The following is a 57,671-nucleotide window of genomic DNA, read 5'->3' as shown; positions in this document are numbered from 1 at the left end:
CACCGCATCCAGCGATTCCCGGTACCGCTCAGCCGAAACCTGATCGCCCGACAAGGAGCCCGCCTGGAGCAGGTAGTCCGCATCCACCTGGTGCGTCTCGGCCGGCAGCGCGAACGGCGACCGATCTCCAGCCTCTGGGTCATCGGACTTCCCGGTCTCGGCCGGATCCGGCTCGGTCGGCGAGTCCAGCGGGATCCTCTTCACCGCGGGGCCAGTACCGCTCACCGGCTCGAAGGCCGCGGTCTGCGCCCGGGCCGCCCGCTCGAACGCACTCGGCTGCGTCCGCGCACCCGACCGTCCTGCACTTGCCTCATCAGCAGCTGCGCCGGCAACCGTGGCCGAGGGGTCGATCGGGTGATGCACACGGCGGAATGGGTACGTCGGCAACGGCACGCGACCGCCATCGGCGTACACCTTCGACCAGGCGATCTCCGTGCCCTGCTCGTACAACTCAGCGAGGCCGTTCATCGTCGCCAGCACCGGGTCCTGCCCGAGTCGCTGCGCCGGAATCCACGTGCTGTTCGGCGCGATCCGGCGACCGGCCGGACTCAGTACGGCGTCCGGCCCAAGCTCCAGGAAACGCCGGCACCCAGCCGCCGTGACAGCCTCGACCGCATCGCCGAACAGCACCGGCTGCCGCAACTGCCCGACCAGGTAGTCGCCATCCAGCACGGTCCCCGACTCGAGCAGCTCGCCGGACCAGCTCGACACCATCGGCGTACGCAGCGGCTTCAGCGTGATCTCGCGGACGATCGCCGCGAAGTCCGCGAGGATCGGGTCCACCAGCGAACTGTGGAACGCCCGGTCGACATCCAGCCGCTGCCACGCGACCTCCAACCGGTCCAGCTGAGCGGCCAACTGCCCGACGATCACCTCGGACCCGGTCAGCACGAACGACTGCGGACCGTTGCCTGCGGCAATCTCCACACCCGGCGTCTGCGCCAGCTCGCGGACCCGATCAGCATCCGCCCGTACGGCGACCATCGCGCCGGGCACCGTGCCACGCTGCATCAGCTCGCCGCGCTTGGCCGTCAGCCGTACGCCGTCCTGGAGTGACAACGCACCGGCGACGCAGAGAGCGGCGTACTCCCCCACACTGTGTCCGACCACCAGTGCGGGCTGCACACCGAACGACTGCCACAACCGCGCCAACGCCAGCTCAAACGCGAAAAGAGCAGGCTGCGCGGTCTCCGTCGGCCAGACGCCCTCAGACGAACCAGCTGGGGTCAGCAACAGCTCGAGCAGGCTGCCACCGGTCTCCTCGGCGTACACGCGGTCGCACTCGTCCAGCACCGACCTGAACGCCGGGAAACGAGCTGCAAGCCCGGCAGCCATGCCACGACGTGCAGCGCCCTGTCCGGTGAACGCATAGCCCAGTGGGCCCGGTCCACCGCGTGGCACCTCAGCTGCCTGGGCTGTGCCGAGTGCGTCGACCAGCTCGGCCTCTGACGAGCCCGCGACCGCGATGCGGTGGCGGTACGCGGGTCGGCCGAGTGCCGCCGTACCAGCGAGGTCGATGAGGCGGTGGCCGGTGCCATGGCCGAGATCTGTGCGGTACAGCTCGACCAGGTCGGCCAGCGCGTCCAGGTCGGGTGCGGACAGCGGCAGCACGACCGGACCATCGTCGCCGCGGCGGATCTGCCGCGGCGCCTCTTCCAGGATCACCTGTGCATTGGTGCCGCCGGCATCGAGTGCGCTGACGGCGGCGCGCAACGTCGTACCGCCAGAACCGTCGGGCACTGTCCAGTCGCGGACCTCGGTGCCGATCACGAACGGGCTGCCGTCGAGCTCGAGCTGCGGGTTCGGCTCGGTGTAGTTGATCGTCGGGACCAGCGTCCGGTGCTGCAACATCAGGATGGTCTTGATCAGGCCGGCCATCCCCGCGGCGCTGTCGAGGTGGCCGAGGTTCGGCTTGACCGAGCCGATCGTGCAGAACCCGACCTTGTCCGTGTGCCGGCGCAGCGCGGTCGTCAGCGCGTTCACCTCGGCCGAGTCGGCGGTCGCACTGCCGATCGCGTTCGCCTCGATGTAGCTGAGGGAGTCGGCCGCGAACCCGGCGCGTTCGAGCGCCCGCTCGATCAGGTCGACCTGGTTGCCCGCGGGCGCGTCCTCGTTGCTGACCGCGGTGCCACGGATGACGGCGTACACGGTGTCGCCGTCGGCCACCGCCTGGTCGAGCCGCTTGAGCAGTACGGCCGCCACACCGTTGCCACCGACGGTGCCGTCGGCCCCGGCGTCGAACGCGCGGACCTGACCGCTCGGCGACAGGATCGACTCCGGCGCCGGGTGATAACCCGTTGCCTGAGGCACCTGTACGGCGGCCGCACCGGCGAGAGCGAGATCCGCATCGCCGGATCTGAGCGCCTGGCAGGCGAGATGCACCGCGACCAGCGAGGACGACCAGGCGGACTGCACACCGATCGCCGGGCCGGTCAGGCCGAGACGGTACGCGACCCGGGTGGCGATGGAGTCCCGCGACTGGTTCTGCTGGGTGTAGAGATTCATGCCGGAGCCGGCGAAGACACCGACGCGGCTGGTCGTCCCGGCATACCCGCCGTGCTCGAGCGCCTGGTAGCAGACCTCGAGGAACAACCGCTGCGCCGGATCCATCAACTCGGCCTCGCGATCCCCGAGCCCGAAGAACCGTGCGTCGAACGACTCCACATGATCAAGCGCACCATTCACGGCGACCAATTCGTCGTCAGGATGGCCCCCAGCCTGGCTCACCTCATCCGGGGTGTACCGGCGGATGCTCTCCACCCCACCCACCAGGTTGTCCCAGAACTGCTCCAACGTCTCCGCCCCCGGAAACCGCCCAGCCACCCCCACCACCGCCACCGGCCCAACCACAGCCGCCTTACCAACCGCCTTAGCTCCACCCCGCGCACCCTCAGCAGCCACAGCCCCGGCCTCGGATGTGCTCACAGACTCAGGTACCTGGGCAGCAACCTCGTCAGCGTCAGAAGCCCGTTCCTGCTCCGAGCCCGACCCGACCCCGGCAGCCCGCTCAGACTCGGCTTCCCCCGCGACAACTGCAGCCTCGGCAGCAGACTCCTCAGCGCCGGAAGTCACCTCCTGCTCGCCGGCCGGCTCAGACTCCGCGGCCTGCGCAACCTCCCCCGCGGGTACGACGCCCGCCTCAGGCTCACCCTCTACCGCGACGGACGCATCCTCAGCAGCAACCTCCTCGGCCCCAGGGGTTAGCTCCTGCTCCGAGGTCGCCTCAGGCTCAACAAGCCGAGCAACCTCCCCCTCCGACTCAGCACTCAACCCGGCAACCTGCTCGCCAGCCTGCTCGACATCGGCGGCCTGCACGCCCTCGGCCAGCTCGCCCCCGGCGGTCTGGTCGGACTCCTCGGCCTGAGCAGCCTCCTGCGCAGGTACGACGCCCGCCTCGGACTTGGCCTCTCCCGCGACGGATGCAGCCTCGGCGGTCTGCTCGGGCTCGACGGCCTGAGCAACCTCACCGGCGGGTTCGACGCCCTGCTCAGATCCGGCCTCGCCGGTAGCGGACTCGGCCCCGTCGGACTCGGGTTCGTCGGCTACCTCAGGCTCGGCGGCCAGCTCTGCCTCGGCGGTCACCTCAGGCTCGGGCTCTGCCTCTGGCTCGATGGGCTGCGCGACCGCAGCAGGCTCAGCGACCGGCTCGGTAGCGGCCTCGACCTCGGCGGCCGTATGAGGCCCGGAGGTGGCGGTGAGCTCCGAGGTGGGCTCGGCCTCTACGGCAGGCTCGGGCTCGTCGGCCTGAGCAACCTCACCGGCTGGTACGACGCCCTGCTCGGACCCGGCCTCGCCGGCAGCGGACTCGGCCCCGGCGACGGATTCGGCCCCGCCGGAGATGGACTCGGCCCCGGCGGCCTCGGATGCAGTCTCGGCGGCGACCTCAGACTCGGAAGTCAGCCCCGCACCGGCGGTGACGTTGGGCTCGGGGTCGGCTTGAGGCTCGACGGGCTGCGCGTCCTCCGCAGCAGGCTCAGCGAGCTGCTCGGTGGCGGCCTCGACCTCGGTGGCGGCGACCTCCAGTTCGGAAGTTGGCTCCGCCTGAGCGGTGATCTCGGGCTCGGGGTCGGCCTGGGGCTCGGCGGGCTGCGCGTCCTCCGCAGCAGGCTCAGCGACCTGCTCGGTGGCGGCCTCGACCTCCGTGGTGGGCTCAGGCTTGGGTTCCTGAGCAGCCGCTTGAGCAGGCTCGACGCCAGAGCCGGAGTCGGCCTCGCCGGTGTCGGATTCGGCTTCAGAGGTGGAGTCAGGCTCCGGGGTGGGCTCGGGCTCGGCGGACTCAGCAGCTTCGTCCGCGGGCTCGATGGTCGGATCGGGGACAGACTCGGAGCTGACGGAGACGGGCTCGACGTCGGTTGCGGGCTCCGGAGTCTGACCGGCTCGGGAGTCGCTCTCGGACTCGGTAACGCGAGCGGCTTCCTGCCCAGGCTCGGAGGTCGGCTCGGCGACCAGCTGGGTGGTGGATTCGGGCCCGGGCTCGATGGCCTGAGCAACCTCTTGGGTGGGCTCGACGCCCGGAGCGGCGGCTGGCTCAGCGGTGACGGAGTCGGAGGTCTCGTCGGGCTCGGTGCCCTGAGCAACCTGTTGTGACGGCTCGACAGTCGACGCTGCGGTGACTGAGTCCGCGGTCATGTCTGGTTCGGTGGCCTGTGCGTCCGCATGTGCGGACTCTTCGCTCGGTTCGGACGCCGGCTCGGCGGCGGGGTCGGCCGTCGGCTCGGGCTCGGAACTGAGTTCGGGCTCGGTGGTGGACTCTGGCTCGGGAGTCGGGTCGGACCCGTGCTCGGCGGCCTGGGCGGGCTCTTGCTCGGGCTGCTCACTCGACTCCCACCCGGACTTGGCCTCGGTTGTGGCGTCGGGCTCGGGGGTCGCCGCGGACTCCGCGTCGGAGGTGGGCTCGATCTCGGAGGTGGGCTCGATCTCGGAGGTTGGCTCCGACTCGGTGAGCGTCGAGGTGGGCTCGGGAGTCGGGGCGGGCTCGGAGGTGCTAGCGGGGTCGGTGAGGCGCGCGCCCTCTGCCTCGGCGACAGGAGGCGCTGGTGGCTCGGCGTCCGTCGTCGTCGGGGCGGGCTCGGAGGTATGAGCGGGGTCGGCGGGATGTGCGGCCTCTGCCTCGGCGACGGAGGCGGCGGTCGGCTCCGGCTCCGTCGCCGGCTCGGGCTCCGCAGGTGGCTCGGGGTGGGTGGTTGCCGGGGGTGTTTGGGCGTCGGTGTCCGGGGCGGTTGGGGACGGCGCGGGGGTAGTGGGCTCCGAAGCGGGACCCGTGATGCGTGGGAGGAGGGTGGTGGCTTCGGGGTCCGGGGGTGGCGGGGTGGGGTGGGGGGTGGAGGCTTTGTTGGTGAGGTCGGCCTCGGGGACCCGGGGGGCGCCCAGGGTGGGGCGTTCGGGTGGGGTGGGGATGGATTGCTGGAGGGTGCGTTTCCAGGCTAGGCGGACGACCGGGAGTTCCATCGTGCGTTCGCCGGCGTCTTCTTCGACCGAGATGAGGGTGTCGGCGGTGTCGGCGTACGGGCCTTCGCCGGCTGGGCCGGAGTAGGAGCTGGCGCCAGCTGGTTCGACGTACGGGCTGGCGGGGGTTTCGAGGGTGCCGTCGATCCAGCGTTGGCGCAGGAGCGGGCGGAGGATCTTGCCGCCGGGGGTGGTCGGGAAGTCGCGTCGCTGGACGCCGATGACCTCTGCCTCGAGGCCGAGCCGGCCTTGGATCAGGCTGCGGATCGCCTGGTCCATCCCGGGGATCGACTCGGGGGTGAGCGCGTAGAACACGACCAGCCGCTCGGTCCCGGTGTCGGCGTCGGCGATCCCGCAGGCCGCGATCAGGCCGTGTTCGGCGCCGACGACCGACGAGGCGACCGTCTCGATGTCGTGGGCGTAGTACAGCTTCCCGGACATGATGATGCGTTCGCTGTCCCGGCCGGTGATGACCACCTGCCCGCCGGTGATGAAGCCCTGGTCACCGGTCGCGAGCCACTTGCGGGCCGGCCAGTTGCCGATCGGGAACGCGGACCGGTCCGCCTCCAGGTTGCCCAGGTAGCCAGGTGTCACCCGAGCGGACGCGACCTGCAGATGCCCGATCCGTCCCTCCGGCAGGACCGCTCCGTTGGGCGCGACGATCCGTACGGTCGTCCCCGGCGCCGGCGCACCCACCGACACCAGGCTGAGCACGCCCGGCGCCTCGGCCCGGGCCTTACCTGGTCGCGCGACCGCGACCTTGCCGCTCGAGGGGCGCTGGTCGACCCACTCGATGATTCCGGTCGGTGGGATGCGGACGCGGTGCACGTTCGGCGTCAGGCCGGGCCGCGCGAACGTGATCCCGGTGACGGTCTCGGTCATCCCCCAGGCCGCGACGAAGGTCTCGGGTACGACGCCGAAGCGATTCGTCAGCCGGAGGAACTCCGACATCACCGGCACGGTGATTTGCTCACCACCGCTGACGAGACTGCGTAGCGCGGACAGGTCCCAGTGCCGGTCGGGCTCACCCGCGATGGCCTGGGTGGCGAGGCGGTAGCCGAAGTTCGGGGACCAGGAGTGGTTGACGCGGTGCTGGTCCATCAGGTCGAGCCAGCGCAGCGGGTTGGCCAGCACCCAGTTGGTGTTCACGTGGATGTTCGTGCAGCCGGTGAACACGGGCAGGAGGTGGTAGAGCAGGAACGCACCGCTCTGGTCCAGCGGCAGCCAGTTCAGGGTCGTCTGTCCCGGCCGGACCGGCAGCATGGCCGGCGTACCGGCCGCGAACTCGACCAGGCCGCGATGGGTCAGCTGCACGATCTTCGGCGTACCGGTGCTGGTCCCCGACGACATCATCAGTACGGCGACATCGTCGGCGGCCGGACGGTGGAACTCCGAGGTCGGCTCGTGGCCGGCCAGCGCGTCCGGGTCGAGGACGGGCAGGCCGAGGTCGTTCGGCAGGTCCGACGGGCGGCCGATCAGGACGGTCCAGCCGAGCAGGTCGGTCACCTTGCGGAGCCGCTCGCGGCCTTCCTCGGTCCGGTCGCCGTCGGCGCTCGGCGCCATCAGCAGCGGGCGGATGCCGCCCAGCGTGCAGGCCCAGAACGAGGCGAAGAAACCGACCGGTTCGGTGCAGTGCACGACCGCGGGATCGCCGGCCCGTACGCCGTTCGCCCGCAGCCCGGCCAGGATGCGCGCGGCCAGTTCGAGCAGGGTCGGGAAGTCGAGTTTGGTCTCGCGGCCGTCCGGCCCGATCTCGACCACGCCGGCGCCGCCGAAGTCGCGGGCGGCCCGCAGCAACGCGCTCGGCAGATCGCGCGGGTACCCGGCCGGAATCATCAGGGCCGGTCCGGTGCTGATCGCCGGCCGGTCCACACCGCTCCTCAGCACGCCGATGCCACCACCGGGAGGAGGGCGGGTACGGCGTCGAGCGGGAGCGCAGGCCGACATGTCACCGGGACAACGGTGGCCGGTTGGCGACCCACGGACACGCGCCTCCCCAACTGGACGGAGCCGGGCTCAGGGCAGACCCGTCTCGCTCTCACCGACAGAAAGCCCCGTATTTCGCCTGCCGGAACGATGCCGTGACCGAGTGTTCCCGGTGTGTCATCGCGCCGACCGACAGCCGTGAACCCTACCAGCCGCGACCCGCCCTGGAGGAGTCCGATCTCGGCAGCCGACGGTTAAGAATTCGCGGGCCCGCCGCCACCCAGCACAACGAGCGTCCCGGCCACCGGGTACGCCGTCCGCCGACACCGTCCGATCACCGGTCACACCCCGGAAGACACGAAGAGCGAGGCCTGCGCGCGCAGGCCTCGCTCATTTCGATCGTGGGCGAAGAGGGGATCGAACCCCCGACATCTTCCTTGTAAGGGAAGCGCTCTACCGCTGAGCTATTCGCCCTCGCATCGACCGCGCAGTCTACCCGAGATCCGGAGTCAGACTGGCCAGGGCCGCGGCGTAGTCGTCCGGGTTGCGGGCCTCCGGGATCGGGTTGACCACGGACCACCGGATCACGCCGGTGCGGTCGACCACGAAGGTGCCGCGGACCGCACAGCCGCGGTCGGGGTCGAAGACGCCGTACGACGACGCGATCGCGCCGTGCGGCCAGAAGTCGGTGAGCAGACCGAACTCGAGTTTCTGGGCGTCCGCGTACGCCCGCAGCGTGAACATCGGATCACACGAGATCGCCAGGAACTCCGCCGCCGCGAGCAGATCGGGCCGGTCCCGCAGCGTGGTGAGCTCACTCGTGCACACCCCGCTGAAGGCGTACGGGTAGAAGACCAGCACGACGTCCCGGCGGCCGTGGAAATCGCTCAGCCGCACCTGTTCGCCGTACTGGTTCCGGGCGGTGAAGTCCGGTGCCCGGCTGCCGACGGCAGGGGTCACCGGACGGTCAGCCCCGGCCGCGCGCCGACTTGGGCACCACCAGCTTGGTGGCCGACCAGTCGTCGGTCACGGTCAGGCTGCTCGTCGTCGCGAGACCGGCCGTCGGCGCGGCCTCGGCGATGTCGCTGGCGTCGACGTACCCGTCGCGGCCGACCTTCGGGGTCAGCAGCCACACCACGCCGCCGGCCTTCAGGTCGGTCAGGATGTCGAAGAAGGCGTCGACCAGGTCGCCGTCGTCCTCCCGGAACCAGAGCAGCACGACGTCTACGACCTCGTCGGTGTCCTCGTCGACGAACTCCTCTCCGGTGATCTGCCGGATCGCGTCGCGGAACTCGTCGTCGCAGTCGTCGTCGTACCCGATCTCCTGCACGATCCAGCCGGTCTCCAGGCCGAGCCGGGAAGCCATGGTCGGCCCCCCGCTCTTGCCGTCCGCGTGGTCCGCGGTCGCGCTCACGTGTCCTCCTCCGTGGTCCCCGCTTGCCCGGGGGTAGGCGTCAGTAGCGATAGTCCATCGTGGCCTACCGCGTCGCGCAAGTATGCACGAAGGTTCCGTGACGTGTCCGGTATCCGCGGGGCGGGCACCGTCCGTGTCCGGTGGGAACACGCCGGAACGACGAGAATCGGGCCCCTGTGGAAGGCGAAGTAGAACGCATTCCGAACAGGTGACAGGATTGCGGTGAAGACAACCAGAGAGAACGGCAGGACACCGTGGCTTCCGGACACGAACCACCAGCCATCATCACCGAGGGGATGCCCACCCAGCTCCCCGACATCGACCCCGACGAGACACGGGAGTGGGTCGAATCGCTCGACGCGGTCCTGGACGAACGGGGCAAGGCGCGAGCGCGCTACCTGATGCTCAAGCTGATCGAGCGAGCCCGGGAGCGACAGGTCGGGGTGCCCGCGCTGCGGAGCACCGACTACATCAACTCGATCCCGCCCGAGCGGGAGCCGTGGTTCCCCGGCGACGAGCACATCGAGCGACGGATCCGCGCCTTCATCCGGTGGAACGCCGCGGTGATGGTGAGCAAGGCCAACCGCAAGGGCCTCGAGGTCGGCGGCCACATCGCCACCTACCAGTCCGCGGCCAGCCTGTACGAGGTCGGCTTCAACCACTTCTTCCGCGGCAAGGACCACCCCGGCGGCGGCGACCAGGTCTTCATCCAGGGCCACGCCTCCCCCGGGATGTACGCCCGCGCCTTCCTCGAGGGCCGGCTGTCGTCGGACCAGCTGGACGGCTTCCGCCAGGAGGTCTCCCGCGGTCCGCACAACGGACTGTCGTCGTACCCTCACCCTCGGTTGATGCCGGACTTCTGGGAGTTCCCGACCGTCTCGATGGGTCTGGCCGCGCTGAACTCGATCTACCAGGCCCGGTTCAACCGGTACCTGCACCACCGCGGCATCAAGGACACCAGCCAGCAGCACGTCTGGGCGTTCCTCGGTGACGGCGAGATGGGTGAGCCGGAGTCGCTCGGCGCGATCGGCCTGGCCGCCCGCGAGGAGCTGGACAACCTCACCTTCGTGATCAACTGCAACCTGCAGCAGCTGGACGGCCCGGTCCGCGGCAACGGCAAGGTGATCCAGGAGCTGGAGGCGTTCTTCCGCGGCGCCGGCTGGAACGTGATCAAGGTGATCTGGGGCCGGGAGTGGGACAGCCTGCTGGCGCAGGACCACGACGGCGCGCTGGTGAACAAGATGAACACCACCCCGGACGGCCAGTTCCAGACCTACTCCGTCGAGTCCGGCGAGTACATCCGGAACAACTTCTTCGGCGGTGACCAGCGGCTGCAGGCGATGGTCCGCAACCTGTCCGACGAGGACCTGCGCAAGCTGCCCCGCGGCGGTCACGACTACCGCAAGGTGTACGCCGCGTTCAAGAGCGCGACCGAGCACGTCGGCCAGCCGACGGTGATCCTGGCCCAGACCATCAAGGGCTGGACGATCGAGGCGCTGGAGGGCCGCAACGCGACCCACCAGATGAAGAAGCTGACCTCGGACGACCTGAAGGCGTTCCGCGACCGGCTCTACCTGCCGATCGAGGACAAGGACCTCGAGGACGCGTACAACCCGCCGTACTTCCACCCCGGCACCGACTCGCCGGAGTACCAGTACATGATGGAGCGGCGCAAGCAGCTCGGCGGCTCCCTGCCGGAGCGCCGGGTCGCGCCGAAGACCACGCTGAAACTGCCCGGCGACGACGTCTACAAGCCGCTGAGCAAGGGCAACAACTCGCCGGTGGCGACCACGATGGCGCTGGTTCGACTGTTCCGCGACCTGATGAAGGACCCGGAGATCGGCCACCGGATCGTCCCGATCGCCCCGGACGAGTACCGCACCTTCGGCATGGACTCGATGTTCCCGACGGCCAAGATCTACTCGCCGCACGGCCAGCAGTACGAGGCGGTCGACCGCAACCTGCTGCTGTCGTACAAGGAGTCCGAGCAGGGTCAGCTGCTGCACGAGGGCATCAGCGAGGCCGGCGCGATGGGCTCGATGATCGCGGCCGGTACGGCGTACGCGACGCATGGCGAGCCGATGATCCCGTTCTACATCTTCTACTCGATGTTCGGGTTCCAGCGGACCGGTGACTCGCTCTGGGCGTTCGGCGACCAGCTCGGCCGGGGCTTCCTGATCGGCGCGACGGCCGGCCGGACCACCCTGACCGGTGAGGGTCTTCAGCACGCCGACGGTCACTCGCCGCTGCTCGCCTCGAGCAACCCGGCCGCGGTGCACTACGACCCGGGCTTCGCCTACGAGGTCGCGCACATCGTCAAGGACGGCCTGCGCCGGATGTACGGCTACGGCCTGGACAAGGACACGCCGTTCGGTGAGGACGTGTTCTACTACCTGACCGTCTACAACGAGCCCGTTCCGCAGCCCGCCGAGCCGGAGAACCTCGATGTCGAGGGGCTGCTGAAGGGGATCTACCGGTTCAGCGAGTACGAGACGGCCGAGGGCGACGACGTACCGCGGGTGCAGCTGCTCGCGTCCGGTGTCGCGCTGCCGTGGGTCCGCAAGGCCCAGCAGATCCTGGCCGAGGAGTACTCGGTGGCCGCCGACATCTGGTCGGTGACCTCGTGGAACGAACTGCGCCGGGACGCGATCGCGGCCGAGGAGCACAACCTGCTGCACCCGGACGAGCCGGAGCAGGTGCCGTTCGTGACCGAGCAGCTGAAGGACACCAAGGGCCCGGTCGTCGCGGTCAGCGACTTCATGCGGTCGGTCCAGGACCAGATCTCCCGCTGGGTGCCGAACGACTACACCTCGCTCGGGACCGACGGCTGGGGCCTGGCCGACACCCGGGCCGCGGCCCGGCGGCACTTCCACGTGGACGCCGAGTCGGTCGTCGTCGCCACGCTGGAGATCCTGGCCAAGCGCGGTGACGTCAAGCCGGAGGTCGCCGCCGAGGCGGCCCGCAAGTACCGCATCGACGACCCGACCGCGGTCGCCGGGGTGAAGCAGGAGGGCGCAGGCGCCTGACGCCGACGCGAAGCAGGAGGATGCCGGCACCTGACGCCGGCGTGAAGCAGGAGGATGCCGGCGCCTGACGCCGGCATCCGCGGAGCAGCCGCTCGCCGCTGACGGCGAGCGGCTGTTGCACGTCCGCACCCCTGTCTCGTCCGGCCCGTACCCCGTCGCCCTGGACCGGCCGGCACACTGCCCTACGACAAACGTCGTAGGGAGCGCCCCGCGCAGGTTGCGCATTCCGTCCGACGCGCCGGGCAGGCCCCGGTCCCTACCGTCAGTGACATGACTGGCGCAAGCGTTGCTCTTCTCGCGGGGACGGTGTCCACCCTCCTCTTCGCGTCGAGCGCGCTGCCGATGGTGATCAAGGCGATCCGGACCCGCGACCTCAAGTCGTACAGCCCGGCGAACCTGGTGCTCGCGAACGTCGGCAACGCCGTCCACTGCATCTACGTGGTGCACCTGCCGCCGGGACCGATCTGGGCCCTGCACGGCTTCTACGTCGTGACGTCCGCGCTGATGCTGCTGTGGTGGTTGCGCTACCACACCGCCGCGCGTTGCGTCGCCACTGACGGGCGGAGGCTCGCATGAACACCGAAAGTATCGAGACCGTCATCATCGGTGCCGGCCAGGCCGGGCTGTCCACCGGCTACCACCTGCGCAAGCGCGGTCGGCCGTTCCTGATCCTGGACGGCAATGTCCGGATCGGCGACCAGTGGCGGGCGCAGTGGGACACGCTGCGGCTCTACACACCGATCAAGTACGACGGCCTGCCCGGGCTGCCGTTCCCGGGCGACCGCTGGGACTACCCGACGAAGGACGAGGTCGCCGACTACCTCACGGCGTACGTGGATCGCTTCGATCTCCCGGTTCGGAGCAGCACCCGGGTCGAGAGGCTCGAGTCGTCCGACGGCCGGTACATCGTGACCACGGGCACGGGGACCATCCACGCCGACAACGTCGTGGTTGCCACCGGCACCTTCGGCAAGACGCCGTACCTACCGGACTTCGCGGTCGACCTCGACCCGGCGATCCGGCAACTGCACTCGAGCGAGTACCGCCGGCCCGAGCAACTGAAGGACGGGCCGGTGCTGGTCGTCGGCGGCTCGCACTCGGGCACGGACATCGCGTACGAGGTCGCCACCAGCCACCCGACCATCTTGTGCGGACGCGATCCCGGCCAGATCCCGGTGCGGCTGGGCACCCCCGGGGCGCGCGTCTTCTTCCCGGTCTTCCTGTTCTTCGGCAAGCACCTGGTCACCCGGCGGACCCCGATCGGGCGGAAGGCGATGGAGGAGATCCGGTTCCACGGCGGCCCGATGCTCCGGGTCAAGCGCGAGGACCTGCTCGAGCGAGGGGTCGAGCGGGTCCTCGACCGGGTCACCGGTGTCCGCGACGGGCGGCCGGTGCTCGGCGACGACCGGGTGCTGGACGTGGCGAACGTGGTGTGGGCGACCGGCTTCAAGCAGGTCTTCGACTGGATCCGGCTGCCGGTGTTCGGTCCGGACGGCTGGCCGTCGGAGCTGCGGGGCGTGGTCCCGGACGCGCCGGGGCTGTTCTTCTGCGGGCTGTCCTTCCAGTTCGCCTTCAGTTCGATGGTCCTGCCGGGCGTGGGCCGGGACGCCGCGTACGTCGCGAAGCGCATCGCGGCCCGAACCGGTGCCGGCCGGAGTCTTGCCGCTGCGTGACGGAGCGCGCATTCTCGCGAGTAGGGGAGGTCGCGGGTAATGGGCATTGTCGACGATCTGGAGCGGGCACGCAGGGCGTACGAACGACGCGACTGGGCGGTCGCCTACGAAGAGCTGTCCGCGGCCGCGGACGAATCGGGCGCGGCCGCGCTCGGCGCGGACGAACTGCTGGCTCTCGCCACCGCGGCCTACCTGGTCGGTAACGACGATGCCTGTATCCGGGCGCTGCAGCGCGGCTATCGCCTGCAGGTCGACGGCGCCAATCCCCTGGGCGCGGTCCGGTTCGCGTTCTGGCTCGGAATGGTGCACAACGTCCGGGGTGAAGGGGCCGTCGGCAACGGCTGGGCCGCCCGCGCGGAACGGCTGCTGGAGGATCAGCCCGACGACGTGGTGGAACGCGGCTACCTCCGCATCCACGAGTTCTACCGGTACCTCGGGCAGGGCGACTTCGTCGGGGCGCTGCGCGTCGGCACCGAGATCGCCGCGGCCGCTCGGCGCTTCCACGATCCCGACCTGTTGGCTCAGGGCCTGGTCTGCCAGGGCCGGCTGCTGATGTACTCCGGCCGCGTGCCCGAGGGATTGGCGCTCCTGGACGAGGCCATGGTCGGGGTCGCGGCGGGCGAGGTGTCGCCGATCTTCGCCGGCAACGTGTACTGCGCGATGATCGAGGGCTGCCAGGAGGTGCTGGACTTCGGCCGCGCGTCCGCGTGGACCACGGCGCTGACCCGCTGGTGCGACACTCAGCCCGACCTGGTTCCGTACACCGGCCAATGCGCCGTCCATCGGGGTCAGATCCTTCGACTGCATGGTGCGTTCGGCGAGGCCCTGGAGGAGTTCAACAATGCCTGCCAGCGCTATGCGGCCGCAGGTTCGCAGGCTGCCGCCGGACTCGCACTGAGTGAGTGCGGGGACGTACTGCGGATTCGTGGCGACTACCTCGCGGCTGAGGCCGCATACGACGAAGCGGCCGGGTTCGGCTTCGAACCCCAGCCAGGTCGCGCCTTGCTGCTGCTCGCCCGCGGTCGCACACCCGCAGCAGTCGCAGCGGTACGGCGACTGCTCGCCGAGACCGGCGACCAGGTACACCGCTCACGGCAACTGCCCGCGGCTGTCGAGGTGCTGATCGCCGGCGGACACGTCGATGACGCGACAACGGCCGCTGTGGAGCTGAACGGCATTGCCGAGAGCTTCGGATGTGCCGGTCTGCGCGCCATCGCCGCCTACAGCATGGCCTTGGTGGCTCTGGAGAGCAACGAACCCGACCGCGCGCTACCGGAGGCCAGGGCGGCGATGCAGCTGTGGAACGGACTGCAGGCGCCGTACGAGGTCGCCCGGGCGAAGGTACTGGTCGGACGGGCCTTCCGGCTGCTCGGCGACGAGGATTCCGCGACGGCCGAGCTGACGTCCGCGGTCCGGATCTTCACGGAGCTCGGTGCGACACCGGCCCGGCAGGACGCCGAGAAACTGCTCCACCGCGACATCGCCGGCGGGCTCACCGGCCGCGAGCTCGAAGTTCTGCGCTTGGTTGCTTCGGGCAACAGCAATACCGAGATCGCGCACCGGCTGGTGCTCAGCGACAAGACGGTGGCCCGGCATCTGACCAACATCTTCACCAAGCTCGACGTCCCCTCCCGGACCGCGGCGGCGGCGTACGCCCGCGACCACGACCTGCTCTGAAACGCTCTCTGGAGGGAGCCGATTCACTCTCACGGGTGAGGTCCCGCGGCGGCGCGCGTTGAATGCTCGGAAGTGTGAAAACGACTGAGCTCCCCGTGCCCCGGTGGGCCTACTGGCTGGCCCACGCGATCCCGTTCATGACCCTGCCGTCCGGTCTGTGGCGGCTCGGGCTGGTAGCAGGGTCCTCGATGGGCATGACCGACGACGCCGGCCATCCGATCTACCTGGAGGGGACCGGCGAGACGATCTACGTCATCTGCCTGTCGCTGTTCGCCGAGGCCGTCGCGCTGATCGCCTTCGGCCTGGTCAAACCGTGGGGCGAGGTCGCGCCGCGGTGGATCCCGTTCATCGGCGGCCGCCGGGTCAACCCGTACGCCGCGATCGTCCCGGCGATCCTGGGGAGTCTGTCGCTGATCGCGATCTGGACCTACGGCTTCCGCGACGTCTTCACCGACGACTTCCTCCCGTTCGCCGGCACCGGCTGGGCCGTCCTGATGATCGGCTGCTACGCCCCGCTCCAGCTCTGGGGACCGTCGCTCCTGGTCCTCACCTGGGCCTACTACCGCCGCCGCGTCAGCGCGCCCGCGGCCTTGGTTTCAGCGCGGTAGCGGGTAGCGCGGGTGCCGGCAGTGGGTCACCGTCGTAGCCCGGGACCATCGGGAAGCGATCGGTGCCGCCGGCGGCGATGGCGTCCTGCCAGGCATCGCGGGCGGTGACGATCTCTTCGTGGCTGCGGCCGATGAAGTTCCACCACATCACCAACTGCTCCTCGAAGGGTTCGCCGCCGAGGAGGAGCAGACGGGTGCCGTTGTCTGAGGCAACCAGGTCGACCGACTCACGGCCGTCGCCGAGGTAGACCATCTCGCCGAACGACGGGGTCAGGTCGCCGACCGTGACGGAGCCGTCGACGATCAGTACGGCGTACTCGTTGGACAGGGTGAGTGGCACCGTCACCGTGCGGCCGGGGTCGATGGTGAGGTCGGCGCCGACCAGTGGGGTGTAGGCCGGGGCGGGTGAGGTGACGCCGGCGACGGTGCCGACCATGACCGTGGCCCGGGCGCCGTCGAAGTCGATCGTCGGCAGGTCGGCGTACGCGTTGAAGGCCGGCGGGACGGTCGTACGCACGGAGTCCGGGAGCGCGACCCACAGCTGGGCGCCGTGCAGGATCGGCGGCGCGGTCGGCGTCGACACCTCGGAGTGCGCGATCCCGTTGCCCGCGGTCATGATGTTGAGCTCACCCGGCCGGACCATCGCGTGCGATCCGACGCTGTCGCGATGCTCGATCTCGCCCTCGAACAACCAGCTGACCGTCTGCAGACTCGTGTGCGGGTGCGGCGGGACCTGCATCCCCCGCTCCCCCGGTACGCCGTACGAGTCGACGCGACTCGTGAGGTCGTCCGGGCCGTAGTGGTCCACGAAGCACCACGCACCGACCATCCGGCGGTTCTTGTTCGGTAGCAGCCGCCGTACCTTCGTCGTCCGGCCGAGCACCACCTGCCGCGGCTCGAGGAACTCCAGCACGGATCCCCCCTCCCCGCACACGGACACGATCTCCGCCGGGTCTTTCTCCAGGTCGCTCATGATGCCGCCCATTCCTGCAGTTTCTGTTGGTCCCAGGTGTTGATGACGCGGTCGGGGGTCACACCGCAGTCCTCGGCGCGCTCGCAGCCGTAGACCTGCCAGTCGAGCTGGCCGGGGGCATGAGCGTCGGTGTCGATGGAGAACATGCAGTCCATCTCGGCCGCCAGCGACAGCAGCCGCTTGGGTGGGTCCAGCCGCTCCGGACGGGAGTTGATCTCGACCGCGGTGCCGAACTGACGGCACGCCTCGAACACGATCTCCGCGTCGAAGTCCGACTCCGGCCGGGTCCCGCGGCCGCCGGTGATCAGGCGGCCGGTGCAGTGACCGAGGATGTCGACATGCGGGTTCGCGATCGCCCGGACCATCCGCTCGGTCATCGGCTCGGCCGCCATCCGCAGCTTCGAGTGGACGCTGGCGACGACGAGGTCGAGCCGGGCCAGGATCTCGGTGTCACAGTCGAGCGAACCGTCCTCGAGGATGTCGACCTCGATGCCGTTCAGGATGGTGAAGCCGTCCAGCTCGTCCGCCAGCTTCTTGTTCAGCTCGGCGACCACCTCGAGCTGCTGCATCCGCCGTTCGCGGGACAGTCCGTTGGCGACGGTGAGCCGGGCCGAGTGGTCGGTCAGCGCCATGTACTTGTGCCCGAGGTTGTACGCCGTCCGCGCCATCTCCTCGATCGGGCTGCCGCCGTCGGACCACTCCGAGTGCAGGTGCAGATCCGCCTTGAGCTCCGCGCGCATCGCCGTACCGGCCGTGGTGAGAGCGCCCGCGGCCTCTTCGAGTTTCACCAGGTACGACGGGGTGCTGCCGTCCATCGCCTCGAGGATGACGGCCTCGGTCTTCGGCCCGATCCCGGGCAGCTCGGTCAGCGTCCCGGCCCGGCGGCGGGCCCGGACCTCGGCCGCCGGCAGGGCCGCGATCGTGTCGGCCGCTCGCCGGTACGCCTTCACCCGGTGCGTCGGCTGCTGGTCGCGCTCGAGGTAGTACCCGATCGCCCGCAGCGCCGCCACCGCATCCGCCACACCCGCCTTGTCGGTCATGGGGCCTCCCGGCCTGGACTGAGGAGTGGAGGGAGCGAAGCGACTGGAGCGACGAGGGAAGGTCGGGAGCCAAAGCCCCATGACCCGCCGCGCCGGAGGCGTGGCATCAATACCGTCATGCACCCATGATGGCAGCGGTTATGGTCGGGACGTGGCGAAGCGGTCGAAGGAGCATCTGGCCCGGGCGGAGCGGTTGCAGGGCGCGACTGGCGCGCTGGCCACTGCCGCGATGGCCGCGATGGACGAGAAGCTGCCCTGGTTCGGCAAGCTGTCCGCGCAGGACCGGTCCTGGATCGGGCTGGTCGCGCAGTCCGGTATCACTGCGTTCGTCGACTGGTTCCGCGACCCCGAGGAACACTCGTCGATGCCGATCCGGATGTTCGGCTCGGCGCCGCGCGAGTTCACCCGGGTCATCTCGCTGCACCAGACCGTCGACCTGCTCCGGACCACGATCGAGATGATCGAGAACACCATCGGCGACCTGCTCCCGCCCGAGGACGTGCCGGTGGTCCGTGAGGCGATGCAGCGCTACGCCCGCGAGGTCGCGTTCGCCGCCGCCACCGTTTACGCGCAAGCCGCCGAGATGCGCGGCGCCTGGGATGCCCGGCTCGAGGCCCTGGTCGTCGACTCGGTGATCCGCGGCGAAGCCGACGAGTCGGTCCGCTCCCGCGCCTCCGCCCTCGGCTGGACCGGAGCCGGTACGACGGGGTCCGCGGAGGTGACGGTGGTCGTCGGCCGGGCGCCCGAATCCGAGCCCGGCAGCGCCAACGTGGCCGACGTGGTCCGGCACGCGGCCCGGGAGGCCGGTGCTGACGCTCTGTGTGCGATGCAGGGCGACCGGCTGGTGGTAGTACTCGGTGGTACGAGTAAACCTGTCGAGATCGTACAAAACCTCGCTCAGTGGTTCGGACCCGGTCCGATCGTCGTCGGACCGGTGGTGAAAGACCTGATGGCGGCCGTGACGTCCGCCCGAGCGGCCATCGCCGGACTCCGCGCGGCACCCGCCTGGCCGGCGGCTCCGCGACCGGTCGAGGCCGACGAACTGCTGCCGGAACGGTCACTCTCCGGAGACGGCCACGCGCGTCGCCAACTCGCCTCCGACGTCTACGGCCCGCTCACAATAGGCGATGGCGTGCTACTCGACACCGTGTCGGCGTACCTCGACTCGGGTGGATCGATCGAGGCGACGGCCCGGGCGATGTTCATCCACGCGAATACTGTCCGGTATCGGCTGAAGCGTGTGGGCGAGATCACGGGCTACTCGCCACTGAACCCGCGAGACGCTTTCACACTGCGTGTCGCACTGGCGTTGGGCCGCCTGCTGAACCCCGAGCCGGGGAGCTCCGTTTTGTAGGATTCCTACAAAGTCGGCCCGGTAGAATTCGTGCTGCATTCCGGCCCACGGACTGCGCGGCTCAGGGAGAGTTGTCACGTGCTCGTCATCGTCGCGCCCGGTCAGGGTGCCCAGACCCCAGGATTCCTCGACCCGTGGCTGGAAGATCCCGCGTTCGAGAGCCGGCTGCACTGGCTCTCCGCGGTGGCCGGCCTCGACCTCGCCCACTACGGCACCAAGGCCGACGCCGACACGATCCGGGACACCGCGATCGCGCAGCCGCTGCTGGTCGCGTCCAGCATGCTGGCCGCGCTGGCGGTGTTCCCGCACCCGTCCGACGCGCTCAGCAAGGTGGGCGCCGTCGCCGGGCACAGTGTCGGTGAGATCGCGGCCGCGGCCGGCACCGGCGTCCTCTCCGCCGAGCAGGCGATGGTGCTGGTCCGCGAGCGCGGCAAGGCGATGGCCGCCGCCTCGGCGTTGACCGCCACCTCGATGACGGCCGTCCTCGGCGGCGACCGGGACGAGATCCTGGCCAAGCTGGCCGAGCACGGCCTGACCGCGGCGAACGACAACGGCCCCGGCCAGATCGTCGCCGCCGGCACGGTCGAGGAGCTCGCCGCGCTGGCGGCCGACCCGCCGGCCAAGGCCCGGCTGATCCCGCTGTCCGTGGCCGGTGCGTTCCACACCAAGCACATGGAGCCCGCGGTCCAGACGCTGGCGAAGTACGCGACCGCGATCAGCACCCACGACCCGCGGACCCGGCTGATCTCGAACCGCGACGGCCAGGTCGTGCACGACGGCCGCGAGGTCCTGAGCCGGCTCGTCAGCCAGGTCAACTCCCCGGTCCGCTGGGACCTGTGCATGGAGACGATGGCCGACCTGCAGGTGACCGGCATCCTCGAGCTGCCGCCGGCCGGCACGTTGACCGGGATCGCGCGGCGTGCCCTCAAGGGCGTCGAGACGTTCGCGCTGAAGACGCCGGACCAGCTCGACGACGCCCGCGCGTTCGCCGAGAAGCACGGCAGCCCGTCCGAGATCGACGCGTCGCCGACCTGGCGGCTGCTGGTCGCGCCGATGAAGGGCACCTTCACCCGCGAGGCCCAGGTCCGGCGCGAGCAGGGCGACACGGTCGAGGCCGGCGAGGTGGTGGCCCAGGTGAAGAGCCTGCGCGACGAACTCGACATCCAGGCTCCACACGGCGGCATCGTGGTCGAGTGGCTGGTCGAGGAGGGTGACCCGGTCTCCCCCGGACAACCGCTCGTCCGACTGCACCCGAACGGAGCAAACTGATGACCGTGCTTTTGGCCGGGCCTTCGGCGCCGGCGTGGTCATGGGGCCTTGGCTCCCGGCCTTCCCTCGTCACTCCAGTCGCTTCGCTCCCTCCGCTCCTCAGTCCAGGCCGGGAGGCCCCATGACCGCGATCACTCCTCAGACCGGTACGCCGTACGCCGGGGTCCTCGGCATCGGGTCGTACCGCCCGCGCCGCGTCGTACCGAACTCGGAGATCCTGGAGCACATCGACTCCAGTGACGAGTGGATCCAGACCCGGTCCGGGATCAAGGAGCGGCGCTGGGCCGAGGAGGACGAGACCGTTCTGATGATGTCGGTGAACGCCGCCAAGGACGCGCTGAAGGAGTCCGGGATCGAGCCGGGCCAGATCGGCTGCGTCATCGTCTCCACCGTCACGCACCTCTACCAGACCCCCGCGATCGCGACCCGGGTCGCGGTCGAGGTCGGTGCCCCGACCGCGGCCGCGTTCGACATCTCTGCCGCCTGTGCGGGCTTCTGCTACGGCATCGCGATGGCCAACGACCTGGTCCGCGGCGGCAGCGCGAAGTACGTGCTGGCGATCGGGGTCGAGCGACTGAGTGACCTGACCGACCGGACCGATCGCGGTACGGCGTTCATCTTCGCCGACGGAGCCGGTGCCGCGGTGGTCGGGCCGGCCGACGAGCCGGGGATCGGCCCGGTCGTGTGGGGTTCCGACGGGACCCAACACGAGGTGATCAGCCAGAAGGAGTCCTGGCAGGAGGCGGTCAGCAGCTCCAACTGGCCGCACCTGGAGATGGACGGCAACCCGGTGTTCCGGTGGGCGTCGTTCGAGATGGCGAAGACCGCGCAGCAGGCCCTCGACGTGGCCGGCGTCAAGGCCGAGGACCTCGACCTGTTCGTGCCGCACCAGGCGAACATGCGGATCACCGACGCGATGCGGCGGACGCTGAAACTGCCCGAGCAGGTCAAGGTGGCGCGCGACATCGAGCGGCAGGGCAACACCTCGGCCGCGTCGATCCCGCTCGCGATCACCGCGATGCGCGAGTCCGGCGAGGCGAAGAGCGGCGATCTCGCGCTCATCATCGGCTTCGGCGCCGGGTTGGTGTACGCCGCCCAGGTCATCCGGCTGCCGTAGTACTCCCCCATAGTTGTCCGGGGCGGCTCAGGTGGCCGGCCCGGCTGTTGTAAGCCAGAGAAACTCCGAAAGGGAAACCACGAACATGGCCAGCACCGAAGAGATCCGTTCCAACCTCGCCGAGATCGTGAACGAGATCGCCGGCATCCCGGTCGAGGACGTCCAGCTGGACAAGTCCTTCACCGACGACCTCGACGTCGACTCGCTCTCCATGGTGGAGGTCGTGGTGGCCGCCGAGGAGAAGTTCGACGTGAAGATCCCCGACGACGAGGTGAAGAACCTGAAGACCGTCGGCGACGCGGTCGCGTTCATCGAGCGCGCCCAGAACGGCTGACCACGCCCTGCTCTGTGCTGGCCGGTGCTCACCGGACCCCGGTCCGGTGAGCACCAAACACCCCTCGTTGACCGGATCCCCGAACTTTGAAGGATGAGGTAACCATGTCGAAGACCCGAGTCGTCATCACCGGGCTCGGAGCCACGACCCCGCTCGGGGGTGACGTCTCCAGCACCTGGGAAGGGTTGCTGGCCGGGCGCTCCGGCGCGCGGCGGCTCACCGACGAGTGGGTGCAGAACCTGGCGGTCCAGATCGCGGCCCCGGCCGCGGTCGAGCCGACCGAGGTGATCGAGCGGGTGAAGGCCCGCCGGCTCGACCGGAACGCGCAGCTCGCCGTCGTCGCCGCTCGTGAGGCCTGGGCCGACGCCGGCCTGGCGGACTCCGGGCTGGACAAGGAGCGGCTCGGTGTCGCCTGTGCCTCCGGGATCGGCGGCCTGCACACCACGCTGGCCAACTACGACGCGCTGAAGTCCAACCCGCGCCGGGTGTCGCCGCTGGCGATCCCGATGCTGATGCCGAACTCGTCCGCGGCGTACGTGAGCCTGGAGTTCGGTGCCAAGGCCGGCGTCCACACCCCGGTCTCGGCGTGTGCCTCCGGCAACGAGGCGATCGCGCTGGGCCTGGACCAGATCCGGCTCGGCCGCGCGGACGTCGTACTGGCCGGTGGGACCGAGGGCGCGATCATGGCGCTGCCGCTGGCCGCGTTCGGGCAGATGATGGCGCTGAGCAAGCGCAACGACGAGCCGGAGAAGGCGTCGCGGCCGTGGGACGTCGACCGGGACGGGTTCCTGCTCGGTGAGGGCGCCGGGATCCTGGTGCTGGAGTCGTACGAGCACGCCAAGGCGCGCGGCGCGAAGATCTACGCCGAGCTCGCCGGGGCGGGGATCTCCGCCGACGGGCACGACATCGCGCAGCCCGACCCGACCGGTTCCGGCGCGCGCCGGGCGATGGAGCGGGCGCTGGCCGAGGGCGACCTGGTCCCGTCCGACATCCGCCACATCAACGCGCACGCCACCTCGACCCCGCAGGGCGACATCGCGGAGTCGCTGGCGATCCGGCTGGCGCTCGGCAAGGACGCGGACAACGCGATCGCGACCGCGCCGAAGTCGATGATCGGTCACCTGCTCGGCGCGGCCGGCGCGGTCGAGTCGATCGCGACCGTGCTGGCACTGCACCACCGGGTGTCGCCGCCCACCATCAACCTGGACAAGCTCGACGACCAGATCGAGCTGGACGTCGCGACGGAGCAGCGCAAGCTGGCCGACGGGGACATCGCGGCACTGAACAACTCGTTCGGCTTCGGCGGTCACAACGCCGCCATCGCCTTCAAGACGGTCTGAGGTCCGGTACGGCGTACCGGCTCCAACCATCCCGGTACGCCGTACAACCTTCCTTCTCACCCCCCGGAGGCCCGATGACTGTATTGATGCCGTGCCTCCGGCACGGCGGGTCATGGGGCCTTGGCTCCCGGCCTTCCCTCGTCGCTCCAGTCGCTTCGCTCCCTGCGCTCCTCAGTCCAGGCCGGGAGGCCCCATGACCGGGCTCCCTGCGCTCCTCAGTCCAGGCCGGGAGGCCCCATGACCACCGCCGCTCCACAAAGGCCCGCCAAGGTCGCGCGTGAGGAGGACCCCCGGAATCCGGTCGCCCGGCTGACGCACCTGCTGGATCCGGGCAGCCTGGAGCTGATCACGCCGGACACCCTGTGCGGGATGCTCGCGGCGCGCGGCACGATCGCGGGCGCTCCGGTCATCGCGTTCTGCTCCGACGCCACGGTGATGGGCGGCGCGATGGGCGACGAGGGCTGCGACGTGGTGGTCAAGGCCTACGAGGTGGCGCGCCGGGAGGAACTGCCGATCATCGGGCTGTGGCACTCCGGTGGTGCGCGGCTGGCCGAGGGCGTGCTCAGCCTGCACGCGGTCGGCAAGATCTTCTACGCGATGACACAGGCCTCGGGGAAGATCCCGCAGATCTCCGTGGTGCTCGGCCCGGCCGCGGGTGGTGCGGCGTACGGCCCCGCGTTGACCGACATCGTCATCCTCGGTCCGGAGGGACGGATCTTCGTCACCGGTCCGGATGTCGTCCGCTCGGTCACCGGTGAGGACGTCGACATGCTGCGTCTCGGCGGTCCCGAGCCGCACGGACGACGGTCCGGCGTCGTCCACATCACCACCGACTCCGAGGCGGCCGCGATCGAGCAGGCTCGCCGGCTGGCGGACCTGTTCGCGAACCAGGGGTCGGTGTCCACCGACGTACCGGACACCGATCTGTCCGGATTGCTGCCGGAGTCGGCCAAGCGTGCGTACGACGTCCATCCGCTCGTCGGAGGGGTGCTCGACGAGAACTCCTCCGTCGAACTGCACCAGCGATGGGCACCCAATATCGTCACCACACTCGGCCGGCTCGGTGGGCGGACCGTCGGCGTGATCGCCAACAACCCGCTGCGGTTGGGCGGTTGTCTCGACGCTCTCTCGGCCGAGAAGGCGTCGCGGTTCGTGCGGATGTGCGACGCGTTCGGCGTCCCGCTCGTGGTCCTGGTCGACGTCCCTGGGTATCTGCCCGGTGTCGGTCAGGAGTGGGACGGCGTCGTACGGCGTGGGGCGAAGTTGCTGCACGCCTTCGCCGAGAGCGTCGTACCGCGGGTGACGCTGGTGACCCGGAAGACGTACGGCGGTGCCTACATCGCGATGAACGCACGGTCGCTCGGCGCCACCCGGGTCTTCGCCTGGCCGCGGGCCGAGGTCGCCGTGATGGGCGCGGTGGCCGCGATCCGGGTGCTGCACCGGCGCAAACTCGCCGAGGTCGCCCCGGAGTTGCGCGCCCAGGTCGAGGCCGAACTGGCCGCCGAACACGAGAAGATTGCCGGCGGCATCGAACGGGCCCGCGAGATCGGCGTCGTCGACGAGGTGGTCGACCCCGCCAAGACCCGCTCCGCCCTGGCCGCCGCCATCGCCGACGCCGACACCGGCCGCCGCGGACAGCACGGCAACATCCCGCTCTAGCCCCGCGCGGGGGTCTCAGCACGGCCGAATCCGGTCCGCGACACGACGGTGATGTGGTTGACACGGCGAGGTTACTGGTGTTGGTGGGGGCCGTGGTGCAAGATGTACGCAGTGTGCTGTCCGGTGCCGCGTGGTGCCGGGTGGGATGCTGGTTCCGCTGGGATCGATGCGGATGTTCGAGAACGCTGGGGAAGGCGCCCCTCGAGCACAGGAGGTCCCGGTGGCGACAACTCGTGGCGTTCTTTACGTCCACACGGTGCCGTCAGCGTTGTGCCCGCATGTCGAGTGGGCCGCGGGCGGCGTACTTGGCGTGCCCGTGAAACTGGACTGGACGCCTCAGCCGGCGGCCCAGGGCACCTATCGGGCCGAGCTGTCGTGGCAGGCCGAGGCCGGCGCCGCGGCGAAGCTGGCGTCCGCGCTGCGCGGGTGGCAGAAGCTCCGGTTCGAGGTGACCGAGGAGCCGAGCAACGGTGTCGAGGGTGAGCGGTACTCGTTCACTCCCGCGCTCGGGGTCTTCCACGCGACCACCGGCGTGCACGGCGACATCATGGTGCCGGAGGAGCGGCTGAAGGCAGCGATGCTGAAGGCGGCCAGTGGCGAGGCGGACCTGGCCGAGGAGGTCGAGCGGCTGCTCGGCCGGCCGTGGGACGACGAGCTCGAGCCGTTCCGGTACGCCGGCGACGGTGCGCCGGTGCGGTGGCTCCACCAGGTCGTCTGAGGCTCTCACCGCCGGAGTGAACCTGAGAACTTCTGAAGAAAGCTGTGAAAGCTACGGACTTCCCCGAACTTTTCGCTAAGACTGAGCATCAGACATCTCACTAGGGTGGGAGGGGCCGTGGCCGCTGGGCCACCGGGTGTCGGGACACCCCCGGTTGTCGCAAACAGCGGCCGCACCACGTGAAGGGCGCGGATCCTCGGATCCGCGCCCTGCGTGCGTCTCGGCCGCGGCCCGGGCGTCTCGGCCGCGGCCCGGCGTCTCGGCGCCGGCCCGGCGTCTCTGCCGCGGCCCGGCGGCTAGGCCGAGGCCCGCTGGATCAGGCGGGTCGGCAGGATCAGCGGGGTCGGGACCTCGCCGGCGATGAGCGACAGGAGCATCCTGGCCATCTCGCGGCCGAGGGACTGGATCGGCTGGCTGACGGTGGTCAGTGGTGGTTCGGTGTGGCGGGCGCTGGTGATGTCGTTGAAGCCGACGATCGCCACGTCGCCGGGGACGGTCTTCCCGGCGTCCTTCAGCACGCGCAGGGCGCCGATCGCCATCTGGTCGGAGGCGATGAACACGCCGTCCAGGTCGGGGTGCTTCGCCAGCAACTCCTCCATCGCGCGGCTGCCGCCGTCCTCGCTGAAGTCGCCGTGCACGACCCGGCGCGCATCCAGCCCCGCCACCGCGAGCGCCTCCTGGTAGCCCTTGTATCGCGCCGTACCGGCTCCCTCGTCCATCCGGCCGGTGATGGTGGCGATCCGGGTCCGGCCGGCCGCGACCAGGTGCTCAGTCGCAAGCCGGGCACCACCCCGGTTGTCGGCGTCAACGTAGTACCGCGGCTCGAAGTTGACCGGGCATCCCCCGAACACGACCGGTACGTCGGCATTGTCGGCCAGCGCGGCCGACGGATCGTCACCGTGCATCGACATCAGCATGACGCCGTCGGCCTGCCGGGTCCGCAGCAGTTGCTCGAGCCGGGTCTGACCGCGGGTCGACGTCGCCAGCAGCAGCATCAGCTCGAGCTCGGTCTCCTCCAGCACCGCGTTGACCCCGACCACGACCTCGGCGAAGAACGGGTCGGCGAACACCTGCGGGTTGTCGCTGGAGATCGCGAGCACGACCGCGCCCACCTGCTGGGTCGCCAGCGCCCGGGCCGTTGCGTTCGGCACGTAGCCGAGGTCGACCACGGCCCGCTGAACGGCCTCACGCTTGGCCTTACTGACATGTGGCGCGTTGTTGATCACCCGGGACGCCGCGGATCGCGACACGCCGGCCCGCTCGGCGACCTCGTCGAGCGTCACTTGCCGTCTGGAGCTGTCGGTCACCGGCGGGTCCTTAGCGATTGAGTGGGAAGAGGGTAGAACATCACGACCGCACGGCGCCGTCCATGCTGCCGCTGACACTGCCTGAGGGCCCGGGCGGGCTCGAAACCGGGAGCGCTTCCAGGCGAAGATAGGGCACCGATGACTCGGTTGTGAAGCCTCAGATCCACGCTCAGTGAGGTCTTGCCAGCCTGCGGGCGCCTCGGCAGCATGCTCACCACGCTGGCGCCCGGTTGGTCCGGCGTACTGCAAGCGCTCCCAGCGCACTCCCGGCGCCCGACCGGGCGCCATGGTCCTCCGGAGGCACGCCCATGCCCACCTCTCGACGGCGATCCGGCGCGATTGCCCTGACCGTCGCACTCACCCTCATCACCGCGTCCACGCCGGCCCTTGCGGCCGATCCGCCGTACGAGCGGGTCCTGAACGGGACCTTCGGCACGAGCAAGGAGCCGTGGTGGAGCAGCGGGAACACGCCGACCGCGGCGACCGACGGACGGCTGTGTGCGCAGGTCCCGGCCGGCACGGTCAACCCGTGGGACTCGATGATCGGCCAGGACGATCTCCCGCTCGAGCAGGGGCAGCCGTACACGCTGCGGTTCGAGGCGTCGGCCAGCCGGCCGGTCCAGTTCCGTACGGCGTTGCAGCAGGCGGCCACGCCGTACTCCACGGTGCTGAACAAGGCCGTCGACGTGACGACCACACCGCAGACTTTCGAGTTCACCGGCACGTCGCCGGTCACCGACACGCACGGGCAGGTGTCCTTCGCTCGACTGGCGGCTGCTTGACGGAGGCAACCAGATCGTTGCCACCGGCAAGACCACGCCCTACGGTGCCGATGCGGCCTCCGCCGGGACGCACTCGAGTACTTCTACAACAACCGCAGCGGCATCGAGATCAAGGCCGAGTACGTCGGCGAGCAGTACGCCAGGGCGGCCGGGCACCTCGGCATCGCACCCAACAAGGGCGACATCTCAGTCCCCTGCTTCCCCGGCACGTGCGACTACAGCCTCGATGTCAGGGGCGGTTGGTACGACGCCGGCGACCACGGCAAGTACGTCGTCAACGGCGCGCTGGCGGCATGGCAACTGCTCGACCTCTACGAGCAATCCGGGAAGCGCATCGCCCTCCGCATTCCCGAGGCAGGCAACGGGGTTCCCGACGTCCTGGACGAAGCCCGGTGGGAGATCGACTTCGTACTGCGGATGCAGGTTCCGGCCGGTCAGCCGCTGGCCGGGATGGCGCATCACAAGATCCACGACGAGAAGTGGACCGGGCTGCCGCTGGCGCCGGCCGCGGATCCGCAGCAGCGGTACCTCTACCCGCCATCGACCGCGGCGACGCTCAACCTCGCGGCCCTCGGGGCACGATGCGCACGCGTCTACGCCCACTGGGACCTGCAACTCGCAGGCAAGTGCCGGGCGGCCGCCGAGAAGGCGTGGACCGCGGCCCGGCGGCATCCGGCGATCTACGCACCGGACGGCGGTGAAGGCGGTGGCGCGTACGACGACACCAAGGTGACGGACCAGTTCTCGTGGGCCGCTGCCGAGTTGTTCACGACGACCGGCAAGACGTCGTACAGGAAATTCATCACCACGTCGTTGCAGGCGGCCGACGGGTTCTCGTGGCAGGAGACCGGCGGGCTCGCGGACCTCGCTCTGGCCCGGATACCGTGGCGGCTCTCACCCATCGAGCAGTGGAAGCTACGCCAGCGGATCGCCGGAGTCGCCGACGTCTACCTCGCCGATCTCAGAGCGCAGGGCTACGCCAACCCCTACAGGCCGGCGGACGGCAAGTACGTCTGGGGCTCGAACAGCGGTACGGCGAACAACGCGATGATCCTCGCGATCGCGGCGGACCTCACCGGGCGAGCGTCGTACCGATCGGCGGCGTTGGAGTCACTGGACTACCTGCTCGGCCGGAACGCGGTCGGCCTGTCGTACGTGACCGGCTACGGCGAGCGGTCCAGCCACAACCAGCACCACCGCTTCTGGGCCCACTCGCTGAACCCGGCGCTACCGTCGCCGTACCCGGGCTCGCTGGCCGGTGGACCGAACTCCGGCCTCCAGGATCCCGTTGCCCAACGCAACCTCCAGGGCCGCCCCGGCCAAGTGCTACCTCGACGAGATCGGCTCGTACTCCACCAACGAGGTCGCGGTGAACTGGAACTCGGCGCTCGCCTGGCTGACGGCGTACGCCGCCGCCTGAACAGTACGAACGCCCGCGCGGACCTCCGCGCGGGCGTTCAGCAGGTCACGATTACGGGAAGCGGGACGCCAGCGCGATACAGGCGCCGGCGGCGGCCAGGGTGAAGAGCATCGCGATCCCGGCGAAGCGGGCGGTGACTTCCTTGTCCACCTCGTCGTACCCGACCGAGGAGCCGATGTCCTTGTAGACGTCCTCGAGCTCACCGGCCGACTCGGCCGTGTACGCCTCGCCGCCGCTGATCTCGGCGACGCTGCGCAGCTCGGCGCGGTCCGGTGGCACCCGCTGGCGGATGCCGTCCATCTCGATGAAGCCGGAGTCGGTGCCGAAGCAGATCGTGTAGACCGGCGTGTTCTTCGCCTTCGCGGCCTGTGCGCCTTCCTGCGCGGTCCGGCCGACCGTCCGCTTGCCGTCGGACAGCAGCACGATGCGCGCCGGGGCCGGGTCGTTCGGGTGGTCCGGGTCCGGTGGGACCTGGGTAAGCGCCTGCAGCGAGGTGAAGATGCCTTCACCCGTTGCGGTCGACTCGGCCAGCTCCAGCCCGTCCACCGAGCGCAGTACGGTCGCCCGGTCGGTGGTCGGCGGCACGATGATGGACGCCGTACCGGCGAAGTTGACCAGCGCCACGTTGAACTTGCCCGGCAACTGGTTGATGAAGTTCTTCGCCGACTTCTTCGCCGCCTCCAGCCGGTTCGGCTCGATGTCGGTGGCCATCATCGACAGCGACACGTCGATCGCGACCACGATCGTGGCCCGCTCGCGCGGCACCTTGACCTGGTCCTTGGGCTGCGCGAACGCCACGATGCACGAGCACGCGGCCAGCAGCGCGAGGACGACGGCCAGATGCCGCCGCCACTGCGGACGCCGCGGCGCGACCCGGTCGAGCAGCGCGATGTTGGTGAAGCGGAGTGCGTACTGCGCCCGGCGGTGCTGCAGGAAGATGTAGCCGGCGACCACGACCGGGATGATCAGCAGGAACCACAGCCGACCGGGAGACAGGAACTCCATCAGCGAGCCACTCCCTTCGGCGGTTGGTGCAGGCGGGGCGCCACCCGCCGGTAGGCGAGCACGAACCGCACGGTGTCGGCGACCCAGTCACGGTCGGTCCTGAGGACCAAATGCCCCGCACCTACCCTACGCAACGCGGTCCTGGTTCGTTCCCGTTGCGCCAGCGCGGCCGTCGCGAACGCCTCCCGGACCTTGCGCCGCCGGGTGTCGATCTCCCGGACCGCGCCGGTCTCGGGGTCACCGATCATGACCACGCCGATGTTCGGAAGTTCCAGCTCGCGTGGATCGACGATCTCGACCGCGAGCACCTGGTGCTGCGCAGTGAGCTTGCGCATCGCGCGCTCCCAGGACGGCTCCAGCCGACTGTCGACCTCACCGTCCTCCGGGGTGAGGAAGTCGGACACGATCACCCGCAGCCCGCGCTTGCGCTGGGTCCGGGCCATCGACTCCAGCGCCGCCGCCAGATCACTGCGGTGCGCCTCCTGGTCACCGTTGACCTGCTCGGCCAGCAGCGCCCGCAGCAGCCCATAGAGGGCCAGCCGCCCGGACCGCGCCGGCCAGCGCCGCAGCGCCGAGTCTCGCAGCATCAGCCCGCCGAACCGGTCTCCCAGCCGGTGGGTCAGGAACCCGACCGTGGCGACCGCCGCGACGGCCAGCTCCCGCTTCTCCAACTGCGACGTACCGAAGTCCATCGAGGCGGACAGGTCGACCAAGGCCCACGTCTCCAGCTCACGGTCGGCAATCAGGTCCCGCACGTGCGGAACCGTCGTACGGGCCGTGACCGCCCAGTCCATCCGCCGTACGTCGTCGCCGACCTGGTACTCGCGGGCCTCGGCCAGCTCGGTGCCGGGACCAGGCAGCAGCCCCAGATGCTCACCGTGCAGATAGCCCTCCAGCCGCCGTACGACGGTCAGCTCGAGCCGCCGGAGTGCACGCTCGGGAGCGAGCTGCGAGATCGTCATCGCAGCCCGCGGGTCTGGTCGGTTGGGCACTACACGAACTCCGGACGGCCGGAGCCGTCGGTGCCGTCGCGCCAGACCGGCTGCGGCGGCGGGACGGTGGCGAGGATCCGCTCGATCACGGCACGCGGGTCGATGTTGTCCGCGACCGCGTCGAAGGTCAGCCCGAGGCGGTGGCCCATCACGTCGAGCGCGACGGTCTGGACGTCACTCGGCAGCAGGTAGTCCCGGCCGTGGATCAGCGCGAGCGCCCGGCCGGCCGCGATCAGGCCGAGGGTGGCCCGCGGGCTGACGCCGAGCTCGATGATCGGCTCCAGGTCGGGCAGGTGGAAGTCCGACGGCGTCCGGGTCGCCATCACCAGGCGGACGGCGTACTCCGCGACCAGGTTGTGGACGAAGACCTGCTCGGCCGACCGCTGCAGCTCCAGGATGGTCTCCGGCTTGAGCACCTGCCGCGGCTCCGGCGGATCGACGCTCATCCGGCGCAGGATCTCGAACTCCTCGTGCCCGCGCGGGTGCGGTACGTCGATCTTGACCAGGAACCGGTCGCGCTGCGCCTCCGGCAGCGGGTAGACGCCCTCGGACTCGATCGGGTTCTGGGTGGCGATCACGATGAACGGCTTCGGCATCGGGAAGGTCTGGCCGCCGATCGACACCTGCCGCTCGGCCATCAGCTCCAGCATCGCCGACTGCACCTTGGCCGGGGCCCGGTTCACCTCGTCGGCGAGGACGAAGTTCACGAACGTCGGGCCGAGCTCGATGTCGAAGGCCTCCCGGGTCTGCCGGTAGATCCGGGTACCGACGATGTCGGACGGGACCAGGTCGGGGGTGAACTGGATCCGGGCGAACGTACCGCCGACCACCGACGCGAAGGTCCGGACGGCCAGCGTCTTGGCGACACCGGGGACGCCCTCGAGCAGACAGTGACCCTTCGCGAGCAACGAGACCATCAGAGTCTCGACCATGTGCTCCTGGCCGACGATCACCCGCTTGACCTCGCTGATGGCCTCGCCGATCAGCCGGGACTGCTGGGCCACCGATCCAGTCGGCACAGTGGTTTCGGTCATGCCTGTCCTTCCGGGGTCCACGCTCGGACCTTGTCAACACCGCGCCGTGTCCCGGCGCACTCACAACACCGGCCATTCCATCAGATCCCCGGGTCCCCCGGGCGCACGGCCCACCAGGTCCATCCCTATCCTCCCCGTCCGCTCAAATCCGCACTCCTCAGGCGGCCTGTCGTCACAGCCGGTGAGCACCGGCGGGATGCCGCATCCGGGTGTGGCGACAGTGCTACCAGGGATGTGGTGGGATTGGGGGTGATGACTGCGACGGAATCACACACCGAGGTGCGGCCGGCGGATGCGCCGGAGGAGACGCCTGCCCGGTTGATTCCGGAAGCGCTGCCGCTGATGCCGGAGGACCCGCCCCGGGTGGGCGAGTTCTGGCTGCGCGGGCGGCTCGGTGCGAACGCGGCCGGCTACCTCTACACCGCCGCCGACGAGCACGGCCGAGAGGCCGTGGTCGCGATGATGACCGAGGGTTCGGCCGACGACGCCGCGGCGCGGGACCGGTTCGTGACCGCGGTCGACGAGGTGCCGGGCGACGCCGTCCTGGCGCACAACGACGCCGACGACGACGATCTGGCGCTGTGGGTCGCGATCGGACCGATCCGGGCCGACGACGGGTCCAGCGCGGCCGCGGACGAGCGGCTGATCGCGGAGCGTCGCGGTGAGGACGTGCTGTCCGCGGTCCTGATGGACCGGATCCCCCACGTCGGCCGGTTCCGCGGCCCGGACTTCCTGCACTACTGGGAGGGCCGGCGGCGCCCGGGCCTGTTCCGGATCTGGCCGCTGCCGTGGCCGACCTCGCTGCGGGCGGCGTCGCGGTGGGCGCTGGTCCTGTCCCTGATCACGATGGCGATCATCATGGCGCTGGCCGTGTTCCTCGCCTGGCTGCTGTTCCGCAACGCCGAGCCGCTGGAGCCGGAGCCGGTCATCCCGACCCCGACCGGTACGACGACGGTCACGGTCACCCCGACCACGCCGCCGCCGGGCAGCGGTTCGCCGTCCGGCTCGCCGTCGACCGGCCCCAGCCCTTCCCCGGGGTCGCCGACGTCCGGTATCCCTACCGGGCTGCCGAGTACGCCGGGCTCCCCGGGCACCGGCGATCCCGGCGACAAGTTCTAGGGTCGTCCGCCGCTCCGGGTGGTCTAGGTCGTCTGCTCCCGGGTGCGGGTCAGGCTCAGCAGGCCGATCAGGCTGATCACGGCCCAGGTGCCCTCGAGCAGCAGGAAGCCCCACGACGACTCGGCCGCGGCGATCACGGCCAGGACGGCGGAGCCGACCAGGTTGAGGAGTTGGTACGACGCGGTGCGCTGCCGCAGCCATCCGGCCTGGGCGGCCGCGAAGGCGGTCAGGATGGTGAGCGCACCGGCGATCTCGACGATGTCGATTGCATGCATCGGAGTGCCCCTCCAGGGGCGGGCGCCGTCTTGTCGTGGACCGGGTACGACGCCAACTCGTCCGGGGAACCGCAGAACGCAGCTCCTCCGTTCAGGATACCAACCTCAGCAGATCGGGATCGCGCCAGAGCGTAGCCGGCACCGGCTGCCGGACGAGTGCCGCGTCGGCCCGGATCTCGGCCGGGCTGGCCGCCGCGATCAGTACCGACGTGACCGCGGAATGCCTGGTGGGAAAGGCGAGTGCGGCCTGCGGCAGCGAGACTCCGTACCGTTCGCAGACCGCGGAGATCCGGCGGGCGCGGATCGTGGCCGGGTCGCTCGACTGGTCTGTCTGCAGTACCTGCGGGGTGAGGACGCCGGACACGATCACCGACACCCCACGCGCCAGGCATCGATCGAGTAGCGGCGTCGCGGACTGGTCGAGCAATGAGTACTGCCCGGCCAGCAGAACCGTGTCCAACTCGACGTCGCGAACGATCCGGTCGAGCAACCGCCAGTCATCGGACGCGACCCCGATGGCCTTGATGACACCGTCGCGCCGCAGCTCGTTCAGGACCGGGTACGCCGCCTCGTCCTGATCCCGGATGAACACCAGGTCGACGGCCAGCCCGAGCCGGTCCATACTCGCCTGCACCGATTCCCGCGGGTCCGCGCCGGCCACCTTGGTGGACAGCAGGAACTCGCCGCGGGGCCGCCGCCGCAACGCCGTCCCGAGGCGTTGCTCGGCGACGCCGTACGCCGGGGAGGTGTCGAAGAACCGGATACCGGCCTGGTACGCCGCGTCGATCGTGGCGATCGCCTGCGCATCCCCGTCCGGGCTCGGTGGTTCGCCGAGTCGCGAACCACCGAGCCCGAACCGGGGTGGCCTGAACATGCTCGCCGAGGGAGGCGCGAGGGCGTGACTCGGAGCTGCCATCGCACTGTCACCTCCCTGGTCGGGTAGCTACCAGGATCGGGGTTGCGCGACGAGTTCGCATCTCGAAACCGCACGCTCTTTCGAGGCTCAGCTCAGCGGGCCGAGTCGTAGAGCGTCCTCACCTCCGCATCGGTCAGCACGCGGTCGTACAGGTGGACCTGGTCGACGGTCCCGTCCAGGTGATCGACTTGGTTGCCGCCGAACTTGGCCCGGCCGATCACCGTGTTCCCGGTCGACGTCGCGTCCAGGCTGCAGGCGCTCTTGGTGGCAACCAATTCGCCGTCCAGGTAGAGCTTCAGCTCACCCTTGACCACGTCACGTACGCCGGTCAGGTGGTACCACTGACCCGGGTTGGGCTTCGTCGGCGAGAGCGCCCGCAACCCGGGGAAGCTCATCGCGAACCGCTGGTCCTGACCCGAGTACTGGAGGAAGAACGCGCTGTCGCGTTCGCCGTCCTGGCTCACCACGGTCTGGAAGGCGCCATCGGCCTGGTTCAGCTTCACCCACGCCGCGGCGGAGTAGTTGCCGTTGGTGTCGAGCAGTGCGGCGCCGGTGTCGATGTACTGCCCGGATCCGTTCAGGGCAACGCCTTCGCCGCTCTTGCCGGGGGCAAAGGTTGCCCCGTTCACCAGTGTCGCGTCGTTGTCGCCTACGGCATCTTCCGCGGTTCCGTCGAGCGGGTAGAAGTGGATGCCGTCGGCACCTGGTGTGCCCGGTCCCGGGTCCGGCCCACCGGTCCCGGTGCCGTCCGCGCCGGCGATGATCGCGTCGTTGATGGTCCGGACCTGGGCGAAGTCCATCTTCGGGACCTGGCGGTCGTAGGTGAAGAAGCCGTTCAGCTCACCCTCGACATCGGTGATCTGGGTGTAGACCGAACCGCCGATGCCACAGGTGTTGGCCGACCGCAGGACATCGCGCTGGTTCTCGACGTACCGGCGGGTGAGGGTGGCCGAGTCCGGTGTCATCTCGTAGGCGAAACCGTCGCCGAACCACATGTGGTCCGGCGTCTTCAGACCCAAGCCGCCGTGCTCGCCGTCGACCGCGGCTCGCTCACCTGAGGGTGCCGGCGTCGCCGGGCCGAGGTACGCGTGGTGGTCGATGAGGTCGCCCCGACCCGAGTCGCCCTTGGAGTTGCAGCAGTTCATCCCGCTGTGGGCGTTGACCAGGCGGGACGGGTCCTGCGCCTTCACCGAGTCCGCGATCTGCCCGGTCTCGACCCGGTCCCACTCACCCCAGCCCTCGTTGAACGGCACCCAGACGGTGATCGAGGTGAAGCTCTTGTGTTCCTCGATCAGCTCGTGCAGCTCGGCCTTGAACTGGGTCCGCCACGGTTCGGGCATCGCGTCCGTCTTCGACGACGGCATGTCCTGCCACACCATCAGGCCGAGCTTGTCGGCCCAGTCGTACCAGCGATCCGGCTCGACCTTGATGTGCTTGCGGACGGTGTTGAAGCCGAGGACCTTGTGCTGTTCCAGGTCGAACCGCAGCGCCTCGTCGGTCGGTGCGGTGTTCAGACCATCCGGCCAGAAGCCCTGGTCGAGCGTCGACAGGTTGAACAGGATCTTCCCGTTCAGGCCCATCCGGAGCTTGCCATCAGCACCTTTCACTCCTTTCAGGGGCGGAGAAAGGCGCTCCCCCATGAGAGCGCTCTCACGACAGAAACGCAAAAGGTCGCGCAGAATCAAACACTGACGCAGGCCGCATGGGCGTGCTGAAGCTGCTGGTCTCGGTCAGTCCGCCGGTACTGCGGTCGACCGCGAAGGTGGTGATGTTGTTGGACCGCTGGTTGGAGACGAACATCAGGCTGCCGGTTGGATCGAGGGTGCAGTGACGCGGCCAGTCACCACCGCAGGACGGAGTACTTGTCAGGCTGATCGCTGCACCTTGGTCCACAACCGTGAAGACGGCAATGCTGTTGTGACCGCGGTTGGTCAGGTAGACCGAGCGGCCGTCCGCCGAGGCGATCACCTCACCCGGGAAGTTCTGCGGCGCACCCGGTGGGATTGTCGACAATGTGCTCAGCGGAGTGAACTGACCGTCGTCGTAGCGGCAGACGGTGATCGTGCTGTCGAGTTCGTTGGCGACGTACGCGAAGTGGCCGGACGGATGGAAGGCGAGGTGGCGCGGGCCGGCGCCGGCCTTCAACGTCGTCCGGTACCGCAGCGTCAGCTTCCCGTCGGCGAGTGTGTAGGTGTAGATCGAGTCGGTGCCGAGATCGACGGCCACGATGTACTCACCGACCTGGAGCACCTGATGCGCGTGCGGGCTCGCGCCCTCGTGCTCGACCAGGTCGGTCTGTTGCCCGAGGCTCCCATCGGCTTGGATCGGATGGACGGCGAGATCACCTGATCCGTAGTTTGCACTGAGCAAGTAGTTGCCGACCGTGGTCAGATGGCAGGGCGCGGATCCCTTGTTGGGTTGACGATTCAGAATCCGGAGGTTGTCTGGGGCATCGATCGAGATCGCCGTCACTCCGCCGTCCGCCTGCTCGTTGACGGCGTACAGGAACTGCCCACTGGTGACGAGGAAGGACGGATCCTCGACCCCGGTCAGTACGCCGGTCGCCGTGATCTTGCCGTTGACGTCGTACGTCGCGATGCCGATACCGGAGCCGCCACCGACCGGCGAGGTGTATGTGCCGATGTACAGCGTTCCGGTTGCGGCAGCCTTGGGCCTCGCGACCAGGGCGGCAGCGCTGACACCGAGGAATCCTCGGCGGGTGATCGTCACGCCGCCGCCGGGATGCTGATCGAGGACGGGTCGCCGGCTGGAGAGCTGAAAGTGACCGTCTTGCCGATCACGCTGCGGCCGAGGTACCGCGGGTCGACCGTGTCGACCACGAGGACGAGGTGATGGCCGCCCGGCACCTCCCAGCTGGTGGCTTCCAGCCTCAGGTCGATCGGCACAGACTTGCCGGGGGTCGCTCCGCGCAGCGTGAACGGCTTGTGCGAGATGAGCGAGCCGATTCCGAGCGCGTCGACGTCGTACAGATAGGCGAACAGCGAGGTATCCGAACCGGATGGCTTGACCGTCAGATGCAGCTTCGGCGCGCCGTTCACGACAGCTCCACCGGGGTAGACCGGGCCGGACCAGACACCCGCGAACGACCTGTCGACCAACGGAGTCACGACACCGGCCGGAATCGACAGAAGCCCTTGCAGAGCACCGGAAACGAGCGCCACTCCGCTGTCCGCGATCGTCGGAACACCGGCCCCGATCCCGCTGGTCCATCCCGTCGACGCCTGCGTCTGGAGCGCGCCCGTCCGCGACAATCCGGTCGGCTTGGTGAGGTACGACGTACGCGGCTGTCCGACGGCCGCCCAGCTCGAGTAGCCACGCCAGACGCCGCGTTGCGACTTCAGCTGGACCGGCGCTTCATCGTCCGCGCCGTTGTTCACGCCGGTCAGATAGTGGTGCAGCCAGGCGGCGAGTTCATCCCAGGTCTCATTGGGAAGGCCGATCGCACCGGACGCCTCGGGGGTGGCGTGATCGCCGTGGGCCAGCAGCAACCGCTTCGGCCCGGTCAGCCGGGTGAAGAAGTCGGTGTACTGCGTCGGCGGGAAGATCGAGTCCTCGAAGGCGTTGGCGAGGAACACGGCCGGCTGTTTCGCGTTGATGCCGTCGACCACAGTCTTGGCGGAGCGGACCGGCGCCAACTGCTTCGCCTCCGCGATCGCACCGTCGAAGTTCCCGGTGAGGAACTTGGACTGCAGCGACGCCAGCTCCGGACCGGGCCGGCCGGTGATGTTGCCGAGGGCAAGCAGACCGGCGACGGACTGGAGGGCGACGGTCTCGTTCGGGTTGAGCGACGCGATCAGGTCGGCCCACCCGCTCATCGCCCCGACCGCCTTGATCCGTGGGTCCTGCGCGCTCGCGAGCAGCGAAGTACCGGCGCCGTACGAGATCCCGACCGCCGCGACCCTGCTCGTGTCGGCCGGCGTGTGCTGGTCCGCCCAGTCGATCACTTCGGTGACGTCTGCAACGGTCGGTGGGCCGGCGATGTCGATCCCGCCGCCGGTGTCCCAGAAGCCGCGACTCGAGTACGCGATGACCTGGAACCCGGCCGTGGCCAGCTTCGCGCCCTGGCCGACGTACTCGACGTTCGGCACACCCCAACTGGACGGCATCACGACCAGCGGGAACGGCCCGTCACCCTGGCCGGTCGGAGTCAGCACGACCGCACCGATCTCGATCCCGCCCGCACCGGGGATGCGCTGGTACGACGTACTGAACCCGGCCTGATCCGCCTCGGCACCGACGGCCGGACCGATCGTGATCAGGGCAAGGACGACAGCGAGGGCGGCTGCGATTCTGCGCACGGGAGCGACCTCCGGCTCGGGATTACCGGAGGGTAACCACAAAGTTGCCGCTGTGTCACTACCTCGGCACGGTGAGTGTCGGATCGACTCCGGTCGCCTCGACGGACCAGGCCCACAGCCGCTCGGCCAGCACCGGATCCTTCGCGGTGCCTGTCGCCGACGCTGTCGTCGGTGCACCGCGGAACCCGAAGAAGCCTGGACCGTAGTAGCCTCCGGGCCGCACGTCCGGGCTCGTTACGGCGTACAGACTCGGCCAGGCTCCGGCGGCCGCGGACTGCGCGACCAGCTTGTTGATGCCCGCCCACATCCGGGCCTCGAACGCTCGCCCGGCCAGCTCCGGCCCGGCCGCTTGCAGGTGTGTTGCCGCGTAGCCGGGGTGCGCGCCGACGCTCAGCAGGTTCACCCCGGCAGCCCGCGCCCGGCGGTCGAGCTCGAGCATGAAGAGCACGTTGGCAAGCTTGGACTTCCCGTAGGCGACCCACTTCGAGTAGCCCTGCTCCGGCCGCCGGAGGTCGGTTTCATTGATCCCCCGGACGGTCTTGTGCATGAACGAGCTGACGGTCACCACCCGTGGCGCCGGCGCCTTGAGCAGCAAGGGCAGCAGCCGGCCGGTGAGGGCGAAATGCCCGAGATGGTTGGTGCCCAGCTGCAGCTCGAAGCCGTCAGCGGTCTGCCGGTATGGCGGCGCCATCACGCCGGCGTTGTTCACCAGAAGGTCGAGCTTGTCGTAGGTCTTGCTGACGCTGTCGGCCGCCTTCTCGACGCTGGTCAGATCGGCGAGATCCAACTCGAGAACCGTTGGCTCTTTGTTCGACGCCTGGGTGAGTGTTGCGGAGACCTGCTCGGCCTTCTCCGCGTTGCGCGCCGCGATCAGTACGTCGGCCCCGTGTCTGAGCAACTCCAGCGCCGTTTCGTACCCGAGTCCGCTGGTGGCGCCGGTGACCAGTGCGCGCTGTCCGGTCAGGTCGGGGATGTCCGCGGTACTCCAGGTCATGCGCCCACAGTAGCCGTGGGCGCACAACCTGGTGTCGCGTGCTGGTGTTGCCTACGTCAGAGGATCTTGCGGGCCTGGAAGGCTTCGGTGACCTTCGCGGCCGTGGCCTTGCCGTAGAGCAGGCGGGCCGCCTGCACGGTGACCCGGGCGGCGTCGGCGAACGAGGTGTCCGGCGCGTAGAAGAACGTGCCCTCGAGGATCACCTTGTTGGCCTTGTTCCGGCCGAGCGCCTTGTGGATGTCCCACAGCGCGTTCGACCAGATCTCGCCGTCGTCATGCACCTGGCCGACGATGTCGTCGGTCGTCTTGCCGGTGTCGGTCCGGCGCAGACAGTGCGGCTCGGTCGAGGTGTACGACGTCGCGTCCCAGTCCATCACGCACGGCAGGTCGAAGTTCCGGCTCACCGGCACCGACATCGTCACGGCCCAGTAGTCGCCGAAGCCCTCACCGATCGCACCGGCCTGCAGCGACTCGCCGTACCCCGGCACGACGTCGTCCTGGATCGCGTGACCGTACTCGTGCCAGATGACCTCGGCGTCCTCGCCGTCGTCGACCCCGCCCTCGCCCATCGTGATGACGTCCTTCGACGGGTCGTAGAACGAGTTGTCACCGTTGTAGGTGTTGATCTCGAAGTCCTGCGACTCGTTGTTCACCTCGGTGAAGCCGAGGCTGTGGATGTACTCCTGGGTCTGGTTGACCTGGTAGTACGCCATCACCTGCTCGAACCGGTCGTCGTCGCGGTAGTACAGGAACTGGTTGTTCGGGCTCTCCGCCAGCCCACCCTTGGCCTTGACGACAGTGACGTACGTGCCCTCGAGCTTGCCGTTGCCGGCCAGGTTGCGCAGGATCACGTTCTTGTGCGCCGGGAACAGCTCGTCGGTGTTCGCGTCGTCCTGGTCCGTCAGCTTCTCGTCCCGCTCGCTGACTACCGGGTTCGGGTCGAACACGATGCCGCGGCCGTCGGCGTGATCACTGATCACCTTCGACTCGACCACGCTGCCGGACTTCGCGTCGACCAGTGAGCGCGTGACGCCCTGGGCCGACCGGCTGGTGACGTTCCAGACCAGGCGCGCGTCCGGACCGCCGATGACAGCCAGTTGCGCTGCCCCGTCGGTGGCGGTCGGAGACGGCGTCACGTCCTTCTCCGGTCCGGCGATCCGGGCCCGGGCGGCGCGCGCGCTCACCGCCGCGTTGGCCGACTTGGTCGCCGTTGCCGACGGCACCTTCGCGGTCACATCCAGATTCGCCGGTACGGCGTCGCGCCCGTCGGCGATCTGCACCGCACCGGACGTCGTCACATGCTTGGCGTAGTACCCGTTGAGCACCGGCAGCCCCTTGAAGGTCTGCTGGTACCAGTAGTGCTTGCCGAGCAACGAGGTCTTGGTTTTGATCAGCTTGAGACCGGCCGGGTTCGCCGCGGAGCTCTCCGGCGCCGCCCCCGCGACGCTGGTGAAGGACAGCCCGATGGCGGCGGTAGCCAGACCGGCGGTGACGACCGCGATCACGCGTTTCGCCATATTTCCCCTCCTAGGTAGACGAGTTGCGTAACGCAACAACTACGATCCGTCGAACCCTAGTTCGCCGGGTGCGCCGGTGGGAAGGAAAAGTTCCCGCCGTCCCGCGGGCGCAAGGGAAATCAGCCACCTGCGCCTGAGGCGGCGTTTGGGGGCGGCCGGCGCTTCAGCCGCGGGCGCTCGGGCCGCCGGCGAGGAGGCGGATGACGTTGGGGAGCACCGAGACGCCGACGTCGGGGTCGATCGCGCGCTGGACGCCGAGGCCGACGCCCAGGCTGAGCAACGCGGTGGCACAGTCGGCGGCCGGCATCGGCAGCGTGATCCCGAACTCCTTCGCGTGCTCCTCCAGCAACTGGGTGACCGCGTCCCGGATCTGGGCGTTCCGCTGCGCGAGTTCCCGTCGTACGACGTCGTCCTGCCGCGCGCGGGTGGCGAACTCGACCTCGAACACAGTCCACGCCTGATCGCCGATCGTCGCCTCGGCCCAGCGCTGGAACGACTGGAGCATCGCCTCGAGCGTGGCGGCACCTTCCAGCGCGGCCGCCATCCGGTGCGCCTGGTCGGCCCGGATCGCGTCCACCACGGCCAGGCAGAGCTCGTCCTTGTTGCGGAAGTTCGAGTACACCGCGCCCTTGGAGTAGCCGGCCTCGTCCGCCACCTTCTCCAGCGAGGTGGCGCCGTACCCGTCGCGCAGGAACAGCTCGGTCGCGGTCGCCACCAGCGTCTCGCGGGTCCGTGCCTGGCTCTCCGCCCGCGTCATCCTCGGCATGGTCCGACTCTAGTGCCTGCGGTATTGGCATCCTCTTGGTATTCGGATACCGTCGGTTTCTGACTCTCGGAGGTGCTCATGGATGTGGTCGTAGTCGGCGCCGGTGCGTCGGGCATCGGGGCGGCGATCCGCCTGCTGCAGGCAGGGATCACCGACTTCACTGTGCTGGAGAAGTCGTCGGAGCCCGGCGGGACGTGGCGCGACAACACCTATCCCGGGTGCGCGTGCGACGTACCGTCCGCGCTGTACTCGTACTCGTTCGCGCCGAATCCTTCGTGGACCCGAGCGTTCGCTGGGCAGGCGGAGATCCGCTCGTATCTGTCGGACACGGCCTCTCGGTACGGCGTCACGCCGTACATCCGGTGTGGGGTCGAGATGCTGCGGGCGCAATGGGATGCGTCGGCGCAGCGGTGGTTGCTCGAGACGAGCGAGGGTCCGCTGGAGGCGCGGGTGCTGATCACGGCTACCGGGCCGTGGCATCAGCCGTTGATTCCGTCGATCCCGGGGGCGTTTGATGGGCCCGTCTTTCACTCATCGCGGTGGGACCATTCGGTCGATCTGAGTGGCCTTCGGGTGGCGGTGGTGGGGAGTGGCGCCTCGGCGGTGCAGTTCGTGCCGGCGATCCAACCTCTGGTCTCGTCGTTGCATCTGTTCCAGCGGACGGCGCAGTGGGTGTTGCCGAAGCCGGATCACTACGTGCCGGGGCTCGAGCGGTGGGTGTTTCGGCGATTTCCTTTGGCGCAACGGGTGTTGCGGCGGCTCGAGTACTTGGGGATGGAGGCTCTGGGGCTCGGGTTCCGGCATCCGTGGATTATGCGGGCGGTGCAGCGGGTGGGGTTGCTGCATCTTCGTCGGTCGGTACGGTCGGCATCGTTGCGTGCGGCACTCACTCCGTCGTACACCCTTGGTTGCAAGCGACTGCTGATGTCGAACACGTACTACCCATCGCTTGCCCAGAGCAATGTGTCGGTGCATCCGAGCGCTGTTGCGGAGTTCTCCGGCAATCGGGTGATCGGTGCCGATGGCACCAGCGTTGAGGCCGATGTGGTTGTCCTCGGCACCGGCTTCCGGATCCTGGACTTGCCGGTGGCGACCAAGGTGTACGACGCCGACGGGCGCAGCCTGGCCGATCACTGGCAGGGCAGTCCGCAGGCTTATCTGGGGACTGCGGTAGCCGGGTTCCCGAATCTGTTCAACCTGCTCGGGCCGAATCTCGGGACCGGGCACACCTCTGCCTTCATGATCCTGGAGGCGCAACTCGACCACGTGCTGGGCGCTGTCTCGTCGCTGCTGGATCGCGGCTGGTCGAGTCTCGACGTACGTCCCGAGGTGCAGGCGTCGTTCGTTGCGGAGGTCCAGGAGGCCTTACGCGGGACCGTCTACGAGACGGGTGGCTGCGCGAGCTACTACCACGACGCAAACGGCCGAAACAGCTTCAGCTGGCCCTGGTCCACCCGCCGCCTCCGCAAACACGTCGCCCACTTCGACCCCGCCGCGTACACCATCTCCGCCCCCTTGGAGGTCGTCCGATGAAACCCCTCGACCTGTCCTACGCAGTCGTAGTCATCACCGGCGGCGCCCGAGGAATAGGCCTCGCCACAGCCCAAGCCTTCGCAACCCTCGGCGCCACCGTCTACAGCGGCGACCTGACTTCCCAGCCGGACACCCCACCGACCACCTACCCGGCCACCCATCCGCTCACCGGCACCGCGACCGACGCCGACACCGCCACCGCCGGCTCGCCCCACACCACCTCCCCCACAGCTCACGCCGCCCCTCACCCAACCGCCTCCGCCTCTCACCTGGCCGCCTCCTCCCCTCACCACGCCGACTCCTCCTCTGACTCCACCGACCCCTTCGAACCTGCCGGGCGGATCCACGGACCCTGGCTGCTGGATGTCACCTCGCGGGAATCCTTCGCGTCTTTTGTTGACAATGTGATTGCCGACGCCGGCCGGATCGACGTACTCGTGAACAACGCCGGCGTGATGCCGCTCGGCTGGTTCCTCGACGAACCCGACGCCCTCAGCCGGACCACACTCGACGTGAACGTCTGGGGTCTCATCCACGGCATGCGTCTGGTCCTCCCCGGCATGATTGCCCGCGGCAACGGCCACGTGGTGAACATCGCCTCGATGGCCGGCAAGATCCCGTTCCCGGGGATGGCGGTCTACAACGCGTCGAAGTACGCCGCAGTCGGCCTCACCGCCGCCGTACGCCGTGAGCTCCACGGCACCGGCGTGACTGCGAGCGCCGTACTGCCCAGCGCCGTACGCACCTCCCTCTCCTCCGGCGTCCGCCTCGGCGGCGTCATGCCGACCGTCGACCCGTCCGACGTCGCGGCCGCCGTACTGCGAACCTGCAGGACGCGACAGGCCGAGGTCACAGTGCCGCGCTGGCTGGCCGGATGGAAGGTGCTGGACGGATTGGTGCCGTCGTCCGTGATGGCACTCGGCCGCCGACTGGCCGGAGACGATCGGGGCCTGGCCGTCGATGATGCGGCGCGAGCGGCGTACGTGGATCGGGTCGCGTCCTTCAGCCAGATGCGAGAGGTTTGACCGGGTACTCGCGGAGCACGAGTGAAGTCGTGACCGGGCCCAGCCGGCCGATCGCGTCGACGACCTGCTCGAGCCGGCCGGCGTCAGGCGTATGCACGTCGAGCAGGAAACAGTCGTCGCCGGTGAGACGGTACGTCGCGGTCACCTCGTCGAGTGTCGCGAAGAGCTCGAGCGCGTCGGGGATCCGTGCGTGCGTCGTACGTACCCGGACGACGGCGTGGATGTTGAGGCCGATCCGGGTCGGATCGACGACGGCCCGGTAGCCGGTGATCACGCCGGACCGTTCGAGCCGCTGGATCCGTGCCGACACGGCCGGCTGCGACAGGTTGACCTTGCGGCCGATGTCCGCGCCGCTGAGCCGCCCGTTCGTCTGCAGGATCGCCAGGATCTCCCGGTCGATGTCGTCCAATGGATTCGTGGTCGATTCGCCCATCTGCCTTCACTTCATCAGTTCACGTAGTACGGCTGCGATGATCTCGCCCATGATGACAGCTCACCGCAGCCACCAAGGAGTCATCCATGCGATTCATCATCGTCCCGGGTCTCGACGGTTCGGACCAGAACCACTGGCAGTCCGCCTGGGAATCCGGTTGGCTGCCCAACGCGACCCGTATCAGCCCGGCCTCGTGGACGCACCCGGACCGCGATGACTGGATCGCTGCCATCAGCAACGCGATCGCTCTCTCCGACGAACCCGCCGTACTGATCGCGCACAGCCTCGGGTGTCACGCCGTTGCGCATTGGCTGACCACGGTCGGCTCACCTACCGTCCGCGGCGCTTTCCTGGTCGCGCCGCCCGACCCACTCGCGCCCACGTTCCCCGTGGACCTGCTCCCGACCTTCACCAACCTTCGCGCGACTTCTCTCCCCGTCCCCGCTCTCCTGATTGCCAGCGACAACGACCCGTACTGCACCGTCGACGCCGCAACCCGCCTAGCCGCCGACTGGGAAGTCCCCCTCATCACCACCGGCAGCCACGGCCATCTCAACTCCGACAGCAACCTCGGCCCATGGCCGTACGGCCAGGACCTCCTGACCAGCTTCCTCGCCGGCCTCGGCATCGGCTTCGGCATCGGCCTTGGCACCGGCCTTCGCAGCGGCTGAGTAGAGGCCTGAAGCTGACGGCTTCTCCTCCTAGCCTTGGATCCGTAAACCAGGAGAGGATCAGCCATGTCGAAGTTGAGTTTGCAAGCCCTGAACCGCGCCACCCTGCACCGCCAGTGGCTGATCGAGCGCCGGGACGCGACCGCGCTGGAGACGATCGAGCACCTGGTCGGCATGCAGGCCCAGTCGCCGCTCGCGCCGTACGTAGGACTGTGGACACGCCTCAACGGTTTCGATCCGGCTGAATTGGCCGGGCTGATCGAGAACCGCGAGGCCGTGCGCGGCTCGATGATGCGGGCAACGATCCACCTGATGTCGAGCCGGGACTTCCTCGCGTTCCGCCCGCTGATCCAGCCGCGGCTCGAGCGCGAGGTGTTCCAGAACATGACGTACGGCCGGCACCGGCTCGAGGGAATCGACATCGACGCGGTGCTGAAGGCCGGTATCGAACGCATGGCCGAGGGCCCGGCGACCGCCGTACAACTGCGTGACCACCTCGCCCCGCTCTGGCCCGACCGCGAACCCGCGGCGCTGGCCCACGCCGTACGCTGCCTGCTCCCCACCATCCAGACCCCACCCCGCGGCATCTGGGGCAAGGGCGGCAACCCCGCCATGTCCACCGCCGACCTCTGGCTTGGCTCCCCGGTCGCCACCAACCCCTCGGTCGAGGATCTGGTCCGGCGCTACCTCGGCGCCTACGGTCCCGCCTCGGTCGCCGACGCCCAGAACTGGTCCGGCCTCACCAAACTGTCCGAGGTCTTCGACCGCCTCGACCTCCGCACCTACACCGACGCCGAATCAGGCCGCACCCTCTACGACCTCCCCCACATCGACCTCCCCGGCGAGGACATCGAGGTCCCCACCCGCTTTCTCCCCGAGTACGACAACCTCCTCCTCTCCCACGCCGACCGCACCCGCTGGATCGACAACGCCACCCGCCAATCCCTAACCCTCCAAGAGGTTCTCACCCGAGGCTCCACCCTCCACAACGGCCAAGCCACCGCCCTCTGGAAACTAACCAAATCCACCAAAACCCAAGCCACCCTGGAAATCCAACCCATCACCAAACTCCCCCGCACAGCCTGGCAATCCATAGAATCCGAAGCCCAGAACCTCCTCACCTTCACCAACCCAACCGCCACCCACGAAATCAAGCGAATCACCGCCTAAACCACAACAGCAGAGCACTGACGTTCACTTGGCTCCCGACGTCGGCGAAGGTACGTCTCACTCCATGCACAGCGGTCCAGTCCGCTAAGCCAGCGAAGGTCGTCCGAGGTGCAGCAACCCCGTTGACGTCGACGAGACCGCGGCGCATCCAACGGATCGAGCTCCGTGCGCCGCGGTCTTCTGTGTTGAACCGCCTATGCGGGCGGAGCCAGTCCCTCGAGGGCGCGGACTCGGTCGCCGAGCGAGGGCGTGCTCGACATCAACTGCGAGCGCCGGTTGGCTTCCCGGCCGAGCATGTTCTGATGCTGGACCTGCCACCCGTACAGAACCTGCACGATGGTGGGTCCATAACCCATCGCCGCGGCCCGGCGATCAGCCTGCATGACCTCTCGGCGGCCGAGCCACGCGAGAATTGGCGGCGCGATGAACGGAGTGAGGAACAGCAGGGGCAGCATAAGACTGTCGTCGAACGTAAGCACCGCGAGCAGGATCCCCAGATAGCCGAGTGTCAGGAAGCCGATGACCAGGCATCCAACCGCAGGAACAGCCTTCATCAAGCGTCCTAGGGCCCGAACGCCGATCAGCGCACAGCGAGCAGGAATCGAGTACCAGAAGCTCAGCAGACTGAGCCAGGTACGTCCGCCCAGGTGGTGACTGAGGTCATGCGCCAGAACCGCTTCCAGATGCGCCGCCGGCAGGTTGTACAACGACCAGGTCGTCACCGCGATGGTGTGACCAGGCGTCGGCGTCGCATTGGCGTCCTCCGACTCCTGGATCCACACGGAGTACTTGCTCCCGTCCACTCCCGCACGGCTCGACAGCTGTGGCCAAACGGAAGCGATGCGCTGCTCCTCGACCAGAGTCGGCTGCCGGAGACGGAACAGGTAGCGTGCGATCAACTCCTCAACCGGTTTGATGAAGACAACTGCCCCAGACAGGATCCAAAGCACGACCAGGATCCAGCCATAACCGAAGCCGACGATCCCGGCTATCCAGGAGACGGTGACGAAGCTCCAGAAGAACCATGGCACCGCCGTGAGGAGGGTCGTCGCCGCCGAGACCTCGACCCGCCCGCCCGGCTTGGGACCGCCTCGTGCATCTCCTCCTGGCGGCAACTGACTCCACTGCGGAGTAGGAGGAACGTTCTGATGCGGGCCCGGGTTTGGCGGGTCGGCTGGTTGCCATGGTCCGGTTGTCCAGGGGCCGTTCTGGTCGTTTGGGTCGCCTGGACTGGTCATTGGGGTCTCGCTTCCTGTGCCGCCTTGGCCACACGCGGCAGATTACGGAGATATTCGATCATCAGTACAGGGACACGTGGACGTGGTCGAAGTGGCCGCCGGTGGCGTCGGTGGGGCTGTAGACGCCGCCGCCGTTGTACGGGATCCAGGTGCCTCGGCGGGCGGACCAGATTTTGCCGTACCAGATGACGTAGCGCACGCCGGTCTGGCCCGCGGTCGTGACCGCCCAGTTGGCGATCTCGTCGCCGCGGGCGCGCGCCGGGGATGATCTGCGCGCGTCGGCGCCGACCATGATGTCGCAGGCCTTTCCGCGTGGGTGGTCGCTGGTCGGGTTCCAGACGTGTGCGTCCCAGCAACTCATGCTGAGGGTTCCCAGGTTCTTGCGCGCTTCGGCGACCCAGGCCGCCGTACGCGGAGTGACCATGCCGCCGGTGCCGGTCGGGTCCGTGACGGTTTGCTGCTGCGCGGGCCACACGCCGTTCACGGGCTGACCGGAGACCAGTTCTTCACCGCCGCAGTTGTCATTGTCAGCGACGCCTTCGGTGGTCGTCCCGCCTGGCAGTGGGTCCGATCGGCCGGCGTACGGGTTCCCGGATCGCTTGAGGTCGATGCGCGCCGCGGCCGCGATCTGCCGTGCCTCCCCCTCACGCAGCGCGTAGCGATCGGGATAGGCCGAGACTTGAACACGCTGAGCAGCGTCGCCGTACGCCATCGACGGCCAGCCGTTGATGTCGACCAGGCCGGGCGGGCTGGGCGCCGCGGATCCGCCGAAGAACGCCTCCGCGGCGTACTGCGGATTCATGATCTGGGAGACCGAACCCCAACCGGCCCCCGGGCGTTGCTGGAAGAGACCGACCGAGTCCGCATCGCCGTACGTCAGGTTCTGCAAGTCGGACTCGACCAGCGCGGTCATCAGGGCGATGAGCGTCGCCTGCCCGGGAAGCCCACGTTTCACCGCGACCTGGTCGATGAGCCTGGCAAACGCGATCTGCGTCGCCCGCAGCGGACCACGGGGAACCGGGTTGCCGACCTGGCCAGGCGCCCCGGGGAGGCAGGCCGCCTGTGGCTGGCTGGTTCCTCCGAACGGAGCAAGCATGAGGAGGCTCGCAACCCCGACCACCGCCAAGGCGGCCGCGGCTTTGATGAACACGCCCCTGTTCGCGACCGCGAGGAGTCCCCTGCCGAGATCACGCTCATCGAACATCGCAGCCCCCCACGAATGTGGTCATGGGCCCGTACCACCTGACACGTCGCTGATGACCCATTGGTCGTTCTGATTCACCAGCGTGACGAGCAGGGGTACGTCGAATCGCTGAGCGTTCTTTCCGGTGACGTCGATGGTGACCTTGACGAAGCGCGTGATCCGCGCCGGCGTGTCGACCGGCGCCTCCGCGTTGGCCGGCGGAGCGCTGACCGGCGCCGAGATCACGGTCGACATGCCGCCGTCTTTCTTGAGTGCGTCGTACGTCGGGTCGCCGGCCGCGGTGAAACTCGAGGCAACCTCCGGAGTCATGTACTTCGCACTCTTGGCGACCAATGCCGAATACGTCTGAGTGGCCGGGTCGCGAGTGTAGAAGGCACGCGCCCAGGCACCGACCACATCGGTTGCCAGCGCGGTCGACTCGGAGGAAGGGCGCTGAGTTTGCGGCGGTGGAGTCGTCAGCGTCGGCGTCGCGGCCGGCGAACTCTCCTCGCTCGGCTGGGTATTCGCCGGTGGGGTCGGCAGAACCACCGAACGGCCAGGCGTCAGCAGACCGACGGGAGCGCCGTCGTCGGAACTCTCGCCACCGAACAGGCGCGGCAAGCCACCGCCCAGCCCGAGGATGACGATCGCCAGCAGGACGACCAACGCCACGATGACGGCGGGGCTGGTCGGCTCGGCCTGGCGCTGGCTGCGCAACCACGCCATCCGCTGCGCATGGTCGTCACGCCGCCAGTTCTTCTTCGCCCGACGGCGTTCACGACCGCTGAGCTCGTCCAGCTCCTCCGGGTAGTCGTAGTTCGCACTCATCACCGAACGCCAACTGTCCGGCGCATCCGGTCGCCGGCGGTCCCCGTGTTCGTCGTACTCGTACTCGGAGTCGGCCGGCGAGTCGGCGCGATCGCGACGATTCGATGCGCGACCGGCGCCTTCCCGGCGATCCTCAGTCGATCGGTGCTTCCGTCCCATCCGCATCACCTACGCGTCGGCACGTGTACGGTCACGCCGTCCTTCGTGATGGCCGAGTATTCGCGGAACCGGCGCTGCTGCTGAGCAGGCGCGCGTCGCCGCTGACGACCCTTCGGCGGCCCCTCGCGGAGGCTGGCCGAATGTGTGTGCACTCTCGGCTCGTAGCGGGTCTCACTGACCGGGGCTGGCGCGGGTCGGCGGGAATGACGGGCCTTCTGCGCTTCGCGTGATGTGCCGCGGGATGTCCCGGAGCCGCTTGAGGGAACGACGTTGGCAGCCGAGACGGAGATTGTTCGCCGGCCCTCGCTCTTCGACTGGGTGCGGGCGCGGGCGAGGTTCAACGCAGACGTACTCTTCACCGGGCCGCTGGCCCCGGCAGCCCGAACACCGCCGGCCTCACCAGCCATCTGCTGGCCACCCGGTCCGACACCGCCGGATGTTCCAGCGCCTTCTGCTCTGCGCCGTTCTGGGCCCGCCGTGAGCTCGTATGGCGAACTAGCCGCGGCCCCTCGAGTCAACGAGCCAACTGCGGGAGCCTGTCGGTAGACGCGGACTGACGACACACGTTGGGAGGTGGCGCCGTCAGGAACCATCCCCCTCTTGCGTTCGGTGAGTGCCGGAGCCGCGCTACGGCTGGTGAGGGCACCGAACATCCGCTTCGCTGCACTGAGCGCACCTCGACGAGCCAGGCCACCCAAGAGAATGCTGCCGGACCCTGGCCGCATCATCGAAGTCAGATTGTCCAGCAGCCTACGAAGTCTGAAGCCGGCGATCAGCACGGCAATCGCCAGGCCCGACACAGGGAGCCACCCGAGTACGCCGGTCAGACTGAATACGGCCGTGACCAGGGTGAGAGCTGTGCCAAAGACGAGCATCGCGAGGAATGATTGCAACACGAGCCCGACCAGGGCCTCGAACCAGTTGAGTCCCCACTGTCTCGTTCGGCCCGGGATGATCCACAAGCAGGCGAAGAACACTCCAACGACCAAGAGCAACAGACAGCCGACGAAGGCCATTAACGCCGTAAAAGCCAGGGAGATATTGAGAAACGCGAACAAGGTCGCGGCAATGGCGGCGAGCATGACCACAGCGATACGACCGAACGCATTCTCGCCCTTCGCCCACTTGACCGTCGCGGCGTCATCTCCACCTTCGGCGGGCGCTATCACCGAGTCGATGTACTTGCTTCTCGCATCGACATCGGTTCCGGCATCGAGCATCCCCTTGCCGTACCGTCCGCATGCCTCCAACGAACCGAACTCTGCGATACACTAGGGCGTCACCGCGAACCCGCGCCAACTGGCGTCGGCCGACTTCCTCAGCAAGGTGTCCCTTGGTGTGCCGGTAAAGCCGGGCTCCGGCCAGGCGATGGGACTCTGCATTGTCGGCCCCATCGCGTCAGCGGACGCTGTCATGATCGCGCCGGCGCCCATCTGCCGGGCGCCGTCGACACCTCGCAGCCACGTCGCAGGAGCAAGCGCAAAGCTGATGCTGAGCACACCGGCGACAAAGACCCACGCCAGCTGCCCCAACGCGCTGCCGCTGGCTTTGCGCTGCGTGTATGCGGCCACCGCACCGAAGGCCAAGGCCGACGGTAGTAGCCAGCCGACCAACTGAGTGCTGGTCGCTCCGATCGTTGCTGACGTCGCTTCCGTGAGTGGCTTGACGTCGGTGAACGAGAACAGCCACCAGCCCACCGAGATCGCACCCCGGGTGATAGCGACGATGTACATCATCACTATGTGTGCGTATCCGTTGAAGACGGCCTCCATGGGATCGCGAATGCTCCGCTCGAAATCCAGCCCATAGGCCATCGGGCTGTACTGCTCGAACAGAGTTCGCGTGTCGCCGTGCGTCAGGTCGGGCGTCGGCAGCAGGTCACCGAAGCCGGTTGGGCTTGTCGGTCCTGGTTCTGGGTCGGCAGCCAGGGCGACCTGGGTGGTGACTATCAGGGAGATGGAGAGGACTGTCACGGCCGTCCGGAGGCGGCGTGACCAGGTCATGCGACGTGCTCCTTGTTGCCGGAGGGTGGGCTTTGGGAGTCGCCGTCTGGAGATGTGGAGCCGGTTTCGCCGTAGGGCGGGTACATGGCTTCGTTGTAGGCGGCTTCGTCGGCTTCTTGGTCGTAGACCTCGTCGGGGCCGATGGGGGATTCGTAGCGCAGGGGGTGGTTGTGGTCCTGGCCGTTGGTGTGCCCGTTTTGATGGGGGGCGGCCGGGGAGGACTCGGGGGATTGCTGCGCGTACGACGCTTGCGTCGTGGCGTGTTGTTGGCCGTTCGACGCTTGCGTCGGGGCGTGTTGCTGGCCGTTCGACGCTTGTGTCGTGGCGTGTTGCTGGCCGTTCGACGGTTGCGTTGCAGGAGGTTGTTGGCCGTTCGACGGTTGCGTTGCGGGGGGTTGCTGGCCGTTCGGCGCCGGGGGTTGCTGGCCGTTTGGCGCTTGGAGCGCGGGGGGTTGCTGGGGTGAGTACGTCGCCTGAGTTGCCGCGGGGGCAGGCTCGGCCGTTGGCGTCGGCTCGGGGGGAGCGGCGGTGTGGGCCGGCTCAGCCGGGGAGGCGGTGTGGGCCTCGGCTTGGGCTGTGGCGGTGGCGGCGGGGACGGGGGTTTCATCCTCGTCGTCGGCGAACGGGTCCAGCTCTTCGATGACGGGGACGGGCTGGGTGGGTTCGTTGGCGTGTTCGGATTCGGGGGTGGTGCGGAGGAGGGCGGCGACCTGTGCGCTGGGGATGTCGATCTGGACGGTGGCCACTTCGTCCCAGCGGTCGCGCATGATGCAGTGGCCGTGCCGGATGCTCTTGCCGTTGGCGGCGGTGTTGATGCCGCGGACGAGGGTCTGGTACGGCGGGGTCTGCGGCCGGCCCAGCAGCTCCAGGAGCGAGTCGACCTGCTCGCGGGAGCGGAGGCTGAAGGCGAACAGGGTGGTGATCTGCTCGACCAGGCCGGGGAGTTTCAGGATCGACGCCGGGTCCTGGGTGTCGAGGACCAGGGAGGCGCCGAGGGCACGGCCGACACGGGCGATGTAGTCGAGGAAGGAGGCGCCGTCCGGCGTCTTCGTCAACAGGTGCACCTCGGGCACGATGACGACCTTCGAGCGGCCGCGGAACTCGCGACGGCCGGTCGTACGGACCATCCAGGCGAGGCAGCCGCGCAGGCAGGCCATGCCGACACGTTCGATCGGCGACCAGGATTCCGGTGCCGACTCGGGTGAGGGCAGGGTGAGGCCTGGCATCTGGACGACCCACAGACCCGGGTTGGTGGTCAGCGACGACAGGCCGGACGGTGGGCCGGCGACGACGGAACCCAGGCCGGTCTCGACCAGGTCGCGCAGCGCGAAACCGACCGTCCGCGTGGTCTCGGACTCCGACTGGCAGAGCCGATGGATCACTCCCCACGACGACGGATCCGGCGACTGGATCTCGGCCCGGGTCGCGGCCATGACCGGAGCTTCGGCCGCACCACGCAGATGCGGAGGAAGCAGCAGCATCAGCTGCGAAGGCGCCTGCAGCAAGGCGTCGTCGACCGGGAGAACCCGGAGCAGGTCGGCAGCGCCGGAGAACTGTGCGGTGATCTCGATGACAGCAGTCGGTACGCCGTACTCCGCGGCGACCGCGGACACACCGGCCGCGTCGCCCTTCAGGTCGAGCAGCGGCACCCAAGCGCCGGCGAAGGCGGAGTCGAGACCACCGAGCATCGCAGCCGTGGTCTTGCCTCGACCAGAACGCCCCAAGAACAAGGTGGTCGTCGCGTCACCGAGAGCAGAACCGGCGGCCGCGTCGAAGCGCACCAGACCCGGCGTCGACCCGGTCAAGTAGCCAATCGCAGGACCGGTCGCGTCACCGATCGACGCGCCGCCCCAGAACCAGGAGCCGAAGAACGCGGTCGACTCACGCACGTGCCCGAGGTCGGGTACGCGCAACTGGTCGCCTGGCAGGGATTCCAGCCAGAGGTCGCGCTGTTCGTCCGCGCCGGCCGCGACGGTGATACCGCGGTCGGCGTAGTGCGCGATGACGGCGTCGACGTACGCCTCCAGGTCTTCGCGGGTGTCCGCGCTGACCAGCAGACGGGGGTGGTCCTCAACCAAGGTCAGGCCGCTGCGGTTGATGTCGCGTTTGACCTCGCGCATCACGCGCTCGGTCTCGACGATCTCGTCAGCGGTCTCCTCCGCGGTGCCCTTGGCGGCGGACCGGCGTTGTTCCTTCGCGCTCTTGCGGGTCTCGTCGACCAGGTGCCGCGCGGTCTTCTTCGTCAGCACCCGGAAGCGAACGGACGCCTCCACGGTGACGTCGATCTCGTCGCCGTCGTCGTCGATCGCCTTGATCTCCGACAGCGTGCGCAGCCACTCCCCCGGGCCCGGCGTCTCGAGCTCCTCGGGGAAGTCGGTCATCGCCAGCACAGTCGTGTACGCCGCGATCTGGCCGCGGGTGTCGTAGATGCGCAGGTGGTCGGTGTACGGCACCACCCGGCCCGACGTGAGCCTGGCCAGCGATGCACCGGTGATCAGGCCGCGACGGGGCGCGGCGACGGCACCACGGTGCATCTCGCGGCTGATCAGCCAGGAGATCACCTCGGCCGGCGCGGTGTGCGCCCGCCAGACGGTCGAGCCGAGCTGACGGCCGAGCTTGCGGACCCGCTCGTCGAGGTGGGCGAGCTCACGAGCGCTGACCCGCCAGGACGTCGTACCCAAGGCGTCGCTGATGGAGCCCCGGACCTGGGCGGTAGCGCGGGGGTCGCGGTCACTGAGGTGGACGCCGAGGGCGACGTACCGCTCCGGCATCCGCATCTCGTCGATCCGGTCGGCCCGGGTCTGGGCCCAGGCCTCGTGGTCGCCGAGCCGGTAGTGGCCGCCGACGGAGTCGATGTAGTCCTGGCCGGTGGAGCGGCCCCAGACCACCTTCAGGTGGCTGAGCCGGTCGCCGAGGATCGTCGCGGCGGCACTCACCGCGGCGTCGAGGGCCGCGTCCTGCTCGGCCTCGGTGGCCAGGTCCGTGTTCGCCACGGAGATGAGGAACCACGCCTCGGCGCTGCGTTCGGTGACGAGCAGGCCGTCCGCGATGGCGACCAGGCGTGGCGGCGGCAGGCCGCGCTCGCGGCCGACCCCCACCAGGTTCAGGAGTTTGTCAGCGATCTTCATCGTTGCCCCTGCCTCTCCGATCGGCTGAGCCCGGACGAGTTCCTGCGACTGACCCGCTGGACGTGGTCCGCCCCGAGCAGGCGGGCACGCTGGCTCACGGTGATGTCCGCACCGGCGCGGACTCTCGGATCCAGCTCCACCACGGCCTCGCGTTCCCATTCCGGGGTCACCCTGGCCTTCGCCAGGTTGGCCACCTTCTGGGTCGCGACGCGCTCACGCCATGGCAAGTACTCCGTCTTGTCGGCGGCCCGGGCGCCGAGACCGATGATCGGGCGATGGGCGCGCAACGCGTAGCGGACGGCGAGCGCCCACTCGGTCACGCGGCGGCGGCGTTCGTGGAACTTACCGGGTCGCCAGCCGAACGCGGTGATCACGAACGGCGGGACGATGTACAGACTGACGGTGGACTTCTGCGGCACCCCGATGAACGGGACGAGCAGCGCGACCCAGAGCACGATGATGACCGCTCCGAAGATGATCATCCGGCGCCGGGCGCCTTCTCCGAGGTCGATCCCCAGCAGGTCGTACTGCCGGGTCTCGATCTCGAAGTGGTGGGTCAGGGTACGGCCGACACGCATCAATTACCTCCGGACAACAATCCCCAGAAGCCCTTGAGCACATTGATGGTCTGGTTGTTGGCGTAGATCAGCCCACCCACCAGCACCCCGGCCGCGATATGGCCGAACAGCTCGCCCCACTCGCGCTTGAAGTAGTGCCCGATCGCGCGCAGCACGAGGATGGCGATGAAGATGTTCCCCGCGATGACCAGGACCCAGTCCTTGAAATCCGCGCCCGTCGGGACGTTGCTGTCGACCAGCGGCGCGGCGAGCTGAACCACGCTCGCAGCCAGTTCGTGCGTCATCATTGCGGTGTCTCCCTTGTTGCCTCGGTCGTCCGACGGCTGGTAGCTGATGTCATCCGACGGCAGCCACTTGCCATCGTTGTGCTCCGTCCGTGGCGACAGTACGCCTCAGCGTGAGCGTGTACGTCTGGTCCAGGGTGGTATCTCCAGCCCCGTCCCAGGTGACGGCCGCGGTTGCCCGCCGCTCGTCGTCGTTGCCGGCGAAGACCTGCCAGTCCTTGAGTTCGGCGAACTTCACCGAACCGTTCAGACTGCGGATGGTCGAACCCGGCGCGGTCACCGCCGACACCTTGTTGTCGGATTCGGCGTAGGCGGAGAAGAAAGCCTCCGCGTCCTTCAGCGTTGCAGCGGTCAGGTCGTCGTCCGGGACGCCGGCCTCCGGCATGTTGTCGGGCAACGCGGCGCGCTCGTCCGGTACGAACGTCGGCGGCCCGCTGGCCACGATGCGTGACGCGGTCCGGGCGACCGGGACGGACAGCCGCTCCCAGCTGTACGGCCCGGGAACCCACGATGCACCGCGCTTGGTGAACGGCCTGACCTCCACGCGTACGTCGACCACGGCGGTGACGCCACCGGAGTCGACCTTGACCTCGCCCGGGTAGGCCCGGTCGGCGGTCTGCTTGCCGCGACCGTTCCACCCGGCCCGGGTGTCCAGTCCGGCGGCCAGGTCGAGGCCGATCTGGGCCGGCCGGGCGTCGGCGTTCGCCTCGTCCCAGTTCAGGTAGGAGACGGCGTACCGGGTCGCGACCGCGCGGGCCTCGTCGGCCGGGAAGCTGTTCTGATTGCTGACCACCGTCTCCGGGGTCCGGTTCGGCGCGACCCAGGAGCGGACGCCGCTGATCGCCGCCAGCAGCAGGACGACGACCACCAGGCCGCGGAAGAACCGCCGGGCCCAGGTGGAGAACGACGACTCGGGCTCGGTCGACCACGGCGGCTGCCCGGGCTCAAGTGCGTCCCGGGGCGGCGCCGGGGGTGCGTGCGTTCCGTGAGGGGAACGCTGTTTCAAACGTTCGGGGGTCCGATGACCTCCGGAGTTCTCCGGCGGACGAGCGGAAGGACGACGGGGCGGGGCCATCACTCCGCCGGCCGGCGGATGCGCTTGAGGAGCCGAATACTGGGCCGCTACGCCCTGTGCCTGGCGAGGGGTGGGTGGCACCGGTCCATCGGGGTGGTCCCACCACTCCGGGGCGGTGTTCGACGGGCGTCCTTTGCCCGGCTTCTTTGTGCGGCGCTGATCCGACCAATGCTCACCTTTTGGCGGCAGATTCAGCACCGTTCGCCACCAACTCATCGCTACCCGCCCCTCAGACAGCAGTTACGCGGACAGTAGCCGGGAGGATACGGCAAGCAACTGTCCTCCGGGAGACCTGAGACCAGGATCCGGATGCTCCATCGCTCCCCGCAGCCATACTGTTACCC

The 57,671-nt window shown here is 69.0% G+C and carries 46 protein-coding genes, 1 tRNA gene, 1 pseudogene and 1 riboswitch (1 of these 49 running past the window's edge); of the genes and pseudogenes, 20 read left to right on the top strand and 28 right to left on the bottom strand.

The features are described from left to right. The 4 genes from ACGFIF_RS01870 to ACGFIF_RS01855 form a co-directional block, all read right to left on the bottom strand. Positions 1-7,332, bottom strand: the 5' portion of a protein-coding gene (locus ACGFIF_RS01870; RefSeq protein ID WP_393150341.1) for an amino acid adenylation domain-containing protein. The gene continues 2,973 nt to the left of window position 1, outside the view; the window shows 7,332 of its 10,305 coding nt (coding positions 1-7,332); its start codon is at positions 7,330-7,332; its stop codon lies off the left edge, out of view. Between the two features lie 441 nt (positions 7,333-7,773). Further along, positions 7,774-7,845 (bottom strand) — tRNA-Val (locus tag ACGFIF_RS01865). An 18-nt stretch (positions 7,846-7,863) separates the two neighbouring features. Beyond that, positions 7,864-8,331 carry a peroxiredoxin gene (locus ACGFIF_RS01860; protein WP_393150339.1) on the bottom strand — a complete coding sequence of 156 codons (468 nt, stop codon included), beginning with the start codon at positions 8,329-8,331 and terminating at the stop codon, positions 7,864-7,866. Between the two features lie 7 nt (positions 8,332-8,338). Continuing rightward, the gene (locus tag ACGFIF_RS01855) at positions 8,339-8,785 is read right to left on the bottom strand and encodes a DUF3052 domain-containing protein (RefSeq protein ID WP_393150337.1); all 447 of its coding nucleotides are present in this window, start codon (positions 8,783-8,785) and stop codon (positions 8,339-8,341) included. Between the two features lie 296 nt (positions 8,786-9,081). On the opposite strand from ACGFIF_RS01855, the gene aceE reads away from it, so the two are divergent. The 5 genes from aceE to ACGFIF_RS01830 all read left to right on the top strand — a co-directional run bounded on the left by aceE (position 9,082) and on the right by ACGFIF_RS01830 (position 15,769). After that, on the top strand, positions 9,082-11,811 hold the full coding sequence (gene aceE, locus ACGFIF_RS01850) for a pyruvate dehydrogenase (acetyl-transferring), homodimeric type (protein ID WP_393153611.1): 2,730 nt from the start codon (positions 9,082-9,084) through the stop codon (positions 11,809-11,811). A 270-nt stretch (positions 11,812-12,081) separates the two neighbouring features. Then, positions 12,082-12,387 carry a hypothetical protein gene (locus ACGFIF_RS01845; RefSeq protein ID WP_393150335.1) on the top strand — a complete coding sequence of 102 codons (306 nt, stop codon included), beginning with the start codon at positions 12,082-12,084 and terminating at the stop codon, positions 12,385-12,387. Continuing rightward, positions 12,384-13,484, top strand: a complete 1,101-nt coding sequence (locus ACGFIF_RS01840) for a flavin-containing monooxygenase (protein WP_393150333.1) — start codon at positions 12,384-12,386, stop codon at positions 13,482-13,484. The genes ACGFIF_RS01845 and ACGFIF_RS01840 overlap by 4 nt, the downstream gene beginning before the upstream one ends. 39 nt (positions 13,485-13,523) lie before the next feature. Beyond that, a complete protein-coding gene (locus ACGFIF_RS01835; RefSeq protein WP_393150331.1) occupies positions 13,524-15,161 on the top strand; it encodes a response regulator transcription factor in 1,638 nt (545 codons plus the stop codon). Positions 15,162-15,235: 74 nt separating this feature from the next. Continuing rightward, a complete protein-coding gene (locus tag ACGFIF_RS01830) occupies positions 15,236-15,769 on the top strand; it encodes a hypothetical protein (RefSeq protein ID WP_393150329.1) in 534 nt (177 codons plus the stop codon). Here the strand turns inward: ACGFIF_RS01830 and ACGFIF_RS01825 are convergent. Further along, complete coding sequence (locus ACGFIF_RS01825; protein ID WP_393150327.1) at positions 15,735-16,742, bottom strand: pirin family protein; 1,008 nt, start codon at positions 16,740-16,742, stop codon at positions 15,735-15,737. The two genes, ACGFIF_RS01830 and ACGFIF_RS01825, sit on opposite strands and share 35 nt — an antisense overlap. Then, positions 16,739-17,782 (bottom strand): PHP domain-containing protein, encoded by a 1,044-nt coding sequence (locus ACGFIF_RS01820; protein ID WP_393150325.1) that lies wholly within the window; start codon positions 17,780-17,782, stop codon positions 16,739-16,741. The genes ACGFIF_RS01825 and ACGFIF_RS01820 overlap by 4 nt, the downstream gene beginning before the upstream one ends. A gap of 151 nt (positions 17,783-17,933) precedes the next feature. Here ACGFIF_RS01820 and ACGFIF_RS01815 point away from each other — a divergent pair, with 151 nt between their 5' ends. From ACGFIF_RS01815 to ACGFIF_RS01785, 7 genes are all read left to right on the top strand, one after another. Continuing rightward, entirely contained in the window at positions 17,934-19,136 is a 1,203-nt protein-coding gene (locus ACGFIF_RS01815) for a PucR family transcriptional regulator (protein ID WP_393150323.1), read from the top strand. 78 nt (positions 19,137-19,214) lie between these two features. Beyond that, positions 19,215-20,405: an acyltransferase domain-containing protein gene (locus tag ACGFIF_RS01810; RefSeq protein WP_393150321.1), complete on the top strand. Its 1,191-nt coding sequence runs from the start codon at positions 19,215-19,217 to the stop codon at positions 20,403-20,405. A 121-nt stretch (positions 20,406-20,526) separates the two neighbouring features. Further along, a complete protein-coding gene (locus ACGFIF_RS01805) occupies positions 20,527-21,522 on the top strand; it encodes a beta-ketoacyl-ACP synthase III (protein ID WP_393150319.1) in 996 nt (331 codons plus the stop codon). Between the two features lie 85 nt (positions 21,523-21,607). Further along, a complete protein-coding gene (locus ACGFIF_RS01800) occupies positions 21,608-21,856 on the top strand; it encodes an acyl carrier protein (protein WP_130446978.1) in 249 nt (82 codons plus the stop codon). A gap of 104 nt (positions 21,857-21,960) precedes the next feature. Further along, on the top strand, positions 21,961-23,196 hold the full coding sequence (gene fabF / locus ACGFIF_RS01795; RefSeq protein WP_393150316.1) for a beta-ketoacyl-ACP synthase II: 1,236 nt from the start codon (positions 21,961-21,963) through the stop codon (positions 23,194-23,196). Positions 23,197-23,433: 237 nt separating this feature from the next. Further along, positions 23,434-24,855 carry an acyl-CoA carboxylase subunit beta gene (locus tag ACGFIF_RS01790; RefSeq protein WP_393150314.1) on the top strand — a complete coding sequence of 474 codons (1,422 nt, stop codon included), beginning with the start codon at positions 23,434-23,436 and terminating at the stop codon, positions 24,853-24,855. Between the two features lie 172 nt (positions 24,856-25,027). Next, on the top strand, positions 25,028-25,573 hold the full coding sequence (locus ACGFIF_RS01785) for a DUF3145 domain-containing protein (protein WP_393153609.1): 546 nt from the start codon (positions 25,028-25,030) through the stop codon (positions 25,571-25,573). Between the two features lie 296 nt (positions 25,574-25,869). On the opposite strand, the gene ACGFIF_RS01780 is transcribed toward ACGFIF_RS01785, so the two are convergent. Continuing rightward, positions 25,870-26,880: a LacI family DNA-binding transcriptional regulator gene (locus ACGFIF_RS01780; protein ID WP_393150312.1), complete on the bottom strand. Its 1,011-nt coding sequence runs from the start codon at positions 26,878-26,880 to the stop codon at positions 25,870-25,872. Positions 26,881-27,188: 308 nt separating this feature from the next. Here ACGFIF_RS01780 and ACGFIF_RS01775 point away from each other — a divergent pair, with 308 nt between their 5' ends. From ACGFIF_RS01775 to ACGFIF_RS01765, 3 genes and pseudogenes are all read left to right on the top strand, one after another. Next, complete coding sequence (locus ACGFIF_RS01775) at positions 27,189-27,662, top strand: carbohydrate binding domain-containing protein (protein ID WP_393150310.1); 474 nt, start codon at positions 27,189-27,191, stop codon at positions 27,660-27,662. Between the two features lie 102 nt (positions 27,663-27,764). After that, positions 27,765-28,874, top strand: a pseudogene (locus tag ACGFIF_RS01770) (glycoside hydrolase family 9 protein); the annotation flags it as partial. Positions 28,875-28,920: 46 nt separating this feature from the next. Further along, positions 28,921-29,082 (top strand): glycoside hydrolase family 9 protein, encoded by a 162-nt coding sequence (locus tag ACGFIF_RS01765; RefSeq protein WP_393150308.1) that lies wholly within the window; start codon positions 28,921-28,923, stop codon positions 29,080-29,082. 51 nt (positions 29,083-29,133) lie between these two features. On the opposite strand, the gene ACGFIF_RS01760 is transcribed toward ACGFIF_RS01765, so the two are convergent. From ACGFIF_RS01760 to ACGFIF_RS01750, 3 genes are read right to left on the bottom strand one after another with little or no spacing between them, the layout of a single operon-like run. Continuing rightward, entirely contained in the window at positions 29,134-30,087 is a 954-nt protein-coding gene (locus ACGFIF_RS01760; RefSeq protein WP_393150306.1) for a VWA domain-containing protein, read from the bottom strand. Next, the gene (locus tag ACGFIF_RS01755) at positions 30,087-31,049 is read right to left on the bottom strand and encodes a DUF58 domain-containing protein (RefSeq protein ID WP_393150304.1); all 963 of its coding nucleotides are present in this window, start codon (positions 31,047-31,049) and stop codon (positions 30,087-30,089) included. Before ACGFIF_RS01755 ends, ACGFIF_RS01760 begins: the two co-directional genes overlap by 1 nt. 29 nt (positions 31,050-31,078) lie before the next feature. Beyond that, positions 31,079-32,113: an AAA family ATPase gene (locus ACGFIF_RS01750; RefSeq protein ID WP_393150302.1), complete on the bottom strand. Its 1,035-nt coding sequence runs from the start codon at positions 32,111-32,113 to the stop codon at positions 31,079-31,081. 252 nt (positions 32,114-32,365) lie between these two features. On the opposite strand from ACGFIF_RS01750, the gene ACGFIF_RS01745 reads away from it, so the two are divergent. Beyond that, positions 32,366-33,232, top strand: a complete 867-nt coding sequence (locus ACGFIF_RS01745) for a hypothetical protein (RefSeq protein ID WP_393150300.1) — start codon at positions 32,366-32,368, stop codon at positions 33,230-33,232. 23 nt (positions 33,233-33,255) lie between these two features. Here ACGFIF_RS01745 and ACGFIF_RS01740 read toward each other — a convergent pair whose 3' ends face one another. The 8 genes from ACGFIF_RS01740 to ACGFIF_RS01705 form a co-directional block, all read right to left on the bottom strand. Continuing rightward, positions 33,256-33,507, bottom strand: a complete 252-nt coding sequence (locus tag ACGFIF_RS01740) for a hypothetical protein (RefSeq protein WP_393150298.1) — start codon at positions 33,505-33,507, stop codon at positions 33,256-33,258. A gap of 19 nt (positions 33,508-33,526) precedes the next feature. Continuing rightward, positions 33,527-33,595, bottom strand: a riboswitch (guanidine-III (ykkC-III) riboswitch). A gap of 3 nt (positions 33,596-33,598) precedes the next feature. Further along, positions 33,599-34,423 (bottom strand): aldo/keto reductase, encoded by an 825-nt coding sequence (locus ACGFIF_RS01735; protein ID WP_393150296.1) that lies wholly within the window; start codon positions 34,421-34,423, stop codon positions 33,599-33,601. A gap of 92 nt (positions 34,424-34,515) precedes the next feature. Then, entirely contained in the window at positions 34,516-36,030 is a 1,515-nt protein-coding gene (locus tag ACGFIF_RS01730) for a LamG-like jellyroll fold domain-containing protein (RefSeq protein ID WP_393150294.1), read from the bottom strand. A gap of 43 nt (positions 36,031-36,073) precedes the next feature. Continuing rightward, complete coding sequence (locus ACGFIF_RS01725; RefSeq protein WP_393150292.1) at positions 36,074-37,153, bottom strand: lactonase family protein; 1,080 nt, start codon at positions 37,151-37,153, stop codon at positions 36,074-36,076. Further along, positions 37,150-38,742 carry a CocE/NonD family hydrolase gene (locus ACGFIF_RS01720; RefSeq protein ID WP_393150290.1) on the bottom strand — a complete coding sequence of 531 codons (1,593 nt, stop codon included), beginning with the start codon at positions 38,740-38,742 and terminating at the stop codon, positions 37,150-37,152. Before ACGFIF_RS01720 ends, ACGFIF_RS01725 begins: the two co-directional genes overlap by 4 nt. A gap of 58 nt (positions 38,743-38,800) precedes the next feature. Continuing rightward, entirely contained in the window at positions 38,801-39,736 is a 936-nt protein-coding gene (locus ACGFIF_RS01715; protein WP_393150288.1) for an oxidoreductase, read from the bottom strand. A gap of 56 nt (positions 39,737-39,792) precedes the next feature. Next, complete coding sequence (locus tag ACGFIF_RS01710; protein ID WP_393150286.1) at positions 39,793-41,253, bottom strand: M36 family metallopeptidase; 1,461 nt, start codon at positions 41,251-41,253, stop codon at positions 39,793-39,795. A gap of 163 nt (positions 41,254-41,416) precedes the next feature. Continuing rightward, complete coding sequence (locus tag ACGFIF_RS01705; protein ID WP_393150284.1) at positions 41,417-42,019, bottom strand: TetR/AcrR family transcriptional regulator; 603 nt, start codon at positions 42,017-42,019, stop codon at positions 41,417-41,419. A 78-nt stretch (positions 42,020-42,097) separates the two neighbouring features. On the opposite strand from ACGFIF_RS01705, the gene ACGFIF_RS01700 reads away from it, so the two are divergent. Continuing rightward, positions 42,098-43,552, top strand: a complete 1,455-nt coding sequence (locus tag ACGFIF_RS01700) for a flavin-containing monooxygenase (protein ID WP_393150282.1) — start codon at positions 42,098-42,100, stop codon at positions 43,550-43,552. Then, positions 43,549-44,577, top strand: a complete 1,029-nt coding sequence (locus tag ACGFIF_RS01695; RefSeq protein WP_393150280.1) for an SDR family oxidoreductase — start codon at positions 43,549-43,551, stop codon at positions 44,575-44,577. The genes ACGFIF_RS01700 and ACGFIF_RS01695 overlap by 4 nt, the downstream gene beginning before the upstream one ends. On the opposite strand, the gene ACGFIF_RS01690 is transcribed toward ACGFIF_RS01695, so the two are convergent. Further along, entirely contained in the window at positions 44,555-45,010 is a 456-nt protein-coding gene (locus ACGFIF_RS01690; protein WP_393150278.1) for an Lrp/AsnC family transcriptional regulator, read from the bottom strand. The two genes, ACGFIF_RS01695 and ACGFIF_RS01690, sit on opposite strands and share 23 nt — an antisense overlap. Before the next feature lie 86 nt (positions 45,011-45,096). On the opposite strand from ACGFIF_RS01690, the gene ACGFIF_RS01685 reads away from it, so the two are divergent. Further along, positions 45,097-45,681, top strand: coding sequence for an RBBP9/YdeN family alpha/beta hydrolase (locus tag ACGFIF_RS01685; RefSeq protein ID WP_393150276.1), 585 nt, complete (start codon positions 45,097-45,099; stop codon positions 45,679-45,681). 66 nt (positions 45,682-45,747) lie between these two features. After that, positions 45,748-46,851 (top strand): winged helix DNA-binding domain-containing protein, encoded by a 1,104-nt coding sequence (locus ACGFIF_RS01680; RefSeq protein WP_393150274.1) that lies wholly within the window; start codon positions 45,748-45,750, stop codon positions 46,849-46,851. A 194-nt stretch (positions 46,852-47,045) separates the two neighbouring features. On the opposite strand, the gene ACGFIF_RS01675 is transcribed toward ACGFIF_RS01680, so the two are convergent. From ACGFIF_RS01675 to ACGFIF_RS01635, 9 genes are all read right to left on the bottom strand, one after another. Further along, positions 47,046-47,882, bottom strand: a complete 837-nt coding sequence (locus tag ACGFIF_RS01675) for a M48 family metalloprotease (RefSeq protein WP_393150272.1) — start codon at positions 47,880-47,882, stop codon at positions 47,046-47,048. Positions 47,883-48,150: 268 nt separating this feature from the next. After that, positions 48,151-49,293, bottom strand: a complete 1,143-nt coding sequence (locus ACGFIF_RS01670) for a hypothetical protein (protein ID WP_393150270.1) — start codon at positions 49,291-49,293, stop codon at positions 48,151-48,153. A 21-nt stretch (positions 49,294-49,314) separates the two neighbouring features. Then, positions 49,315-50,259, bottom strand: a complete 945-nt coding sequence (locus tag ACGFIF_RS01665; RefSeq protein WP_393150268.1) for a hypothetical protein — start codon at positions 50,257-50,259, stop codon at positions 49,315-49,317. A gap of 5 nt (positions 50,260-50,264) precedes the next feature. Then, on the bottom strand, positions 50,265-51,479 hold the full coding sequence (locus ACGFIF_RS01660) for a hypothetical protein (protein ID WP_393150266.1): 1,215 nt from the start codon (positions 51,477-51,479) through the stop codon (positions 50,265-50,267). 51 nt (positions 51,480-51,530) lie between these two features. Continuing rightward, positions 51,531-52,262, bottom strand: a complete 732-nt coding sequence (locus tag ACGFIF_RS01655) for a hypothetical protein (RefSeq protein WP_393150264.1) — start codon at positions 52,260-52,262, stop codon at positions 51,531-51,533. After that, entirely contained in the window at positions 52,259-55,390 is a 3,132-nt protein-coding gene (locus tag ACGFIF_RS01650; RefSeq protein ID WP_393150262.1) for an ATP-binding protein, read from the bottom strand. Before ACGFIF_RS01650 ends, ACGFIF_RS01655 begins: the two co-directional genes overlap by 4 nt. Continuing rightward, positions 55,387-55,968 carry a hypothetical protein gene (locus ACGFIF_RS01645; protein WP_393150260.1) on the bottom strand — a complete coding sequence of 194 codons (582 nt, stop codon included), beginning with the start codon at positions 55,966-55,968 and terminating at the stop codon, positions 55,387-55,389. The genes ACGFIF_RS01650 and ACGFIF_RS01645 overlap by 4 nt, the downstream gene beginning before the upstream one ends. Then, positions 55,968-56,252, bottom strand: a complete 285-nt coding sequence (locus ACGFIF_RS01640) for a hypothetical protein (protein ID WP_393150258.1) — start codon at positions 56,250-56,252, stop codon at positions 55,968-55,970. The genes ACGFIF_RS01645 and ACGFIF_RS01640 overlap by 1 nt, the downstream gene beginning before the upstream one ends. Before the next feature lie 52 nt (positions 56,253-56,304). Continuing rightward, on the bottom strand, positions 56,305-57,258 hold the full coding sequence (locus ACGFIF_RS01635; RefSeq protein WP_393150256.1) for a conjugal transfer protein: 954 nt from the start codon (positions 57,256-57,258) through the stop codon (positions 56,305-56,307). Between the last annotated feature and the right edge of the window lie 413 nt (positions 57,259-57,671).

It is taken from the genome of Kribbella sp. NPDC049174, from assembly GCF_043197365.1.
Classification (GTDB): domain Bacteria; phylum Actinomycetota; class Actinomycetes; order Propionibacteriales; family Kribbellaceae; genus Kribbella.
This window is presented reverse-complemented; position numbering and strand designations above follow the sequence as displayed.

Excerpts from the sequence above, each read along its gene's own strand:
- ACGFIF_RS01655 (WP_393150264.1), bottom strand. The coding sequence starts at position 52,262 with ATGACCTGGTCACGCCGCCTCCGGACGGCCGTGACAGTCCTCTCCATC.
- ACGFIF_RS01680 (WP_393150274.1), top strand. The coding sequence starts at position 45,748 with ATGTCGAAGTTGAGTTTGCAAGCCCTGAACCGCGCCACCCTGCACCGC.
- ACGFIF_RS01825 (WP_393150327.1), bottom strand. The coding sequence starts at position 16,742 with ATGAGCGACCTGGAGAAAGACCCGGCGGAGATCGTGTCCGTGTGCGGG.
- ACGFIF_RS01665 (WP_393150268.1), bottom strand. The coding sequence starts at position 50,259 with ATGGGACGGAAGCACCGATCGACTGAGGATCGCCGGGAAGGCGCCGGT.
- ACGFIF_RS01805 (WP_393150319.1), top strand. The coding sequence starts at position 20,527 with ATGACCGCGATCACTCCTCAGACCGGTACGCCGTACGCCGGGGTCCTC.
- ACGFIF_RS01735 (WP_393150296.1), bottom strand. The coding sequence starts at position 34,423 with ATGGCAGCTCCGAGTCACGCCCTCGCGCCTCCCTCGGCGAGCATGTTC.
- ACGFIF_RS01845 (WP_393150335.1), top strand. The coding sequence starts at position 12,082 with ATGACTGGCGCAAGCGTTGCTCTTCTCGCGGGGACGGTGTCCACCCTC.
- ACGFIF_RS01745 (WP_393150300.1), top strand. The coding sequence starts at position 32,366 with ATGACTGCGACGGAATCACACACCGAGGTGCGGCCGGCGGATGCGCCG.
- ACGFIF_RS01785 (WP_393153609.1), top strand. The coding sequence starts at position 25,028 with ATGTTCGAGAACGCTGGGGAAGGCGCCCCTCGAGCACAGGAGGTCCCG.
- ACGFIF_RS01645 (WP_393150260.1), bottom strand. The coding sequence starts at position 55,968 with ATGCGTGTCGGCCGTACCCTGACCCACCACTTCGAGATCGAGACCCGG.
- ACGFIF_RS01710 (WP_393150286.1), bottom strand. The coding sequence starts at position 41,253 with ATGGCGAAACGCGTGATCGCGGTCGTCACCGCCGGTCTGGCTACCGCC.
- ACGFIF_RS01750 (WP_393150302.1), bottom strand. The coding sequence starts at position 32,113 with ATGACCGAAACCACTGTGCCGACTGGATCGGTGGCCCAGCAGTCCCGG.
- ACGFIF_RS01670 (WP_393150270.1), bottom strand. The coding sequence starts at position 49,293 with ATGTTCGATGAGCGTGATCTCGGCAGGGGACTCCTCGCGGTCGCGAAC.
- ACGFIF_RS01835 (WP_393150331.1), top strand. The coding sequence starts at position 13,524 with ATGGGCATTGTCGACGATCTGGAGCGGGCACGCAGGGCGTACGAACGA.
- ACGFIF_RS01800 (WP_130446978.1), top strand. The coding sequence starts at position 21,608 with ATGGCCAGCACCGAAGAGATCCGTTCCAACCTCGCCGAGATCGTGAAC.
- ACGFIF_RS01775 (WP_393150310.1), top strand. The coding sequence starts at position 27,189 with ATGCCCACCTCTCGACGGCGATCCGGCGCGATTGCCCTGACCGTCGCA.
- ACGFIF_RS01705 (WP_393150284.1), bottom strand. The coding sequence starts at position 42,019 with ATGCCGAGGATGACGCGGGCGGAGAGCCAGGCACGGACCCGCGAGACG.
- ACGFIF_RS01760 (WP_393150306.1), bottom strand. The coding sequence starts at position 30,087 with ATGGAGTTCCTGTCTCCCGGTCGGCTGTGGTTCCTGCTGATCATCCCG.
- fabF (WP_393150316.1), top strand. The coding sequence starts at position 21,961 with ATGTCGAAGACCCGAGTCGTCATCACCGGGCTCGGAGCCACGACCCCG.
- ACGFIF_RS01650 (WP_393150262.1), bottom strand. The coding sequence starts at position 55,390 with ATGAAGATCGCTGACAAACTCCTGAACCTGGTGGGGGTCGGCCGCGAG.
- ACGFIF_RS01755 (WP_393150304.1), bottom strand. The coding sequence starts at position 31,049 with ATGACGATCTCGCAGCTCGCTCCCGAGCGTGCACTCCGGCGGCTCGAG.
- ACGFIF_RS01715 (WP_393150288.1), bottom strand. The coding sequence starts at position 39,736 with ATGACCTGGAGTACCGCGGACATCCCCGACCTGACCGGACAGCGCGCA.
- ACGFIF_RS01740 (WP_393150298.1), bottom strand. The coding sequence starts at position 33,507 with ATGCATGCAATCGACATCGTCGAGATCGCCGGTGCGCTCACCATCCTG.
- ACGFIF_RS01685 (WP_393150276.1), top strand. The coding sequence starts at position 45,097 with ATGCGATTCATCATCGTCCCGGGTCTCGACGGTTCGGACCAGAACCAC.
- ACGFIF_RS01660 (WP_393150266.1), bottom strand. The coding sequence starts at position 51,479 with ATGCTCGATGCCGGAACCGATGTCGATGCGAGAAGCAAGTACATCGAC.
- ACGFIF_RS01640 (WP_393150258.1), bottom strand. The coding sequence starts at position 56,252 with ATGACGCACGAACTGGCTGCGAGCGTGGTTCAGCTCGCCGCGCCGCTG.
- ACGFIF_RS01690 (WP_393150278.1), bottom strand. The coding sequence starts at position 45,010 with ATGGGCGAATCGACCACGAATCCATTGGACGACATCGACCGGGAGATC.
- ACGFIF_RS01840 (WP_393150333.1), top strand. The coding sequence starts at position 12,384 with ATGAACACCGAAAGTATCGAGACCGTCATCATCGGTGCCGGCCAGGCC.
- ACGFIF_RS01790 (WP_393150314.1), top strand. The coding sequence starts at position 23,434 with ATGACCACCGCCGCTCCACAAAGGCCCGCCAAGGTCGCGCGTGAGGAG.
- aceE (WP_393153611.1), top strand. The coding sequence starts at position 9,082 with ATGCCCACCCAGCTCCCCGACATCGACCCCGACGAGACACGGGAGTGG.
- ACGFIF_RS01695 (WP_393150280.1), top strand. The coding sequence starts at position 43,549 with ATGAAACCCCTCGACCTGTCCTACGCAGTCGTAGTCATCACCGGCGGC.
- ACGFIF_RS01700 (WP_393150282.1), top strand. The coding sequence starts at position 42,098 with ATGGATGTGGTCGTAGTCGGCGCCGGTGCGTCGGGCATCGGGGCGGCG.
- ACGFIF_RS01820 (WP_393150325.1), bottom strand. The coding sequence starts at position 17,782 with ATGACCGACAAGGCGGGTGTGGCGGATGCGGTGGCGGCGCTGCGGGCG.